53 protein-coding genes (2 of these 53 running past the window's edge) are annotated in these 57,671 nt (G+C 42.3%); 15 read left to right on the top strand and 38 right to left on the bottom strand.

Annotated elements, in window-relative coordinates:
- The 7 genes from proB to MSG37_RS12615 all read right to left on the bottom strand — a co-directional run.
- Positions 1–856: the 5' portion of a glutamate 5-kinase gene (gene proB, locus MSG37_RS12585; RefSeq protein ID WP_248471005.1), read on the bottom strand. 263 nt of this gene lie to the left of the window's left edge; only the first 856 of its 1,119 coding nucleotides appear in the window; it begins with the start codon at positions 854–856; the stop codon falls past the left edge of the window.
- Positions 857–1,165: 309 nt separating this feature from the next.
- Entirely contained in the window at positions 1,166–2,455 is a 1,290-nt protein-coding gene (locus tag MSG37_RS12590) for an NCS2 family permease (protein ID WP_248471006.1), read from the bottom strand.
- A gap of 831 nt (positions 2,456–3,286) precedes the next feature.
- Positions 3,287–3,634 carry a threonyl-tRNA synthetase gene (locus MSG37_RS12595; RefSeq protein ID WP_248471007.1) on the bottom strand — a complete coding sequence of 116 codons (348 nt, stop codon included), beginning with the start codon at positions 3,632–3,634 and terminating at the stop codon, positions 3,287–3,289.
- Positions 3,627–3,821 carry a DUF456 domain-containing protein gene (locus MSG37_RS12600; RefSeq protein ID WP_248471008.1) on the bottom strand — a complete coding sequence of 65 codons (195 nt, stop codon included), beginning with the start codon at positions 3,819–3,821 and terminating at the stop codon, positions 3,627–3,629. Before MSG37_RS12600 ends, MSG37_RS12595 begins: the two co-directional genes overlap by 8 nt.
- A 29-nt stretch (positions 3,822–3,850) precedes the next feature.
- Entirely contained in the window at positions 3,851–4,672 is an 822-nt protein-coding gene (locus tag MSG37_RS12605; RefSeq protein ID WP_248471009.1) for a potassium channel family protein, read from the bottom strand.
- 94 nt (positions 4,673–4,766) lie between these two features.
- Positions 4,767–5,333 (bottom strand): GNAT family N-acetyltransferase, encoded by a 567-nt coding sequence (locus MSG37_RS12610; protein ID WP_248471010.1) that lies wholly within the window; start codon positions 5,331–5,333, stop codon positions 4,767–4,769.
- A 616-nt stretch (positions 5,334–5,949) separates the two neighbouring features.
- Entirely contained in the window at positions 5,950–6,759 is an 810-nt protein-coding gene (locus MSG37_RS12615) for a sulfite exporter TauE/SafE family protein (RefSeq protein ID WP_248471011.1), read from the bottom strand.
- Positions 6,760–7,100: 341 nt separating this feature from the next.
- Between MSG37_RS12615 and MSG37_RS12620 the strand changes: the two genes are divergently transcribed.
- The gene (locus MSG37_RS12620; protein WP_248471012.1) at positions 7,101–8,078 is read left to right on the top strand and encodes a DUF1852 domain-containing protein; all 978 of its coding nucleotides are present in this window, start codon (positions 7,101–7,103) and stop codon (positions 8,076–8,078) included.
- Between the two features lie 24 nt (positions 8,079–8,102).
- Entirely contained in the window at positions 8,103–9,131 is a 1,029-nt protein-coding gene (locus tag MSG37_RS12625; RefSeq protein WP_248471013.1) for a methionine synthase, read from the top strand.
- 1,600 nt (positions 9,132–10,731) lie between these two features.
- On the opposite strand, the gene MSG37_RS12630 is transcribed toward MSG37_RS12625, so the two are convergent.
- Positions 10,732–12,264: a leucyl aminopeptidase family protein gene (locus tag MSG37_RS12630; protein ID WP_248471014.1), complete on the bottom strand. Its 1,533-nt coding sequence runs from the start codon at positions 12,262–12,264 to the stop codon at positions 10,732–10,734.
- Between the two features lie 283 nt (positions 12,265–12,547).
- Here MSG37_RS12630 and MSG37_RS12635 point away from each other — a divergent pair, with 283 nt between their 5' ends.
- Complete coding sequence (locus tag MSG37_RS12635) at positions 12,548–14,008, top strand: aminoacyl-histidine dipeptidase (protein ID WP_248471015.1); 1,461 nt, start codon at positions 12,548–12,550, stop codon at positions 14,006–14,008.
- A gap of 92 nt (positions 14,009–14,100) precedes the next feature.
- On the opposite strand, the gene dinB is transcribed toward MSG37_RS12635, so the two are convergent.
- The 16 genes from dinB to MSG37_RS12715 all read right to left on the bottom strand — a co-directional run bounded on the left by dinB (position 14,101) and on the right by MSG37_RS12715 (position 29,455).
- Complete coding sequence (gene dinB, locus MSG37_RS12640) at positions 14,101–15,177, bottom strand: DNA polymerase IV (RefSeq protein WP_248471016.1); 1,077 nt, start codon at positions 15,175–15,177, stop codon at positions 14,101–14,103.
- A 144-nt stretch (positions 15,178–15,321) separates the two neighbouring features.
- Entirely contained in the window at positions 15,322–17,322 is a 2,001-nt protein-coding gene (locus MSG37_RS12645; RefSeq protein ID WP_248471017.1) for a methyl-accepting chemotaxis protein, read from the bottom strand.
- A 381-nt stretch (positions 17,323–17,703) separates the two neighbouring features.
- Positions 17,704–17,916 (bottom strand): hypothetical protein, encoded by a 213-nt coding sequence (locus MSG37_RS12650; protein WP_248471018.1) that lies wholly within the window; start codon positions 17,914–17,916, stop codon positions 17,704–17,706.
- Positions 17,917–18,279: 363 nt separating this feature from the next.
- Entirely contained in the window at positions 18,280–18,747 is a 468-nt protein-coding gene (gene bfr / locus MSG37_RS12655; protein WP_248471019.1) for a bacterioferritin, read from the bottom strand.
- 12 nt (positions 18,748–18,759) lie between these two features.
- Complete coding sequence (bfr, locus tag MSG37_RS12660) at positions 18,760–19,227, bottom strand: bacterioferritin (protein ID WP_248471020.1); 468 nt, start codon at positions 19,225–19,227, stop codon at positions 18,760–18,762.
- Between the two features lie 334 nt (positions 19,228–19,561).
- Positions 19,562–19,783, bottom strand: coding sequence for a (Na+)-NQR maturation NqrM (gene nqrM / locus MSG37_RS12665; RefSeq protein WP_248471021.1), 222 nt, complete (start codon positions 19,781–19,783; stop codon positions 19,562–19,564).
- Between the two features lie 12 nt (positions 19,784–19,795).
- The gene (locus tag MSG37_RS12670) at positions 19,796–20,812 is read right to left on the bottom strand and encodes an FAD:protein FMN transferase (protein ID WP_248471022.1); all 1,017 of its coding nucleotides are present in this window, start codon (positions 20,810–20,812) and stop codon (positions 19,796–19,798) included.
- A 29-nt stretch (positions 20,813–20,841) separates the two neighbouring features.
- Positions 20,842–22,089: an NADH:ubiquinone reductase (Na(+)-transporting) subunit F gene (gene nqrF, locus MSG37_RS12675; RefSeq protein ID WP_248471023.1), complete on the bottom strand. Its 1,248-nt coding sequence runs from the start codon at positions 22,087–22,089 to the stop codon at positions 20,842–20,844.
- 47 nt (positions 22,090–22,136) lie between these two features.
- Complete coding sequence (gene nqrE, locus MSG37_RS12680) at positions 22,137–22,745, bottom strand: NADH:ubiquinone reductase (Na(+)-transporting) subunit E (RefSeq protein WP_220780036.1); 609 nt, start codon at positions 22,743–22,745, stop codon at positions 22,137–22,139.
- 5 nt (positions 22,746–22,750) lie between these two features.
- The gene (locus tag MSG37_RS12685; RefSeq protein ID WP_028769180.1) at positions 22,751–23,383 is read right to left on the bottom strand and encodes an NADH:ubiquinone reductase (Na(+)-transporting) subunit D; all 633 of its coding nucleotides are present in this window, start codon (positions 23,381–23,383) and stop codon (positions 22,751–22,753) included.
- The gene (locus MSG37_RS12690; protein ID WP_248471024.1) at positions 23,383–24,177 is read right to left on the bottom strand and encodes a Na(+)-translocating NADH-quinone reductase subunit C; all 795 of its coding nucleotides are present in this window, start codon (positions 24,175–24,177) and stop codon (positions 23,383–23,385) included. Before MSG37_RS12690 ends, MSG37_RS12685 begins: the two co-directional genes overlap by 1 nt.
- Positions 24,170–25,369 carry an NADH:ubiquinone reductase (Na(+)-transporting) subunit B gene (locus tag MSG37_RS12695; RefSeq protein ID WP_248471025.1) on the bottom strand — a complete coding sequence of 400 codons (1,200 nt, stop codon included), beginning with the start codon at positions 25,367–25,369 and terminating at the stop codon, positions 24,170–24,172. The genes MSG37_RS12690 and MSG37_RS12695 overlap by 8 nt, the downstream gene beginning before the upstream one ends.
- Positions 25,369–26,703: a Na(+)-translocating NADH-quinone reductase subunit A gene (locus MSG37_RS12700; protein ID WP_248471026.1), complete on the bottom strand. Its 1,335-nt coding sequence runs from the start codon at positions 26,701–26,703 to the stop codon at positions 25,369–25,371. Before MSG37_RS12700 ends, MSG37_RS12695 begins: the two co-directional genes overlap by 1 nt.
- Before the next feature lie 770 nt (positions 26,704–27,473).
- A complete protein-coding gene (gene luxS / locus MSG37_RS12705) occupies positions 27,474–27,983 on the bottom strand; it encodes an S-ribosylhomocysteine lyase (RefSeq protein WP_248471027.1) in 510 nt (169 codons plus the stop codon).
- Between the two features lie 381 nt (positions 27,984–28,364).
- Positions 28,365–28,664, bottom strand: a complete 300-nt coding sequence (locus MSG37_RS12710) for a BolA family protein (RefSeq protein WP_248471028.1) — start codon at positions 28,662–28,664, stop codon at positions 28,365–28,367.
- Positions 28,665–28,864: 200 nt separating this feature from the next.
- Positions 28,865–29,455 (bottom strand): alpha-ketoglutarate-dependent dioxygenase AlkB, encoded by a 591-nt coding sequence (locus tag MSG37_RS12715; protein ID WP_248471063.1) that lies wholly within the window; start codon positions 29,453–29,455, stop codon positions 28,865–28,867.
- Positions 29,456–29,750: 295 nt separating this feature from the next.
- Between MSG37_RS12715 and MSG37_RS12720 the strand changes: the two genes are divergently transcribed.
- Entirely contained in the window at positions 29,751–31,010 is a 1,260-nt protein-coding gene (locus tag MSG37_RS12720; RefSeq protein ID WP_248471029.1) for a methyltransferase, read from the top strand.
- Positions 31,011–31,090: 80 nt separating this feature from the next.
- Here the strand turns inward: MSG37_RS12720 and MSG37_RS12725 are convergent, their stop codons facing one another.
- From MSG37_RS12725 to MSG37_RS12745, 5 genes are all read right to left on the bottom strand, one after another.
- Positions 31,091–32,149, bottom strand: coding sequence for a hypothetical protein (locus MSG37_RS12725; protein ID WP_248471030.1), 1,059 nt, complete (start codon positions 32,147–32,149; stop codon positions 31,091–31,093).
- A 175-nt stretch (positions 32,150–32,324) separates the two neighbouring features.
- Complete coding sequence (locus MSG37_RS12730; RefSeq protein ID WP_248471031.1) at positions 32,325–33,800, bottom strand: tetratricopeptide repeat protein; 1,476 nt, start codon at positions 33,798–33,800, stop codon at positions 32,325–32,327.
- Positions 33,801–33,921: 121 nt separating this feature from the next.
- Positions 33,922–34,833 carry a sterol desaturase family protein gene (locus tag MSG37_RS12735; RefSeq protein WP_248471032.1) on the bottom strand — a complete coding sequence of 304 codons (912 nt, stop codon included), beginning with the start codon at positions 34,831–34,833 and terminating at the stop codon, positions 33,922–33,924.
- A 128-nt stretch (positions 34,834–34,961) separates the two neighbouring features.
- The gene (locus MSG37_RS12740) at positions 34,962–36,029 is read right to left on the bottom strand and encodes a DUF2804 domain-containing protein (protein ID WP_248471033.1); all 1,068 of its coding nucleotides are present in this window, start codon (positions 36,027–36,029) and stop codon (positions 34,962–34,964) included.
- Positions 36,030–36,170: 141 nt separating this feature from the next.
- The gene (locus tag MSG37_RS12745) at positions 36,171–36,731 is read right to left on the bottom strand and encodes a porin family protein (RefSeq protein ID WP_248471034.1); all 561 of its coding nucleotides are present in this window, start codon (positions 36,729–36,731) and stop codon (positions 36,171–36,173) included.
- 622 nt (positions 36,732–37,353) lie between these two features.
- Between MSG37_RS12745 and MSG37_RS12750 the strand changes: the two genes are divergently transcribed.
- The 5 genes from MSG37_RS12750 to MSG37_RS12770 all read left to right on the top strand — a co-directional run bounded on the left by MSG37_RS12750 (position 37,354) and on the right by MSG37_RS12770 (position 41,173).
- On the top strand, positions 37,354–37,920 hold the full coding sequence (locus MSG37_RS12750) for a YajG family lipoprotein (RefSeq protein WP_248471035.1): 567 nt from the start codon (positions 37,354–37,356) through the stop codon (positions 37,918–37,920).
- A gap of 32 nt (positions 37,921–37,952) precedes the next feature.
- On the top strand, positions 37,953–38,549 hold the full coding sequence (locus MSG37_RS12755) for a peptidylprolyl isomerase (protein ID WP_248471036.1): 597 nt from the start codon (positions 37,953–37,955) through the stop codon (positions 38,547–38,549).
- 170 nt (positions 38,550–38,719) lie between these two features.
- Positions 38,720–39,040 (top strand): hypothetical protein, encoded by a 321-nt coding sequence (locus MSG37_RS12760; RefSeq protein ID WP_248471037.1) that lies wholly within the window; start codon positions 38,720–38,722, stop codon positions 39,038–39,040.
- 282 nt (positions 39,041–39,322) lie between these two features.
- A complete protein-coding gene (locus MSG37_RS12765) occupies positions 39,323–40,744 on the top strand; it encodes an MFS transporter (protein WP_248471038.1) in 1,422 nt (473 codons plus the stop codon).
- A gap of 195 nt (positions 40,745–40,939) precedes the next feature.
- On the top strand, positions 40,940–41,173 hold the full coding sequence (locus tag MSG37_RS12770; protein WP_037411325.1) for a hypothetical protein: 234 nt from the start codon (positions 40,940–40,942) through the stop codon (positions 41,171–41,173).
- A 55-nt stretch (positions 41,174–41,228) separates the two neighbouring features.
- Here MSG37_RS12770 and MSG37_RS12775 read toward each other — a convergent pair whose 3' ends face one another.
- Entirely contained in the window at positions 41,229–41,714 is a 486-nt protein-coding gene (locus MSG37_RS12775; protein WP_248471039.1) for a YajQ family cyclic di-GMP-binding protein, read from the bottom strand.
- Positions 41,715–41,871: 157 nt separating this feature from the next.
- Here MSG37_RS12775 and MSG37_RS12780 point away from each other — a divergent pair, with 157 nt between their 5' ends.
- The 5 genes from MSG37_RS12780 (at position 41,872) to MSG37_RS12800 (ending at position 45,877) form a co-directional block, all read left to right on the top strand.
- Positions 41,872–42,243 carry a VanZ family protein gene (locus MSG37_RS12780; RefSeq protein ID WP_248471064.1) on the top strand — a complete coding sequence of 124 codons (372 nt, stop codon included), beginning with the start codon at positions 41,872–41,874 and terminating at the stop codon, positions 42,241–42,243.
- 2 nt (positions 42,244–42,245) lie between these two features.
- Positions 42,246–43,202 carry a 2-dehydropantoate 2-reductase gene (locus MSG37_RS12785; RefSeq protein ID WP_248471040.1) on the top strand — a complete coding sequence of 319 codons (957 nt, stop codon included), beginning with the start codon at positions 42,246–42,248 and terminating at the stop codon, positions 43,200–43,202.
- A 227-nt stretch (positions 43,203–43,429) separates the two neighbouring features.
- Complete coding sequence (locus MSG37_RS12790) at positions 43,430–44,914, top strand: sodium-dependent transporter (protein ID WP_248471041.1); 1,485 nt, start codon at positions 43,430–43,432, stop codon at positions 44,912–44,914.
- Positions 44,915–44,938: 24 nt separating this feature from the next.
- Positions 44,939–45,043 carry a methionine/alanine import family NSS transporter small subunit gene (locus tag MSG37_RS12795; protein ID WP_248471042.1) on the top strand — a complete coding sequence of 35 codons (105 nt, stop codon included), beginning with the start codon at positions 44,939–44,941 and terminating at the stop codon, positions 45,041–45,043.
- Between the two features lie 144 nt (positions 45,044–45,187).
- Entirely contained in the window at positions 45,188–45,877 is a 690-nt protein-coding gene (locus MSG37_RS12800; protein WP_248471043.1) for a phosphatase PAP2 family protein, read from the top strand.
- Here MSG37_RS12800 and MSG37_RS12805 read toward each other — a convergent pair.
- The 4 genes from MSG37_RS12805 to MSG37_RS12820 all read right to left on the bottom strand — a co-directional run bounded on the left by MSG37_RS12805 (position 45,874) and on the right by MSG37_RS12820 (position 51,096).
- The gene (locus MSG37_RS12805) at positions 45,874–46,749 is read right to left on the bottom strand and encodes a DMT family transporter (RefSeq protein WP_248471044.1); all 876 of its coding nucleotides are present in this window, start codon (positions 46,747–46,749) and stop codon (positions 45,874–45,876) included. The two genes, MSG37_RS12800 and MSG37_RS12805, sit on opposite strands and share 4 nt — an antisense overlap.
- 184 nt (positions 46,750–46,933) lie before the next feature.
- A complete protein-coding gene (locus MSG37_RS12810; RefSeq protein ID WP_248471045.1) occupies positions 46,934–48,169 on the bottom strand; it encodes a DUF819 family protein in 1,236 nt (411 codons plus the stop codon).
- Positions 48,170–48,216: 47 nt separating this feature from the next.
- Positions 48,217–49,101: a LysR substrate-binding domain-containing protein gene (locus MSG37_RS12815; RefSeq protein WP_248471046.1), complete on the bottom strand. Its 885-nt coding sequence runs from the start codon at positions 49,099–49,101 to the stop codon at positions 48,217–48,219.
- A 690-nt stretch (positions 49,102–49,791) separates the two neighbouring features.
- Entirely contained in the window at positions 49,792–51,096 is a 1,305-nt protein-coding gene (locus tag MSG37_RS12820; RefSeq protein WP_248471047.1) for an OprD family outer membrane porin, read from the bottom strand.
- A gap of 244 nt (positions 51,097–51,340) precedes the next feature.
- Between MSG37_RS12820 and MSG37_RS12825 the strand changes: the two genes are divergently transcribed.
- The gene (locus MSG37_RS12825; protein WP_248471048.1) at positions 51,341–53,116 is read left to right on the top strand and encodes a flavocytochrome c; all 1,776 of its coding nucleotides are present in this window, start codon (positions 51,341–51,343) and stop codon (positions 53,114–53,116) included.
- A 104-nt stretch (positions 53,117–53,220) separates the two neighbouring features.
- Here MSG37_RS12825 and MSG37_RS12830 read toward each other — a convergent pair whose 3' ends face one another.
- From MSG37_RS12830 to MSG37_RS12845, 4 genes are all read right to left on the bottom strand, one after another.
- Complete coding sequence (locus tag MSG37_RS12830) at positions 53,221–54,783, bottom strand: AbgT family transporter (protein ID WP_248471049.1); 1,563 nt, start codon at positions 54,781–54,783, stop codon at positions 53,221–53,223.
- 214 nt (positions 54,784–54,997) lie between these two features.
- On the bottom strand, positions 54,998–55,846 hold the full coding sequence (gene kdsA, locus MSG37_RS12835; RefSeq protein WP_248471050.1) for a 3-deoxy-8-phosphooctulonate synthase: 849 nt from the start codon (positions 55,844–55,846) through the stop codon (positions 54,998–55,000).
- Between the two features lie 69 nt (positions 55,847–55,915).
- Positions 55,916–57,184 carry a DUF819 family protein gene (locus MSG37_RS12840; RefSeq protein WP_248471051.1) on the bottom strand — a complete coding sequence of 423 codons (1,269 nt, stop codon included), beginning with the start codon at positions 57,182–57,184 and terminating at the stop codon, positions 55,916–55,918.
- Positions 57,185–57,382: 198 nt separating this feature from the next.
- Positions 57,383–57,671, bottom strand: partial view of a tetratricopeptide repeat protein gene (locus tag MSG37_RS12845; protein WP_248471052.1) — the end only. The gene runs 500 nt beyond the window's last position; only the last 289 of its 789 coding nucleotides appear in the window; its start codon lies beyond the right edge, outside the window; the stop codon is at positions 57,383–57,385.

Here is a 57,671-nt window from a genome sequence, read left to right on the forward strand (position 1 = left end):
CAAGCTCTACCTGACCACGGGCTTTAGGGCCAGCTAAAATCCACTGTTTACGGCTTTCTAACGGGTGTTCCAGCGCAGTAAAGTGAGTACCTACAGGCTTTTTACACACCACATTTTGAATCACATCTTTATGATGACCAGAGGCAATAACGACTTCAATACCGGCACGGCGCGCAATATCAGCCGCTTCAAGCTTAGTGGCCATACCGCCCGTGCCAAGGCCAGAAACCGCACCACCCGCAAGCATACGCAAACTATCATCAATCTTTTCAACTTCAGTAATTAACTTAGCGTCTGGATTTTTACGAGGATCGGCATCAAACAGACCTTTTTGGTCAGTCAATAAGATAAGTAGATCAGCATCGCACAATAGCGCTGCACGTGCAGATAGGTTGTCGTTGTCGCCTACTTTGATTTCAGCGGTAGCTACTGCATCGTTCTCGTTAATAATTGGAATAATCCCATTATTAAGTAACGCATTAAGTGAGTCACGAGCGTTAAGGTAACGCTCACGATCGTGCAGATCGGCTCGAGTTAATAATAACTGACCTACGTGTAGATCATAGATACTAAAAAGTTGCGACCAAGCAAGAATTAATTGGCTTTGACCAACAGCAGCAAGTAGCTGTTTGCTGGCAATGGTATCGGGGAGTTTGGGGTAACTTAAGTGCTCTTTACCTGCGGCAATCGCTCCAGAAGTACATAATACAACTTCAACGCCTGCTTTCATTAAGCAAGCCATTTGTCTTGCCAACTCAACCATGTGTGCTCTATCTAACTTCAAGCTGCCAGATGTCAGTACACTTGTTCCCAATTTTACCACTACGCGGCGGTAGCCAATCTCACTTAAGTTCATTATTTGCTGACTAAATTACATTGAATAAAACCTTATACCCAATATAGGTTTGAAATGGTAGTAAGCACCAACAAAGAAACTAAAAAAAATACCTGTTTTAGCGAGATCTCATATTATTTAGGCAAGAATTAGCACAAGCATTAAGTTTAGTGCGATATTTTTTAATAGATATAACAGAAAAGCCACACTCAGTGTGGCTTTCTTTATTCGTTTCATCGAGATTAACTTAGCGTATATCGAAGCCGAAAATAGCCTCAAAACTCACATCGATAACCTTAGTCCTCTCCAACTTAATAAGCTTAAGTAAACTTACCCATAAATGAATTTAGCGACAAATAGCGCCGCTAAAATCACAACGCCAATACTTAAATCTTTATAGCGGCCACTCATCAGCTTTATCACCGCGTATGAAATAAAGCCCATCGCGATCCCTGTGGCGATAGAGAAGGTTAATGGCATTAAAATGCACACCACAACAACAGGCGCAGCCTCAGTAATATCTTCCCACTCTACTTGCACTAGACCTGACATCATCAAAATGGCCACATAGAACAAGGTGCCGGCAGTTGCGTAAGCAGGTACCATTCCCGCTAGTGGCGAGATAAATAGCGCACCTAAAAACAGTAAACCAACCACAACTGCTGTTAGACCAGTACGACCACCCGCACTCACTCCCGCTGTACTTTCTACATAACTGGTTGTGGTTGACGTACCAAGCATAGCGCCGGCAATAGTTGCCGTACTATCAGCAGTTAAGGCACGGTTTAAGCGTGGTAAACGCCCTTTATCATCCAAAAAACCACCGCGCTGTGCGACCGCAACCAAAGTGCCAGAGGTATCAAATAAATCGACAAATAAAAATGCAAAAACCACAGAGAGCATGCTGATTTCAAGCACACCAGATAGGTCCATCTGCATAAAAGTTGGCATAATTGACGGCGGCGCAGACACAATGCCTTGGTACTGCACATCACCAAATAGCACGCCCAACAATGTAATCGCGAGTATGCTAATCACCACAGCAGATTTCATACCGTGATGCACCATAGCAATAATTAAAAAGAAACCTAACGCCGCCATGACAGCAGGAAACGCAGTGATATCACCCATGGTTACTAAAGTTGCTGGGCTAGTAACCACAATCCCTGCACTTTTAAGGCCGAGTAGCGCCAAGAACAAACCTATACCTGCAGCAATGCCGACTCTTAATGACATTGGAATACTGTTAACTATCCATTCGCGAATACGCACAAGCGATAAAACTAAAAAGCAAATACCAGATAGGAATACAGCACCTAAAGCAGTCTCCCATGAGTAGCCCATCTCACCGACTACGGTATAAGTGAAGAAGGCGTTAAGCCCCATTCCTGGTGCAAGTGCAATTGGATAATTAGCCACTAACCCCATCACCAAGCAACCGATAGCGGCAGCTAAACAGGTCGCCACAAAAACCGCGCCGTGATCCATCCCCGCATCGGCCAACATCATAGGGTTAACGAAAATGATATACGCCATAGTGAGAAAGGTAGTTAAGCCTGCGACTACTTCTTGTTTTAGCGTTGTTTGATTCTGTTTTAATTTGAATAATTTTTCTAACATGGAACTAAGTCCCTTGGATTTTATTATATTGATTTGTAGGGTGTATTTATTGCTAATCTCAGTAAGACTTTTCTAGTTAGCAAACAATCGATGTTTAGCGCTCAATTAGTCTAGGTTAACAAGGTACGAATATAGATGTGTACGAAAGTTGTTCAAAACATACATTCAGCAGGGATTATACGGAGGGTTAAGGTCAGAGACCAGTAATTTCAAACACATGTTTGTTTTTGAGTTTACCAACTCACGAGGGGGTCTGATTTAGCTTAAGCCAGATTTAGTCAGCTTCAGTTGGGTGATTGTTTTGTTGTTAATAACAATTGGGAACGGTCGAGTTTTCGACGAGAAAGTTAGACTGGGTCTAACAACTAAGCGTTGAAGCAATCAAACTTCGTTTGATAAAAGGTCGAGGGCTGAAAGTTAGACTACGTCTAACAACTAAAGTCGCGGCGCTTCGCCAGCACCCAAGAGGCTATACAACATAGTCATAATGTTATTTTTAGGTTTAGAGTGACATCCAACAACAGTGGTTCCAATGGCCTGCGGCCAGCGCATGTGCAGACACTTCTGAGACACGCAGCAAGTACGTCCCTGTAAGCTCTACGATGGCATCCATGCCATCAAAGGCCTCAGCCGTATCTACACCGAGTTAGAAAAGCACAACCTGTGGAATATAGAGTTACGGCTAAAGCTCTAGCTCGTTATTGGATAAAAACACGTTAGAGTATCAGGTCCATCGCCAGTGACTTAGATGAGAAAAAGTAGCTCAATTTATCTAATTGGCTACGACCCCTTTATGGTTGGCATCATGTCTCAAATTGCTAGGCTAACGCTTCAAGAACCGGCGGCAGCTTTATCGCCGTCCGAGTTACTTGACTTGTTAACTGTTGAATTACGAGTGGATTTAATTACGTCTTTATGAACAGATTGGCTAGATACAAACAAGACAGCCACTCCGCCAATAACAATATAAATATCAATGCCTCCAATGAGCTCTTTAACATAAGGAAAGAAAGGGCTAACAGCTAAAGCAATACCGCAAACAATACCACTTGAGTTTAATATTGAGCTGATTAGGACAGCATTATTAGCCTCTTTACCTGATCGCCAGCAACGGAAAAGATAGATACACATCATCAATGCAGCAAGGACAACCGAAGGGATCAAAATGGCCTTATCCATTATCTTTATCTCCCTTATTTTTAGAATCGTTAGCAACTTCTCCTAAAACAGCACCAACTATCCCACCAAAGATTGCACCTACTGGGCCACCAATAGAAGCACCAAAAATAGCTCCTCCAATTGCCGCACCTGTTGTTCGAGTGTTCTCTTCTTCGGTTCTATCTTTTTTATCTTTATCGTCGCTCAATTTATACTCCATTATTTATCAAGACCGCTTCAAGCACCGGCGACTTTATCGCCGTCTGTGTTGCTTGACTTGTTAGGGATTTTGTCTCGCTTACTCATGAATAGACTCGTTTGTATAAGCTCTTGTACTTGCAGGCTAATATCGTCATTGGTAGGCCAATCAATAGTTCCACCTTCTTTAACAGCTTCCATTTTTCTTTCATACTGCTGTTTGAGGTTCCTGATATTGCTTAGGAGTGAGCTCCACTCTAAAAGGTATTCACTCGAAATTTCAGCTGCAACCGGAGTTAGGCTTAAAAGAGTGTCGTAATTCTGATGCACAGTCTCAAGGAGCATTTTTGTATGCAATGGGCCAACTTTGCTTTTGGGAGTATTAATTGTTGAGTAAGTTGACCTACAAAAATCTTCAAGTTCGTCCATTGGAGCGCTATATTTAGCATGCTTATCCCAAGCGAAAGGATTTGCAGACTTAAACACATCCAGCAATAAGCAGGAGTGCATTTCCAAGCTCTTTCTCAACTCCTCCTTTCTATCTAGCTCAATCTGTTTCTCCGTGTCAGAAAGGGATTTACTTCTCTCGTGTGAAAGTGAGTTTAGAAATAGACCTAAAATCATAACACCAAAGAACGCCTGAGAAGATACGACTATTTTCCCAATATCTGTTGTCGGCGTAATATCTCCAAATCCTAGCGTAGTAATAGTCACCAAACTTAGGTAAGCACTATCGACCCAAGACTCCGGCAACCCTAAAGCGCATTGAAAAGTAAGATAAATTACAAAGTAAGCTACTACAAAAACAATATATGCCCACCCATAGATTTTCGGCTTTTGCTCTATCAATTTATCTACCATCGTGAATTTATATCCTGATCCCTAACGCTCACGGCAGCGGCGCAGCTTTGCAGCCTCACACCTGTCTGTCCGTGCTTGTTAACTGAGTGACGTATCATTCATATCGGTTTATTACGAAACCATCTTTTTCATACGTCTCTGTATGGCAAAAGCCAAGTTTTAAAAGCAGCTTATTTGAAGCTACGTTTTCTTCTACGACTTCTCCTATAATTTTTTTGAGACCCAGCACTTCACGCGCGTAAGTAAGAGCTGCGCCCACTGCTTCAGTTCCAAGACCCTGTCCCCAGTACTTGGATAGCATACGGTAGCCTATGTCAGGACAACCAAGTTCTGGCTCATATTTAACACCACAGAAACCTATTACCTTTTTGTCATCCTTGTGGACAAGGGCATAGCGGGCATAACCATACCTTTTGTATTCTGCCAGCCATACGTTTCTGATTATACTTTCAGCATCTGCCTTACTTTTTATGACGCCGGCGTCCCCAGTGAACTGCATAACATCAGAGCAAGTCGAGAACTCATAAACAGCATCAACGTCCTCCAATGTGAATTGTCGCATCTGAAGGCGATTTGTTTCGATAAGAATTGTGATAATGACACCTCTGAGTTCAGTTAACAGCTCATTATCCTGCGTCTCGGATAAATCCCTGCTCTTCATTAAAAGAGTGTCAAAGCTAGCAATGTAAACCATTGATGTAAATAGGTTAACCTACTGATGTTAACAAGATGGTTGAATGTACTATCCCCATAAAGTAATGCAGAACATTTATCGGGTCTCTTGTAAGATTAAAGCGGAAATCTAACCATAAAGGGGTCGGAGCGAATAAGCGATAGATACGGATAATGAACTAGCCCTTATAGACATTACTCCGGATCACCAGAATTATGCTTGGCTAGCCGAGTGCAGATACGGCTGAAGCCGTCGAAAACAAGGATGTTTTCGTTGAGCCTACACGGATGTACTAGCGGCGAGCTTCAGCAGTATCTGCACATACGCCCGCGGCAGGCGATTGATAACTATGAAGCTGAAACTCATAACTGGCTATCAGATAGCGCTCCCCAAAAAAATGTAATCAGCCTTCATTCAAAGGCTAACTCACTTTGGTGCATTTCCAAGTTAGATCCAAAAACGATTAGCCCTACATGTGATCAACCTTCATTCGAAGGCTAACCAACTTTGGGGGCATTTCCCCTTTTAACATCAAGCAAGACTAAGCTAAATGGACACCGCATCGACTGAAACAACGACATTTAAACGTCGTGAGCTCGACGCTCTATGAAATAACCATTTTTGCAGCGATCACTATCAATAACGCCGCAAAGATTTTTTTAATCAAAGAAACAGGTAGATGTTGTGTCGCTTTTGCCCCTATAGGCGCAGTAAACCATGAAGTACACACAATACCGAGCAAAGCCGGTAAATAGACAAAACCGGCAAAACCATCTTCTAGCGCTAAATAGCGACTACCAGAACTGATATACCCTACAGATCCAAAAAGAGCGATAACAATTCCACACGCCGATGCACAGCCAATGGCTTTTTTCATATCAACAGAGAAAAAGGTCAGCATTGGCACCAATAGAGCCCCTCCGCCAATCCCTATCATGGCTGATAATCCGCCTATTATTGTCGTACACAAAGTTAACAGAGCTTTGCCCGCCATAGGTCGCTCTGCAATAGAGTTGCTTTTGCTGCTGTAAAGCATCTTAAATGCTATCAATACCACGCTAACAGCAAACACAATACGTACAATTTTCTCAGGCAATAATGCCGCGATAAAACCACTGATAAGTGCACCCAGTGCAACCCCCATCATCACCCAAGGGGCCAGCTCCCATGGCACGTTACCGTTTTTATGATGGGCAATCGCTGAAGAGGTTGAAGTAAATAATATTGATGCTAATGACGTTGCAATAGCACTTACCACCAGTTGCTCAGTAGGTAGAATATTAAAATGAAGCAAAATGCTACTCAGCACTGGAACAATAATTAAGCCCCCACCAATCCCTAACAGCCCAGCCAAAAATCCAACGCCACTACCCAGTAAAGCGCAAAATATTATCAATAATAGTAATTCACTCATTCAATTAATCTCATTTTCTAGCTAGGGGATAAAACAATCAAACAATGTTCAATTCGGGGCGGTCAATATAACTTAGCAACAGATTAATATTCAAACAAAATTGACCATGAAATTCCCTCATGTTGCAGGTGAAATAAACCCGTTATGACTATTAGGCACAACAACGTATAACAGATATTCAAATCTTAAGCATATGTAGCCCTTTTAAATTATTAACCGTTTAGTCAGTAACAAATAATAAAAATAAAACGAACTAAGGTAAATAAATACCAACAGTCAAAAAGGTCAATAGCGTAAGAAAAAATTTAGCTTTAGCCTCAAACAATAGGACATAGATTACGATGAATAAGGACTTTAACTTTACAATTACGAGCGTAAGCCTAGATGAGAATTACCATCCTTCAAACAGCACTCGTATCACCACTAACTTTGCTAACTTAGCCAGGGGTGACAGTCGCCAAGAAAACTTACGTAATGCATTGAAGATGATTGATAATAGCTTTAATGCCTTAGCTCATTGGGATAATCCTACTGGCGAACGCTATTCTGTAGAACTAGAAATCATCTCTGTTGATATGGATATTGATGGCGGTGGAGACACGTTCCCGTCAATCGAAGTATTAAAAACCAATATTATTGATAAACAAACCAACGAACGTATTGAAGGAATTGTTGGTAATAACTTCTCATCCTATGTTCGAGATTATGATTTCAGTGTATTACTTTTAGAACATAATAAGGATCAAACCCAATTTAGTATTCCAAATGACTTCGGCGATCTGCATGGAAAGTTATTCAAGAGCTTTATTAATTCTAATACTTATAAGCAGAACTTTAATAAATCACCGGTGATCTGCCTCAGTGTTTCTGATAATAAAACCTATCATAGAACGGAAAATCAACATCCGGTGTTAGGTGTTGAATATCACCCTAATGAATCTTCATTAACTGAACAATATTTCAAAAAAATGGGCCTACAAGTTCGCTACTTTATGCCACCAAATAGTGTTGCTCCCTTAGCTTTTTATTTCTTTGGTGATTTACTTAATGATTACAGCAATCTTGAGCTTATCAGCACAATAAGCACCATGGGGACCTTTCAAAAAATATACCGACCAGAAATTTATAATGCTAATGCCGCGGCAGGAAAATGCTACCAGCCAAACTTAAAAAACCTAGACCATTCGTTAACTCAGATTGTCTATGACCGAGCAGAACGCAGCCAGTTGGCAATTGAGCAAGGCAAGTTCGCAGAGGAGCACTTCATCAAGCCATATCAAATGGTGCTTGAGCAATGGTCAGCAAATTGCAACTTTTAACCTTAAGTTATAGCGGTATTTATTATGAAAAAGTTATTACCTACTTCAACAGCTGGCAGCTTACCTAAACCGTCTTGGCTTGCAGAGCCAGAGACCCTTTGGTCACCTTGGAAACTCCAAGATCAGGCGCTAACCGAGGGAAAACAAGATGCCTTGCGTGTGTCATTACAAGATCAGCTACACACTGGGATAGATATAGTTAGTGATGGCGAGCAAACACGAAAGCACTTTGTTACGACCTTTATTGAGCATCTTAACGGTGTTGATTTTGAACAGCGTAAAACCGTAAAAATTCGTGACCGTTATGATGCTAGTGTCCCAACGGTTGTGGGTGCGGTTTCTCGACAAAAACCGGTCTTTGTAGAAGATGCTAAGTTTCTACGTCAGCAAACCAAGCAACCCATAAAGTGGGCTTTACCCGGCCCAATGACCATGATCGATACACTTTATGATGATCATTATCAAAGCCGTGAACAACTCGCTTGGGAATTTGCCAAAATCCTCAATCAAGAAGCTAAAGATTTAGAGGCTGCAGGAGTTGATATCATTCAGTTTGATGAACCTTCGTTTAATGTCTTTTTTGATGAAGTGAATGATTGGGGAATTGCCTGCTTAGAGCGAGCCATCGAAGGGTTAACATGCCAAACCGTTGTCCATATTTGTTATGGCTATGGCATTAAAGCCAATACAGATTGGAAAAAAACCTTAGGAACTGAGTGGCGACAATATGAAGAGGTATTTCCTAAATTGCAACAATCTAACATTGATATTGTCTCGTTAGAATGCCACAACTCTCACGTACCACTAGAGTTACTAGAACTGATCCGCGGTAAAAAAGTCATGGTCGGTGCAATTGATGTCGCAAGTAATACTATTGAAACGCCTGAGGAAGTTGCCGATACACTGCGAAAAGCATTGCAGTTTGTTGATGCTGAAAACCTCTATCCTTGCACTAACTGCGGCATGGCGCCATTACCACGCGAGATAGCAACAGCCAAACTACATGCGTTAACCGCTGGTGCAGCAATCGTCCGCAAAGAATTATCTGCATAAGCTTTTACTTAGTAGTTTGAAAGTGCAAAGCACTCGCAGCTAACTGTTTACTGTAACGATTTAATCCCCAAGCTCCTAAACAGACTAATTCAACTGAGTTAGTCTGTTTTTTACAGCCAAGTCAATAAACTCCCACTCCAAAAACCAGCTTAAGAAGCTAGCAAGACATGTTTCAAGCATCTCGAATAAAGAGTAGAAAAGGAAATCGGCTTAATCTTGCTAGGTTAAATTCACTGCAAACTCACTATTAATCCCCAGCCCGTTAGCAACCATTAAATTTTAGGCAAAAAAAAACCAGCTCAAGGAGCTGGTTAAGACATTTCAAGTGTTCCAAAAAAAGGAAATCGGTTAGCGCGCTAGCGTTAATCAATGGCATTTCGACAAGGTCGACATACCACTTGAGTCTAAACACACCCAAAGGGTGTTATAAGGTTGATGGATGATGGATGATGGAACCACTTTAAAAGGAGGTTAGCCCTTAAAAGCCATGGCGTATAAACCGCCGCGCAAAACATTTGAATCCAACCAAGTGTTTTGCCAATAAATCGTCATTTGTCCGCTATAAGACATTGTCTGTACTCCCAAGCAAAGTTGTATTAATCATCTCAAATTAAATTAGTTAATGGGGTTGAGCCAAACTAATTTAACGAGGCAACTTGTCGCTCGGTTCCTTGGAGAATTATCCATCCTGGATAGACTTAAGTATTGGAAGGACTATGCCTAACCAACGAAAACAATTATAGCCTTCTGTAATTTTATTACAATACTTTGTGTTAAAAAATACTCAAATAGTGCGTAAAGAGTAATTTTACAACAACCGCGCGTGACAAGGATCACGCAAAATGACCGTTTTACGGTTTATTTCACAAACAAACAGCAAATTCGATCAAATAAACTACAGAACAACAGCAAAATGAATGGTAATAAAAAACCAAAATCAGCAAGCGTTAAAGTTATTAATAAAATTTGGTTAAAAAAAAGCCCACTCAATGAGTGGGCAAGACATTTCAAGTGTTCCTAGCGGAAATTGGTTAGCGCGCCAGCGATAATCAATGGCAAACAGCTCAGTAATCTAACTAAAGCAATTTGCGACTTGGTCTATAAACATCTAAAAGATGTAATAAAGGTTGATGGAAACTGATACGACCTAAGGAGGGTTAGCCCTTAAAGGTCATGGCGTATAAACCGCCACGCAAAACATCTGTATTTAACCAAGCGCTTTGCGAATAAATAGTGTGACTAAAAAACATATTGATTACTCCAAACAAAGTTGAATTCCTAATACTCTACTTTAGTAAAAGCCGTTCTTTGGCTTGTAGAGTCAACTTGTCGCTCGATTCCTTGGAGAATTATCCTTCCTGGATAGACTAAGTGCCGATAAGCACCATTGCTTACCCGACGAAGATAATTATAAATAACTGTAATTTTATTACAAGCTTTTTCTTCAAAAAACTCAAAAACGGCGATTTTACGTTATTTTATTACATTATTTATTAGCTTTCGATATTATTCGATCACCCAAAGCCTACTCTAAATAAAAAAACCGACACTAAAGCAGTATCGGTTTTAATCATAAGCAGGCTCAACAATAGATCGAAATCTATTCCGCAGTCATGTAAGCAAATAACCCTACTAACGGAGTAGCCGTTGGCGTACCGTATTGTGGGTGGCCTTCAGTTGCGCTACCAGCAATATCAATATGGCTATAGGCAATTGGCATTGCAGCGTTAAGCCCGTGTCGACTCAAACCCGAAGCTTCAATTAAGAACGCCGCAGGGTACTGATGACCACGAGCTGTAACCGATGACGGTGCATTATTCGATGACAACATATCAGCTGCTGCAGATGGGTCGACAATTTGACTAAAGTCATCACGACGTAGTTGGCTCACCTCTATTGGTTCACCCCATATTGATGCTTTTGCCTGCATACTGTTAGCCACGTTTGCTTGCTTAGCAACGCTGTTTTCGACCACTGCTGTATAACCGCCGTAACAACGCACAACATGGCCGGTTAGCGTCGCGACCGAGAACATTTGCGGTTTAACCGCATTAACCGCCTTCAAACGCAAATGCGAGAGCAAGTCTGCCAGCACTAAACGACCTTCGGCATCGGTATTACCGATACGCACACGCTTGCCCGCATGGCCAGTAATAATCTCATCTGTTACAAACGCTTCACTGCCAATGCTGTTGCGCACTAAGCCTAGTTCTGCGACCACTCTTATGCCTTTAGGCTTAAGTAAACTAATGGTTTTCATTAACCCTGCAACTGCTGCTGCACCGCCTTTGTCTCGGCTCATACCCGCCATACCACCAGCGATTTTTAAATCAGCGCCACCAGTGTCATACACCACACCTTTACCGGCAAATAGGAAGGTTTTTTCAATATCCCCTTCGCCAACATACTCAAGCTTAACTACGCGTGGTTGATGCCTAAGCACTGCAAAAGAAGAACGACCAACAGCACAAAGCAATGGATAGTCACGCTCGAGAATATCTCTATCTTCCACAACACTCATTGTTAGACCAGAGTCTTGCAATGCATCAATACAGTAATCAGCAAAAGCAGGGGCTGACATACGCTCAGGTTCAGTACCGCATAAATCACGAGCCAATACTCGTCCAGCTTCAATAGCTGTCAGCGTAGCGCCATTATTGCCACTTAATATACCAATTGCTTCTAATGGCTCATCTGCGCCACCGGCTTCTCTTAGCTCTAGCGCTTGCCAAAGTGCTTGGCCACACGCAAGCGCGGCAACTTGCTGAGCATGTTGATAACGCTGTTGGTTGATACTGTCTACAAGTAAAAGCGGCCTTTTAGCACCCGCCTCTTTAGCAACCTTAATCCCTTCGCGCGCCGCATCGGCAAAAATCCGCACATCTTGGTAGTCATCATCTGCGTGTTTAACAGGGGCAATGATCAACCTACCACCAGCCATACCCGGTGCAAAAAGTAAGGTTACCGATTTACCGACACGCTGATCGATCTTTTGCCCATGACTTGCCAACATTGCTACTTCGTCAAGCTGAATCGATGTCACATCAGCTGTGACTACAACTAATGCATCCCAGCCATTTCCCTCAAAAATCGCATCTTGCTCTGACACATCAACAAACTTTACTGACCCCATAACCTTTCCTTCTTATATTTTATTTTGTCATCGTGCCAGCTTGTTTATGTGGCAAAACAACTTATTTGCTAACGCATTATTCCCCGAATATGCCCCGATTACCAATCACTTCATGCAACATGAAAAAGTCAGTGGAAACTTAGGCTGACAAGCTAAGACGGCAGCCTCTGTAAACGACTCCGCAGCGCACTTAGACTATGTTAGACTGTGACTATTTCAAGCCTCAAGCGCACTTCAGTTAAACCAATTTTGCTGCGCATTTTATTAAAATAGGGGATTATAAGTGACCACACTAAGTCAATTACAACCACAAGCACTTTGGCAATGGTTCGAGCAAATTTGTGCCATTCCACATCCATCTAAACATGAGCAGGCACTAAGCGCCCATATTCAAGCTTGGGCTAAAGACAAGCAACTCGATGTTGTTGAAGATAAGGTGGGTAACCTTATTATCAAAAAGCCAGCAACTGCAGGTATGGAACACTGTAAAACTGTAGTGTTGCAGGCTCATATTGATATGGTGCCACAAAAAAATGCCGATAAAGTGCATGATTTTGAAAAAGATCCAATCGAAGCGTATGTCGACGGTGACTGGGTTAAAGCTAAAGGTACAACCCTAGGTGCTGATAACGGCATAGGTATGGCATCAGCCCTTGCAGTATTAGGTGCCGATGACATTGCTCATGGCCCACTTGAAGTACTATTAACCATTGATGAAGAAGCTGGCATGACAGGCGCATTCGGTTTAGAAGCTGGTATGCTTGAAGCAGAGATTTTAATCAATACCGACTCAGAGCAAGAAGGTGAGATCTACATGGGTTGTGCTGGCGGTGTTGATGCTCAGCTAACAGTGCCTATGGTTTGGCAATCACCAGAGCCTACAAATGCCAGTTATAAACTGTCAATTTCAGGCCTTAAAGGTGGCCACTCAGGAGTGAACATTCATTTAGGCCGCGGTAATGCCAACAAGCTTTTAGCGCGCTTCTTATTTGACTATGCTGATGAGCTTGCTATCGAGCTCACTCAATTTGTTGGCGGCTCACTGCGTAATGCGATTCCACGTGAAGCGGCTATCAGCTTTATGATCCCGCCAGAGAACCTAACATTACTGCAGACTCGTATCGGTGAATTCCAAGCGCTAGTACGTGAAGAACTGGCAATTGCAGATCCTGGTACTGTGTTAACTCTCGACGAAATCCCAGCTGAAAAACAAGTGATGAGTGAAGACTCACAGCAGATCTTAGTTGACCTGCTAAATGCTTGTCCTAACGGCGTGATCCGCATGAGTGATGAAGTTGAAGGCGTAACTGAAACTTCGTTAAACGTTGGTGTTATCAGTACTGATAATGAAAACGTACAGATCCTATGCCTTATCCGCTCATTAATTGATTCTGGTCGCACTGAAGTTGAAGGGGTATTAACTTCACTTGCTAACCTTGCTGGCGCAAATGTTGAATTCAGCGGCGCATACCCTGGTTGGAAGCCAGATAATAGCTCACCCGTTATGGCAAGCGTACGTGAAACCTACGAAGCCATCTACAACAAAGAGCCGACCATCATGGTGATCCATGCGGGTCTTGAGTGTGGTCTATTTAAGAAACCTTATCCAGATATGGATATGGTATCGATTGGTCCCACGATTCGTTATCCACATAGCCCAGATGAAAAAGTGAATATCACCACTGTGGGTCAATACTGGAAGCTGCTGTTAGCCGTACTAGAACGCACGCCAGCTAAAGACTAACCATTGGTTTAAATACGTTACGTAATGCAAGGCCACTTAGCTAATTATCTAGCAATAAGTGGCCTTTTTTCTTTATAACGAAAAAATAAAGGTTAAAAACCTAAATCCATCTGTGACTGGTCAATATCTACATGATTGTCATTCACTTGATTGGATGCGAGACCCACCGACACACCGAGTAAACGGATCCCGCGCTCATGCTGCCGCTCCATTGCCTGCTCAAGTAACTGATAAAACAAGTTCACCGAGATCTCATCACTACGATGCTCAATGGTCGTCTGTTTAAAGTCTTCAAACTTAAGCTTTACAACTTGTTTGTTGATCACCCTGTCTTTAGCACCACGACTCACTCTAGCACCAAGTTCTTGAATTAACTGCGGCATCACAGCACGGCACTGCTCTAGGGTATGAATATCTTTTGCTAATGTGGTTTCGACTCCAACAGATTTTCGTTCACGATTAGGTGAAATACCGCGTTTATCAACGCCTTTTGCACGCTCAATCAATACCGCACCAAACTTACCAAAACGCTCGATGAGCTTTGCCTCTGGATAAGCTTGAACATCACTGCAAGTATGTAAACCGAGATCTGCGAGCTTTTTGGCGGTTACCTTGCCTACTCCGGGAATTTTTATCAATGGTAAGGTTTTTACAAACTCATCAATCATGTCTGGGCGGATCACATATTGTCCATTAGGTTTATTCAAATCAGATGCAATCTTGGCTAGAAACTTAACCGGGGCGATACCTGCAGAAGCAGTAAGCCCAGTTTCAGTCAGTATATCGGTGCGGATTGCTTCAGCAATTAATGTCGCAGAACCTTTACAATACGGACTATCAGTAACATCAAGGTAGGCTTCATCAAGAGACAAAGGTTCAATTAAGTCGGTATAGCGCTCAAATACAGCGCGGATTTGGCTAGAAACGTCTTTATAGACCTGCATACGTCCGGGAACGAGGATCAAATCAGGGCAAAGTTTTAAGGCATAACCCGATGCCATCGCTGAGCGTACGCCAAATTTACGCGCCTCATAGTTGCAGGTGCTGATCACCCCGCGGCGATCACTGCGACCACCTACGGCAATAGGTTTCCCTCTTAATTCAGGAAAATCGCGCATTTCCACTGCGGCGTAAAAGCAATCCATGTCAACGTGAATGATTTTTTGCAAGCCAGTATCCTCCGCCAATAATGATACTGTATAAAAACACAGTGCACAATAAAAAGCGCATTTTCACGATTGAGAAATAGCGGGCTATGACTATTCACAAAAAAAGGAGCCAAACGGCTCCTTTCAATAAACGAATGATAAAGGCTAAATCTTAAACTGTTTAATGTTGTTACCCAGTGATTCACTCACCTGAGTAAACTCATCAAAGTTATGCGATAGCGCTTCACTTGCAGCGAGTGACTCATCAGATAATGTACGTACATTTTCGATGTTACACGCAACTTCTTCAGCAACAACGGCTTGTTGACCTACTGCCGCTGAGATTTCAATAGTTTGCTGCTGAATCGCCTCAATTGCGTCAGTAATATCGCCTAATGCCACTTCAACTTTGGCGGTAAGATCTTGACCAATATTAGCCTGCTCAACACCGGCCTCCATCACCTGCTCAGCTTCGTTAGCATTGAGCTGCAAGGTTTGAATAATCTCTTGAATATTGGCGGTTGAATCTTGGGTGCGTGAAGCCAGTGTTCTTACTTCATCGGCAACAACCGCAAAACCACGCCCTTGCTCACCCGCTCTTGCAGCTTCAATTGCTGCATTCAACGCCAGTAAATTAGTTTGCTCGGCAATGCCACGGATCACATTAAGTACTTCACCAATCTGCTCTGAGCGTGTTCTAAGCTGCTTAACAACCTTTGCGGCTTCAATAACTTGTACTGATAACGACTGCATCCCTTGAGTCGCCTGCGCCACAATCAGGCTGCCTTCATTAGACTGTGTTTGCGCTTTATCGGCAAACTCACTCGCTCTTTGGGCACTTGCCGCCATCTCTTGGCTAGTGTGAGCCATTTCAGTCGCCGCGGTAGCTACTGAAGCAATCTCATGCTTTTGCTGAGCTACAGATTGTAACGCTCTAGAGCTGACATCAGATGCAGCAGCTACCCCTTGCTCTACTTGTAGCGTTAACTCACGAGTTTCTTGCAGCATTCCCTGCACTTTAGCCGCAAAACGGTTAAATGCATCTCCAAGCTGTCCTAGTTCATCTTCACGATTAATATCAATACGCTTGGCTAAATCACTATCGCCTTCGGCAATATCTTCCATTGCGGCTAACAATTGATTGATCTGCTTTCTGAACGGTAGCAAAGTGCCCCACACAGTAATGCCCACTAACGCCATGATGAGTATCGACAATAATATTGAATTAACGATTGCCTCTGAAACCGGTGCTTCGATCACTTCAACTGGTAACATAAAGGCTAAGTGCCATTTTTGCTCAGGATACTCTCCGCCGACATCAATAAAAATAACTCGCTGTAACTCGCCCTTAAACATGACTTCAGCAAAGCCCGTGCTTTGTGATTGCATTTGGCGACTTAGCTCTGCAAAGCCTTGTGAATCTTTAAATTGGCTATCAATTTTTGCCGCTTCAGAACCCGGTGGAAACTTGTCTGAAAAGCCTGGGAAATAAACCAGCTTACCTGCATCTGTGGTTAAAAATGCCTGACCTTCACCTTGGTATTTAATTGGCGCTAGCAGTTCGCTACCTATGGTATCAATCAAGATATCCATACCGCCGATCCCAATAAATCGACCAGACTTATCTTTAACAATGGTTTTTACTGTTGTAGAAATCGAACCGTCGTTGGCATCAACCGCTGGATCGCCAACAAACATGCCATCTTTTTCAATCGCCTCATGCCACCACGGGCGTTTATTCGTAAAATACTCACTGTCGTTATAGCGACCATTCAAATCGAAATACTCAAAGGTATTGGCCGAACCAAAAAACACTGACTTAATATCGCTGTCTTTATCAGAGAAGTGCTTAAAATATTCAACTACTGATGGATAATCTTTATCGCGGGAGAGATCGCTTAAACGCGCATTATACTGGCTGAACCAGTTAACGACTGTCGGATCGGCAAATATGGCATGAATAAGCTGGCCTTTAGCCTCAAAGTAGCTGCGAACTTCCGTAGACTTTAATTGAACTAGGCTGCTCAGATCGTTATCGATTTGCTGACGGGTGCTGCTACTTTCATTTTTAACCAGAAATACCGCTACCACGGTAAATAGCACAGCAAGTGCACCAACAATTGTCACAACAAGCTGCATACTCAATGAACGTTTAAACCACTGCATTGACTCCCCTCTTTGTTATTTTTTTAAGTAGGTTCCGTTATCAGGTAGTCACAAATCTAACAGAAAAGAGTGCAGATTAAAGTAGTTAATCTAGTAACAAGGGCTAACGTTAGTAAAAGTACACATGTAGCCAACAGTAACAATATTTAACCAGAGACTAATATTAAGCAAAAACCGTTACTAAAGCCGCAGTAACAAAAACAATGGCCTAATTTATTGTCCTTTATTGGTCTATATACCTAGGCTGCGACAAGCCCAAATAATATGTAAATATTTAGTTCAATAAATGGGTATAAGAAATGAAGTCGAAAGTCTGACGCTAACAACTTTTACGATACAGCTCTGTTAAGCATTAAAACTAAGGATTACTAAATTAAGAGCTTAAAAAAGAGTGGTTAACATCGCTAGCTCTTCTCGAGATAACACAGAGCGCGTAGTGATAGGATTAGCCAGCACATCAGTTGAGGATTTCCCCATATTTACAAGCTTAGCTTGTTGCTTTTCATAGCGCTCAATGCACTCAAGCAAAAAGTCTACTTGGAACTGGCTATCGCGATCTAGAGCCGCTGTATTTGATTTTAAAACGCTAAACATAAGCTTCCTCCTCATGCCAGTTAACTAAGGGGTCTCTAACCAATGATAAGGTGCTTATTAACAAGGGTTAGTGTCGAATCTACGCTCAATATACTGAGTACCTACATATAATAGGCCGCTTTAGCTGAATACTTGCTGTACAGTTATCTTGAGCGACTTCCCTTTCAACGATTTAAGTATAGACAAGAATTTTTAGGCGGTAGCGCTTTCTACGATGTTTTTCACAGGCACAGGCAGGGCTTAGCTCACTGCTGATAAACCCAAAAATGACTCCTTCATAAAACCTTGTTAGTTACTAAACTTTGCCCATAAAAAAGACGCTGTAAGCGTCTGTTTTTATTAACTATGATATAGCGTATCTCGCTACATTTTACTTTGTAGATAATTTTGTAAACCAACTTTGTCGATTAAACCAAGCTGCTTTTCAAGCCAATACATATGGTCAGACTCGGTTTCTTCTAGTAGTACTTCAAGGATCTCACGACTTTCGTAGTCTTGCTTGCTTTCGCAAAGCGCTATCGCCACTCGAAGATTATCTGCCACTTGATATTCATAGGCTAAATCGTTCTTAAGCATCTGCTCAGTATCTTTACCAATATTTAGCGGCTCACGGCTAGCAACATCTGGGGTGCCTTCTAAAAACAAAATACGCTGAACTAGCTTTTTAGCATGTTCACGTTCATCGTCACTCTCATGGGAAATGCGTTCGTGTAGTTCATTCAATCCCCAATCTTCGTACATTAAACCGTGAACAAAATACTGATCCATAGCTGATAACTCGCCGGTCAGCAATTTGTTGAGTGTATCAATGACTTCTTTGTTACCTTTCATAATCGCCTCCGGTTAGTCCATTTTAGATTGTAAGTAGTTCTGCATACCTGTTAGTGAGATCAGCTCTAACTGCGCTTCTAGCCAGTCTAGGTGCTCTTCTTCATCTTCAAGTAGATCCTCTAAAATATCTCTACTGACATAGTCGGCTTCGGACTCACACAAGGCAATAGCGTCGCGTAGCACGATAAGTTCTTCTTCAAGCATCACCTTGTCACACTCGAGCATCTCTTGACTGTGCTCGCCAATGCGCAATTTGTCGAGCTGCTGCAGATTTGGCAAGCCTTCGAGGAACAATACACGTTCGATAAGTTTATCGGCGTGCTTCATATCCTGAATGGATTTTTTGTAGGCCTTTTCATTAAGCTCGCCTAGTCCCCAGTTTTTAAACATACGCGCATGTAAAAAGTACTGGTTAATTGCGGTAAGCTCGCTGGTCAGCACTTTGTTTAGCTGACTAATGACCTTAGGTTGTCCTTTCATCTGTTTGTCCTTAGTTAAATTGATCTATATCAATATTAACAACCTAGAACAAAAAACAACCAAATACAAATAAACTTTATATTTCAAAAACTTAATAAAGATAACTATTCTCATTAGCGCTTCAATTCCCAACAAAACCTAAGTTGGCGTAAAGTGTATTTTTATCGAGTTAAACTAGGCGATTAGCCTATGGGAAGGCGATAAACCTTGAGGGCTTTTACAACAAGTGATCAAGTGTATATTAGTAGATGCTGCAATAAAGAGAGGTTTTAGTAAAAAATGATATAAAAAAGGCTCCTAAAAAGGAGCCTTAATTGTCGCCAGTTATGCAAAATTAGATGATACGGTTTTGCGCTAACTTTTCTTTGCGTTCTTGTTCTGCCATACGTGCTTTACGCTTATCACATGGATCATCGCAATCACATGCCTTTTCAATACCAAGTGCACCAAGACCACCGCAGCTTCCAGCGACAGCTTGTCGTTTGACTAAATAGCCTATCGACATTAATAAAAAGAATCCGATTAATACGACAAAAGCCGCAATAAAATTGCTCATATTCGACTCCAACTACTGAGTAACGAAAGGTTTGAAAGCTTCACTGTAGAAAACTTTAAAGCCATCATCTTGCTTTTCAATAAGCATTATCGCTAGATGCTCACGTTTAGCAAGTTCTAGTGACGCTTGAGTACCTAAAACCATCATAGCGGTAGCGTAACCATCTGCAATCATTGACTCTTCATGCAGTACTGTTACTGACGCTAATCTGTGGTTTATAGGGTACCCTGTACGTGGGTCAATCAAGTGCGAAAAACGTTTACCGTCTTCTTCGTAATAATTACGATAATCGCCTGATGTCGCCATCGCCATATTTTTTGGTGCAATCACTTGCTGTATACCATTGCCGCTGTTTCCAGGTTTCTCTATCGCAATGCGCCATAGTGAACCGTCGGCCTTAGTACCGCGCAGACTGATCTCTCCGCCAATTTCAACCAAGTAACCCATTGGTTGATACTTATCTAGCAAGGCGGCTATTTTATCAACACCAAAACCTTTTGCAATCGAAGATAGATCAACATAAATATCAGGGTTAAGCTTACTGATCTTATTACCGTCTAAAACAATTGCCTCAATTCCTGTACGCTGTCTTGCCTCATCAATCTCTTGCTGAGTCGGAATTTGAGTCGGTCTTTTGTCTGGGCCAAAGCCCCACAAGTTAACTAATGGACCTAAAGTAATATCTAGGGCACCATCAGTGGTTTTATATAATGCTAATCCTTCAGCAATTACCTTGGCAGTATCAGCCGACACTTCAACATTTTCATTACGCGTCATCTGGTTAAACTTAGATAACTCAGAGTTCGGTCGGTATGTCGACATTTGATCGTTAACCTTTTCTAAGGCTAAATCGATCTCTGCTTGCAGTAACTGAACATCTGGCATTCTTTCATTAGGTACGACTTTAATGTGGTAAGTCGTGCCCATAGTGTTGCCAGACAGTGAAATCACTTCAGCTTGTTTAGTACACGCTGAAATAAAAAAGGCTAACCCGATAAGGGCCAGCCAATTTACTAAGGTCTTAAACATATTGACCTAGATCTCCAATAAGAGAAGGGTTAGCCACCGAAGTCATCCAACAGGATGTTTTCATCTTCGACACCAAGATCTTTAAGCATACCGATTACAGCAGCGTTCATCATTGGTGGGCCACACATATAGTACTCACAATCTTCTGGCGCTTCATGGTCACGTAAGTAGTTTTCGTACAATACGTTATGGATAAAGCCAGTGTAGCCATCCCAGTTGTCTTCAGGCTGAGGATCAGACAGTGCAACATGCCATTGGAAGTTACTATTGTCTGCCGCTAGGCCATCGAAATCTTCTACATAGAACATTTCACGACTAGAACGCGCACCGTACCAGAAGCTCATCTTACGTTGAGACTTAAGACGCTTCAATTGATCGAAAATGTGTGAACGCATAGGTGCCATACCTGCACCACCACCGATGAATACCATTTCAGCATCAGTCTCTTTAGCGAAGAACTCACCAAATGGACCTGAAATAGTCACTTTATCACCCGCTTTTAAGCTCCAGATGTACGAAGACATCTTACCACAAGGCAGAGTTAAATTACGTGGTGGTGGAGTCGCAATACGCACGTTCAACATGATGATACCTTCCTCTTCAGGATAGTTCGCCATTGAATATGCACGGATTGTTTCATCATCAACTTTCGATTCTAGGTTAAAGAATCCAAAGTGCTCCCAGTCGCCACGGTATTCAGCAGGAACATCAAAGTCCGCATACTTAACATGGTGAGCTGGCGCTTCAATCTGAATGTAACCACCAGCGCGGAAAGGCACTGATTCGCCATCAGGAATACCAAGCTTAAGTTCTTTAATGAAAGTGGCTTTGTTATCGTTAGAGATAACTTCACATTCCCACTTCTTAACACCAAAGATCTCTTCTTCTAGTTCAATCTCCATGTCAGTTTTTACGTTTACCTGACAAGATAAACGGCAACCGCCACGAGCTTCACCTTTGCTGATATGGTCCATTTCAGTTGGCAAAATATCACCGCCACCTGACTTAACGTGTACTTTACACTGACCACAAGTACCACCGCCACCACAAGCAGACGATACGAAAATACCGCTTTCTGCTAGTGCGCCTAGTAGCTTGCCACCAGCTGCAGTTTTAATTGCTTTATCTGCATCATCGTTGATGCCGATTGTGACGTCACCGCTTGCTACTAGCTTTGATTTAGCGAATAAAATCACTAATACCAAGACCAATACAATTGCGGTAAACATACTCACACCGAGATATACATCGATTGGTGTAGATTCAAGAATACCCATTAACTTATCCTTAAAGGTTCAAATTAAGACGTCGTTGTGGTGCCTCTTTACAGAGACACACCTGAGAACGACATGAAACCTAGAGCCATCAAACCAGCGGTAACAAAGGTAATACCTAAGCCGCGAAGCCCATCAGGAACATCAGCATATTTTAACTTCTCACGGATACCAGCAAGTAGCACAAGTGCTAAGGCCCAACCGATACCAGAACCAATACCAAACACTAAACTTTCACCTAGGTTGTAATCACGCTCAACCATGAAAGATACCGCACCGAAAATTGCGCAGTTTACAGTGATAAGTGGTAGGAAGATCCCCAACGCGTTATAAAGTGGTGGGAAATACTTATCCAGTGTCATTTCAAGGATTTGAACCAAAGCTGCAATCACACCGATAAAGGTAATGAACTTCAAGAAGCTCAAGTCAGCATCTGGAACGCCTGCCCAAGCCAATGCGCCTGGAGCAAGAATGCCTTGATAGATGATTTGGTTAACCGGTACTGAAATTGCCAGTACAACGATAACTGCAACACCTAGACCCATGGCTGTTTTTACTTTCTTAGATACCGCAAGGAAAGTACACATACCAAGGAAAAAGGATAGCGCCATGTTTTCAATGAAAACAGAACGGATTAATAGACTAATATAATGTTCCATTATGCTTATCCTTTCGCTTCAACTTGCTCAGGCTTCATCACACGAATAATCCAGATCAATGCACCGATCAGGAAGAACGCACTAGGAGGAAGCAGCAATAGGCCATTAGGCTGATACCAGCCACCGTCTGAAATCTTGCTTAAGATTTCAATGCCAAATAGTGAACCATTACCGAATAATTCACGTACGAAGCCAACTGATAACAAGATTGCACCGTAACCTAAGCCGTTACCAATACCATCCATGAAGCTCATCATAGGAGGAGTCTTCATCGCATAAGCCTCAGCACGGCCCATTACGATACAGTTAGTAATAATCAAACCAACGAATACAGACAGCTGCTTAGCAACATCGTAAGCGTAAGCTTGCAGTACTTGGTCTACCACGATTACTAGCGACGCAATAATCGTCATCTGCACGATAATACGTACACTGCTTGGAATGTGGTTACGGATCAGCGAGATAAATAGGTTAGACAAAGCACATACAGCGGTAAGTGCGATTGTCATTACCAAAGCGGTTTCCATTTTACTGGTTACAGCCAAGGCACTACATACACCCAAAATCTGTAGAGCAATTGGGTTATTGCTGACAATAGGTCCTATGAGAACCGATTTTAGTTCTTTAGCATCAGCCATTAGCTAAGCCCTCCATTGCGAGCCTTTTCGATAAAGCGTGCAAAACCTTCTTCACCCAACCAAAATTCAAGTGAGTTTTGTACACCGTTACCAGTAAGCGTTGCACCAGACAATGCATCTACACCGTATGGAGAAGCTGCTACAGCAGGGTTTTTGGTTACGCTAATCGCAAGCTCACCCTTGTCGTTATATAGCTTCTTACCAGTCCACTTAGCGATCCACTGTGGGTTTTGAACTTCACCACCTAGACCAGGTGTTTCACCTGAGCCAGTGAAGCTGTAGTAAACCAAACTACGAATCGTATTCAAGTCTGGCTCAACCGCTAGGAAAGCAAACATCGTTGACCATAAGCCGTAACCTTTAACAGGAATAATCACTGTTTGTAGCTGCTTATTGTCATCATGCACTAGGTAAACAACAGCTTCATTAGCTACGCGTTTAACTGATGCGATGTCGTTTTTTGGCACAAACGATGTAGCTGGAGTACGTGCTGCTTTTTCTGTATCAAAAGTATTTGCATCACCTTCAACAAACTCACCGGTTTTTAAGTCAACAAGCTTAGCTTCTACATACTTATCGTATGTTGACAAAATTGTAGACTTTTCAACTTTTCCTTCGCGAGGGTTGATAAGACCAGCAGCTTCTAGAATGTACTTTTGCTTATCAAGAAGTTTGTTTTCTTGCTGAGTTGGTTTCAACAATACTGCCGCTGTTGATACAAACATTGAGCAGATGAAACACAAACCAACAACAACAAACAGTGTTCTTCCGAAAGAGTCTTTATTACTAGCCACGTGCAATCCTCCGCTTAATATTCGACTGAACCACGAAATGGTCAAATAATGGAGCAAATAGATTCGCGAATAAGATAGCCAACATCATGCCTTCAGGGAACGCAGGGTTGATAACGCGAATGAATACTGCCATAGCACCGATAAGAATACCGTAAGCCCATTTTGCATTATTAGTGAAAGACGCTGATACAGGGTCTGTCGCCATAAACATCATACCGAACGCAAAGCCACCTAAAACAAGGTGCCAATACCAAGGCATAGCAAACATCGGGTTAGTATCACTACCGATAAAGTTAAGTAGGTAAGAAACGGCAATCATACCGACCATTACACCACTTACGATGCGCCATGATGCGATACGCGTGTAGATGATAACCGCGCCACCAATTAAGATAGCTAAGGTAGACACTTCACCAACTGAACCTGGAATGAAACCGAAGAATGCATTCCACCAGTCTTGAGTTAAACCGTATTCTAGTGTGCCTTGTGCCGCTTGGCTCAGTGCAGTAGCACCAGAGTAGCCGTCTGCAACAACCCAAGTGGTGTCGCCTGACATATTTAGCGGGTAAGCGAAGAATAGAAATGCACGACCAGCCAGTGCAGGGTTTAGGAAGTTACGGCCAGTACCACCAAAGATCTCTTTCGCAACAACAACACCGAAGGTAATACCTAGTGCAACCATCCATAGAGGAATTGTTGCTGGCAGTGTTAATGCGAAAAGGATTGAGGTAACAAAGAAACCTTCGTTAACTTCATGTCCACGTACTGATGCAAATAGCACTTCCCAAATACCACCGACAGCGAATGTCACAGCATATATGGGTAAGAACCAACAGGCGCCATACCACATTAATGCGGCAACCCCCGAATCTGCAGTCAATTCAGTACCAAACATACCGAAAAGTGCTACCTGCCAAGTGTCAGGAGCTGCAAAGCCAGCAGCTAAAGCATCTTGTGCTTGTAGGCCGACGTTGAACATACCCAAAAACATTGCCGGGAATGTACATGCCCAAACCGTAATCATCATACGCTTTAGGTCCAAGTTATCACGAACATGGGTACGACCCTTGTTCACATAACCTGGCGTATAAAAGACAGTATATGCAGCTTCAAAAAGTGCATAAAACTTCTCATATTTACCGCCTTTTTCAAATTGCGGTTCAATATTTTCGAAAAACTGTTTTAAGCCCATTAGCCTTCCCTCAGAATCGTATCTAAGCAGTCACGTAGATATGACGCGTAGTCATATTTACCAGGACATACGAAAGTACACAGTGCCAAGTCTTCTTCATCTAGCTCAAGCGCACCTAATGTGGCTGCGCCGTCGTAATCACCTGAAACCAGATCACGAAGTAACATAGTTGGCAGAATATCTAGCGGCATCACGCGCTCATAGTTACCAATTGGCACCATTGCACGGTCACTACCACCAGTACTCGTTGTCATGTTAAATAGACGAGAAGATGAAAGGTGCCCAAGGAATGCACGAGTAATAGAGAACTTGTTTGCACCAGGCATTGCCCAACCAAATAGTTCTTTTTCTGTGCCTTCTTCTAGCAAGCTAACTTGGCTATGGTAACGACCAAGGTAAGCATGAGGTCCCATCGCATTGCGGCCGTTTAAAACAGAGCCTGAGATAGAACGAACAGTACCGTCAGAGACTTCGCCTTCAACTAGTTGTGCCATAGAAGCGCCTAATTGCGTGCGAACTAAACGAGGCTTAACAGCCTTAGGGCCGCCAATAGCGACAACACGTTGAGCGTTAATCTCACCGGTTGTAAACAACTGACCAAACGCAATTACGTCTTGGTAGTTGATGTGCCAAACAGTTCTCGTTGCAGAAGCTGGTAATAGGTTGTGAATGTGTGTGCCTGGCAATCCAGCAGGATGCAGACCAGCAAATTCTTCAACCTGAGCGTTAGCCGCAGGAATATCAGCGCCTGGTGCTTTACAAAGGTAAACCTTACCTTCAGTTAACTTTGAAAGTAGTTTTAAACCATTTTCAAAGTCAGCTTTATGCTCTGCAATCACGACAACAGGATCTGCTGCCAATGGTTGAGTATCAATAGCGGTGACGAAAATACCAGCTGCAGTTGTATCAACCCCTGGTACTTTACTGAAAGGACGCGTACGCAAAGCAGTCCACAAGCCTGATTGGATCAGGTTGTCACGTACTTGCTGTGACTCTAGCGTGTCGATAGCAGTGGCGTCATATTTAGCAAAAGAGATACTGTCATCTCCTTCCACTTCTATAACAACAGACTGCAGAACACGCTGAGCGCCCCGGTTAACTTCGGAAATTGTGCCACTTGCTGAAGCTGTGTATATCACGCCAAGGTTTTTCTTATCTTCAAAAAGAACCTGACCTTTTTTAACTTTATCTCCCACCTTAATTTTCATGGTAGGACGTAAGCCAATATACTCTTCACCCAAAATAGCTACATGTTTGATGGTATTACCATCATGGATAACTTGCTCTGGCCCACCTGCAATAGGCAGGTCCAATCCTTTCTTTATTGTAATCATATCCACAAGCACTACGTTATGAAGGAAAGACAATGCGCCGCGTTCCTGCTAAACACACAAGTTTTAAACAAACCTCTAATTCGTGTTGAGCTAGCGCTAATTTATCGCCAAAATGCGATCAAAATCACGCTGGTCGCGCGCATTTTACCCCAAATATCACCGACTCGCCATGAAAATTGTGTCTGTTTTAAAAGCTTGAAGCCATTTTTATAACAAACATCCTAAATATGCGAAGATATTAAGAATCAATTAATATAGCTACAGGCCACATTCTCCATACATTTAAAGAAGTTAATTAACTTTTACGCTTTCATAACACTGTTATAGTTATTGTTAATAATAAAATTTACACTTTTGTCTAAGTGGTGCTTAATTAAGCTTTTGAGATCTACATCACCTAGCCATTTAGACAAACAAAATGTTCCTCAAGCTATGTTTTACCCCTGCAAAATGGGTCACATATCGCAAAATCGAATAGCAGCAATTCAGGACAAAAAGCATGCATAAAAGCTAAATAAGCGAATAACTGAATGCATATTGTTAACAATATGCAGCTATGCTCGTTTGGCAAAAACCTAAAAATTGAATCCAGATTGCGCATTTAACTTAAACATGAAGCCTCTACATAAAGAGTGTTCTGAGCCGGCAATGGCTACAGCTTAGGTTCAAACCACGATTAGTTTTATCGGATAATTGAGCAACGGACACAAAAAAAGCAGCCTAAGCTGCTTTTTCGTATATTTTAGACATTCATCTAACGCTTTATCTCATTAGAGACCTTTTAAAATCTCATCGCTTAGGCTGAGGTCATCATTACGGTTAACGTTGATACCTGCGGCAATAATATTGCGGGCAATATCTTTGGCTTGATCCAATGAATGCATCTCATACGTTCCGCACTGATACTCGTTTAGTTCAGGGATCTCTGATTGCGCTGCAACTTTCAATACATCTTGCATTGCTGCTAACCATGAATCTGCGACTACTGATTCACTCGGCGTACCAATGAGACTCATGTAAAAACCGGTACGACAACCCATTGGTGAGATATCAATAATTTCAACATCACCGCCATTTAGGTGATCACGCATAAAACCAGCAAAAAGATGCTCTAACGTGTGTATGCCGCGCTCACTCAAAATATCTTTATTTGGCACACAAAAACGTAGATCAAACACAGTGATTGTATCGCCCTTAGGTGTCGCCATCGATTTTGCAACACGTACTGCTGGCGCATTCATGCGAGTATGGTCAACGGTAAAACTATCTAATAACGGCATGGTATTTCTCCAAATTCACCTAAGTTATATACACTCACAAAGCGTCTAGCCCGTGAACCTATTGTTATTTGCGATATTGCCTCGATGACAATAAGGCTATTTTTATAGCAAATGATACTTACCCAGCCTAGAGCTGTAGTCAACAATAACTATCACAAAGTTTTTTCATGAGAATCGGTTTGATAACATTTACGCTTAAACAGCAGCCAAACCATGGGTAGATATAAAGCGAGTAGCCATCGCCAAAGTTAAACCTATTACAACTACATATTGTTCCAGCAAGATGACAGGGGCATTTGCTTAAGCTCAAAATTCACATACAAAAAAGCCACAGCAAATTGCTATGGCTTTCATTTATTCATTGAGGTTGGCGTGGCTAAATTAGCCTTTACACTTAGGCGAATCCGGTACGTTTGTCTCTTCAGCCCACTCTTCAGGCGTGTAAGTGTGCATTGATAATGCATGTAAGCCTTGAGCAAATTCTTCAGCTAAAGCTTCATTTACTGCACGATGACGACCAATAAGGCGCTTACCTTCAAAGTCACTACTGGTGATAATCACTTTAAAATGAGTTTCTGAGTTTGGCGGTACGTGATGATTATGGCTTTCGTTAATCACTTCTAGGTGCGATGGAGACAAAGCCGCGGTGAGTTTTTCGGTAATGATCTGTGCTACTGACATAACGATGTTCTCGAATAAGGCATAAATGCGATTGCGGCAGAGTACTGCTAACGCCTTTAAAGGTCAACTTGCTAGCAGCCTTGAGCATAAAGATAGCCTTGAGCCTGAAGGTAGCCTTGAGCTTACATAAACACCCCAGACTATTATGCAAGCGCTAAACTTAAGCTCCCCGTATTACAACAATGGATAAATTCCAGAACCTACTTCAGCTTATGGTAGTTAGGTATTAAACATCTAAAGGTAAAATTGATCCTTGGTTTATCCACTTTTAAACGCTTAGGTAAAGAATGCTCCCAATCGCTCTGCATCGGCCAATGCATAATCAGTAAATCTCCGCTCTCTAAGTTCACGCACTCTTTTTGCAATGTTTGTTTATGGCGAATGAAAAAGTCACGGCTAGCGCCCAATGTCACCGACGCAATATCTGTACCCGCCTGGATCTCTTTTTCATCATCACTATGCCAGCCCATAGACTCGTGGCCATCAGCGTAGCGATTGACTAACGCACCATTGGTTTGTAAACCAAATTCGCGCTCCAGTTTAAGCCGCAGCTTTTGTGCGTAATAAGGCCAAGGTTGCGCTTCAATAAATAAACCCGAATAAAAGTAATCACAACCTTTATCCCCAAACCACACTTGGCTGCGCGGAATAGGATGATGCTTTCCGAAAACAAAGACTTCAGGGCGAGTAAGCGGGTAGTCTTCAACTTCTTTAAGCAGAGCGACTTGCTGAGCACGATTGAGGTAGCCTTTAATAAGGGTATATGGAGCCGATAGCTCAGTTGCTTGCAAATGTTTAGCCTTTACAGAATCTGTTGCAGCTGGTGCTATCTCAGTTACTGCTTTGCCGCTAATACTATCATTAGCTTTAACATTGGAGCAGACTGCCGTATTTTCACCAGTCTCACTTTGTGCATTCCCAAGCTGCTCAAAATCAAAGTCACCTTGCTTCATCTTTGCCTCTAGCTTTTGCTCTATTGCAATAGAGTCACTTACAGAGTTGAAAAAGTCCGTCATAGACATCATATACCTGAGATCATAAATCTGCGATAATATGCGCCCTAATTTATTTGGTACTTATTGGCATATGACTACACAATTTTCTGTATCGGGTATTGAGCTCGAACTTTTCCGTTACCCTAGCAGACAAGAATCCAATCTGCAGGCGTGGGACGCTGCCGATGAGCACCTTATAAAACACCTTATTGATACAGAGCAAACGGCGTTAAATACTGCCATCATCAATGACAGCTTCGGCGCATTGACGGCCGGGCTACTGTCTATCGAACCTAGCTGGCCGTTAACGTTAGAAACTGACGCTAAGACTAGCTTATTAGGCACAAACCAGAACCTTGAGCGTAATCAGTTAGCTGCTAACACCATTACTTGGGTTAACAGCCGTGATGAGTTACCACAAGGGCTTGAGTTAGTGTTAATGAAGCTACCTAAAAATCTTAATTACTTTGGCCACCAGCTAAGTAGACTGTCACAAGTACTGCCAGCAGGCACTCAAGTGCTAATCGGTGCCAAAGCAAAGTCGATCAATAAATCGTTATTAGAAACCATTAGCCAAAACCTTGGCCCTGCTAGCGCTAGCCTGACTTGGAAGAAAACCCGAGTTATTACTTGTGTAAGTGATGGTAAAGCCCGCACCTTGCCAAAAGCCACCACTTGGTCAGTGCCAGAGTTTAAGCTACAGATCAGCAACCTAAGTAACGTATTTGCCGCCAATAAACTTGATATTGGTGCGCGTATCATGCTCGATAACATGCCAAAAGGTGACTTTAAATCAATCGTCGACTTAGGTTGTGGCAACGGCATTTTAGGCTTACATGCTAAGCAAGTGTTCCCAGAGGCTTATATTCACTTTATAGATGACTCTGAAATGGCCGTTGCTTCTGCAAGAGAGAACTGGGCACTTAATAAGTTAGATAATACAGCACTGGTTGGTGAACAGGCGACGTTTGGCTGGGATGACTGTTTAACCAATATGAGCGAAGGCTTCCGTCCAGATCTTGTGTTGTGTAACCCTCCCTTTCATCAAGGTGAAGCGATTACAGACCATATTGCTTGGCAGATGTTTTTAGATGCCTTTAGACGTTTGAAAAACGGCGGCATTTTGCATGTTGTTGGTAATCGTCATTTGGCTTACCACGTAAAGCTGCAGCGCATTTTTAAAAACTGTACCACGGTTGCTTCTAACGGCAAGTTCGTTATTCTGCAGGCGCAGAAGATCAGTAAAAAGGCACAAGATATTGATGCTTTTGATACCGAAGCAGATCTTGCAACCCAAACAAGTGATGAGCCGCACCCTCAAAGCGCGCTTTATGGTGCGCCTAAGTCATAATCTTATTCTCTAGCTGTTTAAATAATTAAGGTGAGCATTATGCTCACCTTTTTATTAACTATGAACCAGCCAAAGTCACCTTAACTGCTAGTGTTAACCTCGACCAATACCCTATCAACGAGTTGCAGCGCAGATGTCATCCCCGATAGATCTACATGCACCTTGCCATCTTGACCTGAGTGATGACCGCGACCAATAAGTTCCATAACAAATAGCTTATTGGGCTTATCAAAGTTAATTTCAGCTTCATAAATTACTGAGGGCTGCGCTGAGTAGCCGCTACCAGAGTAAATAGCATCATCAGGAAAGCGATCGCTAGAATAATACTGGTTAAAATCAAACGACTGATTAACTTCAAGCCGCAGTTTATAGGCGCCACTCAGCTTTTGCTCAATACCCGATTTATAAATAAAGTTATTCATCATTGTCGGACCCGAATAGCCATCAACTAAGCGACTTATCTTGCTACTTATATTTGGTGAGTTAGCAGCTTGATTATCTTTGCCCGCAAGCTGATGTAAAAACACCGGCAGAGACTCTGAGCGGAATCTATCTGAACGAGTCTCTGGCTCTACCACTAGCTCAAATGCTTGCTCCATCGTAAAGCCTGGGCGTTCAAAAGGATTGTCGGTAAACACGGTATCTTTATCTCGCGTCGACACCCGATTAGCAAAGTTATTCTCAGCCAGTTTTTGCGTCACATAAACAGGCTGCACAAACTCGCCATCCAATGTTTCTAACCAAATAGCATATTGCGGCCAATGAAAGGCGGGACCGGCTTTAAACTCAACCGATAATTGCTGCGCCGATGGATCTCGAAGTGCTTTATCAACTAATAGATAGCGTAGTTCTTGGTTTTCGAAACCTAAATCACTCGATCTTAAGGTCATACCCCATTGATAAAACTGTTGCACTGGGGCTATACCAAACCAAGATAACCCAGCAAGTAAGCCAACTGATAAAAACGCTAAAGGCAATGTCAGTTTATAACGCGACTCTTTGCCCCAGAACCGTAACCTTAAGTAACCTTTTAACGGGCTAAAGTTATTTTTCAGATGCCATAGCGCCGCAAATAATAAGCAAAAACCCACCATAGTATGCAAAGTGGCCACGGGAGCGTAATGGCTTTTAACAAACATAAATATCGAAGAACCTAGCATGATAATGATGCTAGCAAGAATAATGAGACTAATTAGAGCGCGAAAGTTAAACCATGAACCAAACATAAAATTATTAAGTTGAGAAGTGATGACTCACTGTTGACTCTCGTCATCCTTACCGCCACCAAAACTTTCTAAAATTTTATAAAATACATTATTTATCAACAGCTAAAGCTAGTGGCAACTCATGCAAACTGATCTGTAACTTAGCAGCGTCTAAATAGGTTGATGAAAGCTGCTCCCGTCCTTGTTGCAAGTAAAGCTCAGATAACAACAGTTTGACGGTACTGACTCCCATAGGGCAGTAAATCATTTGATGGTAGCTCAGCGCTTGTAACAATGACTCTTCAGCTAAAGTCAGTTGCCCTTGGTCATTATATAACTGAGCTTTTAGCTGATAGGCGTAACCTAAATATAAAAAGTCATTCTCTTGCTCGCTGTACTCAATTGAACCAACAATTGCTTTAAGGCCATCGGTCCCATCATCTGCAGCAAAACACATGGCTAACCAATAGTAGTACCGTCCTAAATACGCTATTGATAAATCGGGGGTATTATCAATCGTATGCAGTAATTGAATCCTACCCACATTCGTCTCGCCAGCTTGAATAAGCCATTGAGCCAACAATAAGCGTACTCTATGATTTTCAGGCTCCAACGATAATGTGCTTTCGAGCATCTGGATCGCAGATGCAAACTTGCTCTGTTTATATAAATCTATCGCCTGATATACCAATTCATTTTTTAACTCGCTTTGAAAATCTGTCTTAATGTTTACCGCCTTATCTCCAATGTGCTGATTGATAATTTCAGCCAGCTGCAACAAAGCATCATCAACTGTGGTGCTAAAAACCACTCCAGCACTATCGCCCTGTTTAGCATAAAGACGATAAGCCAATTGGTAGTCTCGAACATGACCATTGAGCTCAGTTTCTACCACTAAACTCGCACCTGTTCGTTTAAAAATGTAATCAACATCTACTGACATTTCAGCTGAATTAGCGGGTAACTTGGTTATTAAGGGCAAGACATACTCAGTACTCATGACCTTGCCACGATGATTTAAATTACCAATAAGCTGATCCATGGCACCTAAAGGCACCCAAGCATGGTCGCGGCCAATCACATTATTATTCACGGGTAGAATAATAACCGTTCCTTCATCTATAACCGAGGCGGAGCGGTTGAACGAAAAAATGGCAAGTAAGCCAGCAATGATGAACACTAAGGAAACCGAAGATGCCCAAAAAACGACCTTGTGAGAGCTGGGCTTGAGTTTATCTGTACATACTTCAGGGTCTACAGTTGTAACCTCTATACTAGGGTCTTGTTTCGATACTGGCGCGCACCAGCTATAACCTTTTCTTGGAAAGGTCTGAACCACTTTATGCGGCGAAAAAATTCGCCTGATCTCACTAATGGTTTGAAATAACACTTGCTCATCGCACTGCACATCGTCCCAAATCGTTTCTAGCAATTCTGCTTTAGGACAAATCTCCGTATCGGACTCAATTAAGTGGGTGATCAAGGCCAAGGTTTTAGGGCGAACTTCTACAATATGTTCAGCAAAATAAACCGTGCGCTGCCGACAACAAATCTTAAAACCTTGTCCATAATATACTTGTTGCACATCCGTTCCTTGCATTAGCGCGATTGTTCAGCGTGAATCCTACGGTAATTAAATAGCGATAGATAGCTGACCACTAAACCAGAAAACCTATCCACTTTTGTCCCCCCCATTCGCCGATAACTTAAGATTTATCTTTTATTACCTGAGAGTGGGTTAACTCAACTTGTGACGGGATCTCTGGTTTTTGAGTTTTTGGCGGAGCAAACAACGCACTTAAACGCTGGGATAAGGTCCGATTAGCTGCAAAGCATTCTGCCAACATATCACGCCACTCAGTAAACGTGACCACCAGCGGGTTAAAGCTATTAATCGGCTTAGTAATGCCATACTGGACAGTTTCAACTTCTTTTTCAAAGGTGCCAAATAGGCGATCCCAAATAATTAAAATGCCGGCATAGTTTTTATCTATGTACTGTGGATTACGCCCATGATGCACCCTATGGTGTGACGGCGTATTAATAATCCACTCTAGTATTCCCAACGATTTAACCGCTTGGGTGTGCACAAAAAACTGCAATCCAAGGTTTAATAGCACCACAAAGACCACCCAATTCGGGTCAAAACCTATAATCACTAAAGGTAACCAGAATAGCCACATGCCAGCTAAGGGATACATTAAGCTTTGACGAAAGGCAGTACTAAAATTCATATTCTCAGAGCTATGATGTGCAACGTGCGCCGCCCACATCCAGCGTATACGATGGCTGGCTCGATGAAACCAGTAATAACAAAAATCTTGTGCGACCATTAGCGCAATAAAGCTTCCGACATTCATTTCAATATCAAATAAACGCCAACCAAAAAACATCAAATACAATTTTGCAATTAATAAACCAGTGAGGATATCGGTTAACTGATGCATGGCTGCCAAGCCAAAATTACACAGCACTTCGGGCAGGTGATAACGGGCGTTAACTGGCAGTTTGTTTTGCCTATCACCCACATACCATTCAAGCAAAATACAGATAAAAAATACGGGCGCTAGAACAAGTAACAGCACCTCAGGGTGAGCAATCAGTGAATTAAAATCCATCTTTTATTATCCTTGTTCCATGCTGTTTTCGAGTAGCAACCATTTGCGATTACTGCTTAGCAACTGACTGACATTATCATCGCGAGGCGATTATCTAACTAGCGGCTTTCAATGACTTGGTCGCGAACTTACCAGCGAGCAAAGTGATCCTCAGTTAGCCCCAATACATTATCCAACAGATGCTTTTGACCGAAGTTATCAATAATGTAACCGTCGAAATAGCCGATATACTGCCTAAAGTTACTCTTTAACAAGCCTAAGTTAAGCTTCTCTTGACGACAGTTTTTAGGCTTAAAACTTAGCGCTAACTGACCATTATCGGTATAGATCTGCCATAACCCCATGTTGTCAGTTCGATCAGTGGTTTGCCGCTGAAATTTAAAATGCACAGGCCCCAGCAAGTGTCGTTCACCATCAATCCAAAACACATTCTCATTACAGCCGGTTTCATTGACTCCTGCCGCTAAATTAAGCCCTAAACTACCGCACTCAGTTAAACTGTTAATACTTGCCCAACGCCAACTGGTTTCACGGCGCATATAACCCGCGCTGAAGTCATAACCCGCTATGGCACGCTGCAAAGGCTGCGGCTCATGATGAATCATTAAGCTACCAGTAACCTTCAAGGCATTATGTTTCTGGGTGTATGTCCAGCCGCTATAACCGGTTGGGTTACACATTGCCATAGGCAAACTCAACACATCAGGCTGTAGCGTTAAATCCGCCTCTATACCTAATGTGTTCAACCTTAAGTGCCAACGTCCCTGCTCAATCTCAAACTCAACTGTGCCTTTTGCACCTTTGATATTCGCATTGCCTTGCATAGGAGAATCAGACATTTGATAACCCAAACCCAAAGGTTTAAGCCAATTACTTTCAACAAGCCGGTTAGTTTTAATGCCATACAGATAGCAAAAAGCACTACCAACATAGCGAATATCCGCTAAGGCAACGCCAATCACGTAATGGGGAGTCACTATGCTAACAAATTGAAATTGCTTATAGTCGAAATGCTTAGCCAAGCGCGATGCAGGCTTATCCATCTCGTTGAAGTAGTTAAAGTGTTCGATACCAAGCTCAGATACTGGGCCATCGAAGTGGCCAAACACCGGCTGACCTACATCATCAATTAATCGCAGTGGCGCTGCAGAACTTGTGAGTGTTTTTGGCGCCCAATGAGCAGCATTCGCTAGCATAAGTCTTAGGTCTCTGAAGCTTATTTGACCTTTTACTCTAACTGGAACGGAAGCAGGTTAAAAGCGCTAGAACACAATTTTGTTGCTAACATGTAAATTAGCAGCGATACCTATGCCACTACAACTTTAAGAGCACGCCACTCAAAAGCGGTAATTAACACCTACCGAAAAACTATTAACCGTCATTTCTTGAATGGGTAAATATTGATACTCAGCAGTCACACCAAGCCCTGATTTAAAGTCCATGCCCCACCCTAGGGCAACAAATAAATCTGAGCCATGACTAGAGACATCCCGGGAAGGCTGCTGATCCCATATATTATTCAGCTTATATTTTAAATGTGACTGACTGACACCGACTTTAGCAAATAACTTGTTAGATTCTGATACATGCACCTGCCCATACACCGAGCCTCTTACGCCGGTATAACGCATGTCTTTAACATCAAATAGCCCGCCGGTTAAGGTATTGAGCACACCACCAGTGCCAGCATACGTTGCCACTTCCAAGCCTAAATGCTTAGATACCATATAGCGATAAAATAATTCAGTGTTTATGCCATCGCTGACGCCAAGTTCTTCACCATCAAATGACTCGAAATCTTGCAAACCTAAACCAATTGAACCACCAACAACATGCTCCGCTTGAGCAGGTAGACATACTACCGTCGCCATGACGACTAACAGCACTCTCAATTTCATCGCTACACTCTATAGTCACTAATAGACGCCATAGCCTAACCTGTTGGTCTTAACTTCAACTGAAGTCACTCATAACAGGCCTTAACTCGCCAACAATCATGCTAATAGTAAAAGACCCACCTTCTAAAGAAGGTGGCTTTGCTAGCCCTTATGAAGCGAATTCCCTAAAAGGGAGCTTTCCAACCGTGCGTTTACAAGACGCCGTAAATATATCCCTATAGGCTCTACTAAATCACTGACCGCCATGGATTTGGTGGAAATGCCAACAAATGTAAGGAACATTTGTGGCCCTGATTTAGAAGCTTGTACCGCACTATTAGCAAAGCTCACGTATCACTTGAGTTAATCAGCTATGTTTAAATGAACTTATAAGCCGTGTATCGCATGGATGCTAAGCTCGCCTCCATGGACCCTTTTCTTTCAAAAATGTCGGCGTGCTTATAAGTCGTTAAACATTGCCTTACTCCGCAATGCCATTGAACATACTTCAGGCAAAGCCTAATTGATGATCACCACCTACTGAAGTAGGTGGTTTAGGGCTGAAAATAAAACGCTAACGCTGGAATCCCCTCCCTGTTCTGGTATGCTGAGGCCATCAATTTTTTGCTAATTTATGATAATAATGAAATCTTTACTTTTAATACTGACAACCGCTTTAACTCTGGTTGGTTGCGCTAGCCAAGGTCCATCTCACATAGCATTAAATCCTGAGGTTCCAGCGATTACTGTGCAAACAGAAACCGAACTTCCTGTAGCACTAGAGACAATAGATACTCGTTCTGCCAACTTTATTGTCCGCTTTAATGATGGAGATAAAGCTGCACGCCTAGTCAGTCCAACTGAAGCGCCAAGAGTACAGATGGATCAAGTATTTAGACAAGGCTTTACTCAAGCCGGTTATCGCATCGATCCAAGCGCCGTAAACCATATGCAAATTCAGCTAGAACAATTACTCACTGACGTAGATGAAAGCACTTTCGGTTTTGAAGCTAATAGCCAAGTGATTATTAACGTCATAGCCAAAAACGCTAATCAAGAGCTGACCAAACGCTATCGTGCCAAGGGATTATTAAAAGGCCCTCTTGGAGCAGATTTTGCGACCCTTGAGCTTGAGATGAATAAACTTATTGGTGAATTGACTCGCGACATTATTAACGATCCTGAGCTAAACCAGTTCATTCAACAATAATCAGGCCGCTTACGTAAATATAAGGGAATAATATGAAATCTTGGATTTTAAAAGCGCTGGCACCTATTTGCTTATTACTTGCAAGTCAGCTCAGTTATGCCGTCGATATCCAACCCAACACGCTTTACCCGCAAGTTGAGTTAGATACCAGTATGGGGAAAATCGTAGTGGAACTTGATAGAACCCGCGCGCCAATAACCGTTGATAACTTTCTAACTTATGTGGTTAAAGGCCACTATGACAATACGCTATTTCACCGCGTTATTGCCGACTTTGTCGTTCAAGGTGGCGGCTTAGACTTAAACAAAGAAGAAAGACCAACAGCAGAACCTATTGTCAACGAGTCGGGCAACGGTTTATCAAATCTCACAGGCACTATTGCCATGGCACGTGAAGGCGAGCCACATACAGCCACTAGCCAGTTTTATTTCAACGTGGTAGACAATGAGAAATTAGATCCGTCTTCTCGTCGTTGGGGTTACACGGTCTTTGGTGAAGTCACCTCTGGTATGGAAGTGCTCCAAGCAATGTCATTAGTACCAACAGAGTTTAATACCAAAATAGAATGGCCAGACTTTCCTGTTACAGACATAGTACTAAAGAAAGCAACCTTACTACCTCGAGATTAAGAGTGACTTTCAAGCAAGCTCTAGAATACTTAAGGTTCAATTAATAGGCTTTTAATAACCAGTTAAGAATTAACGATTTTGCAACAAAAGTGCGATTAAAACGAAATATTTCGAGCACCCGCTGTCATTATATGCCTATACTTGTTTGGTAAAATTAAGGAGGCGGCTCAATGACAGCGGATGAGTTCATTGATGGTAAGGCGCCCCAGCTGGCTTTCTATGGAAAAGCATTTTTGAGTGATCAACTCGACTTCAATGAAATCCAGATGTATCTATGGGACACCCTTGAAGAATGGCAGATGTACAATCATCAGGGTGATGCGCAAACAGATATGGAACGAGTGTTTTGGCACTTACTACATGCCTTTGATAAATGGCCTTCATGGGCGATTAGAGGAAATCAATTTTTGCGAAAGCAAATTGACGACTGCTGTGACTATTTAAGTCTCGGAGGTCAAATTCCTCAAGGCTGTATAGGGATCAGACCTTAGCAACCATACCATTGTTTACACCTGAGTATTGAATACTCAACCAAAGCCCGAACCAATTATGGTTTGGGCTTTTTATTGGAAAACTTTTATTAGAAAATTTGGTAATCTCTTATTATTACGGTTAAGAGCTGCCTATCTTTCTATATTATTAGCCGCTGTCATCAATAGGTCGTTGCAATAAAAAGCACCATACTCGGCACAGCACTGAATATTATCTTGAACCCTACCACTGTCCTACGTAAGCTAGAATGACTCAGTGTTAAACTTAGGTGAACCGCCTCCGTGCATTCTTTCTTTTCGCGTTTTAAAGACGCCGCATCCATCTATTGTCACAAACGGGTCCTCATCTTATTGCTACTCGGCTTTTCTGCTGGCCTGCCATTAATGTTGGTATTCTCAACCTTATCCTTTTGGCTTAGGGAGGCAGGCGTTGACCGTACAGCGATTGGTTACTTTAGCTGGATAGCACTGGCTTATGGTTTTAAGTGGGCATGGTCCCCCTTAGTTGATCGCATGTCACTGCCTATATTTACTCGGCTGTTAGGACGGCGCCGTGGCTGGATGATGTTCGCTCAGTTACTGTTGGTGATTGCCATACTAGGTATGAGCCAAAGCGATCCGCTGGTTGATCTTGAAAGACTCGCGCTATTTGCCTTAATGGTTGCCTTTGCCTCAGCGACCCAAGATATTGTTATCGATGCTTTTCGAATTGAATCCGCGCCGATAAAAATGCAGGCCGCGCTCGCCGCCGCATATCAAGTGGGTTATCGTAGCGCTATGATTGTAGCCACCGCTGGTGCGCTCACCATTGCCGCTTGGATTGAGCCTGATAGCGAAGCTTACAGCTTAGTTTCTTGGCAAACTGCCTATATCGCTATGGCGGGGTTAATGCTGATAGGTATTTTAACGACATTATTTAGCAGCGAACCCGCTGTTGAAACAAAAGATGCAGATGAAAAAGAAGCTGCACTTAAAAATAAATTTGCCGCTAAATATCCAAAATTTATTGCCGCCAGTCTATCTTGGCTTTATACCGCCAGCGTACTGCCATTTATTGATTTCTTTAAACGCTATGGCCGCAGTGCAATCCTTATTTTGCTGCTGATCTCTTGTTATCGAATTTCCGACATAGTAATGGGGATTATGGCTAACGTGTTTTACGTAGATATGGGCTTTTCAAAAACTGAAATCGCCACATTAAGTAAAATCTACGGCTTGATTATGACACTCGTTGGAGCAGGCGCTGGAGGCTTATTAATCGCCCGCTACGGCACCATGAAAATACTCTTTCTTGGCGCCCTGCTTGTCGCGATAACCAACTTATTATTCGCCTACCAAGCCATGATTGGCTATAACGTGCCTTTTTTAACCTTTGCAATTTCAGTCGATAATTTTAGTGCAGGTATTGCCACCGCGGCGTTTATTGCCTATTTGTCGAGCTTAACCAGCAGCGGTTACAGTGCCACTCAATATGCCCTTCTATCATCAATAATGCTGCTGTTCCCTAAATTCGTTGCCGGATTCTCTGGCGCTTATATTGATGCATATGATTACGTCAGCTTTTTCATCGCAGCAAGTTTGATCGGCTTCCCGGTACTTGGGCTGATTATGCTAGTGCAAAAATACGCACCGAATCCGATGTCAAATAAGCAGGAGCAAGATGAATTACTAAAGCAAGATAAACCCAAGGAGTTCGGAAATTAATCTAAGCTTGGTAATTTCTAACGATGGTTTAGCTCACTAACAAATGAGTAATATCGATAATTTATGTGGCTTTAGACATTTCGCCTTGACGAAAGACAATCTAAAACCTTGAAATTAAGCCATTTTAATATTGGCCTTATATTTGCTTTAGCTACATTAACAATCTACTAACTTGGAATAGTAAAAGGAAAGAATATGGATATCGGACAAATTATTATCGTTGCAATTATTGTTTTTGCCATCTTTGGAACTGACTTTTTTAAATACCGCTTCCGTATGAAACAGCTTGAAGCGAAGATCGATAGCAGTGATAAAATGAAACTGATTGATGAGGTAAAAAGCATCCAGCATCGCTTGGTGGTTTTGGAGAAAATCATCACCGATAAAGGTTATGAAGTTAGCGAAGAAATAAATAAGCTAAAAGATTAACCCTATGACAAGGGCTGCTAACGCAGCCCTTACTGAGACAAAATACCTAGATAGATTAGTCTCTAAAGTTATTAAACTGGAATGGCTGACCTAACTCAGACTCTCGAGCCAATGCCATAACTTGCTGTAAATCGTCTCGCTTCTTGCCAGTCACTCGCACTGAATCGCCTTGGATAGATGATTGCACTTTCAGCTTACTGTCTTTGATAAGCTTAACCAGCTTTTTAGCCACTAAGGTTTCAATACCTTCTTTAAACTTCACCTTTAAAGAGAAAGTTTTGCCACTGTGAACTGCTTTCTCATCAACATCCATTGATTTAGGGTCAACATTACGTTTACTCATCTGCATACGTAAGATATCAACTAGCTGACGAACCTGAAAATCATCTTCAGCAGTAAGGGTAACCACATGGTCTTTGTACTCGATGGTGGCTTCTTTGCCACGGAAATCAAAGCGTCCTTTCAATTCACGAACTGAATTATCAACCGCGTTACGCAGTTCAACTTCATTTACTTCTGAAACAATATCCATTGAAGGCATAAGTTTGATCCTTAAAAATGTTTATGGGCGTATTTTACGCATTGCGCTGCTGAACTTGAAGCAAATAAACCACTAAATCGTCTGAAATCTCGGCTTAGAGGTGACTTTAGCTATGGGTTTTCTTATGATTGACGCAAATAACACAAATGACGATGACGTGATAAATAGACAGGCTATTTTTAAGTGGGCACTAGCATTAACGCTAATCTTAGTAAGTTACTTGGTTTTCTCTAAGCCAAACTACTATCCAAGTGGGATCCCTAACCTGGATAAGATTGGCCATATGGGTAGCTTTTTTATGTTGTCTTATTTAACCCACCTCGCCTTTAAACCTAAGTGGTATATACTCGCAATCATCTTAGCTGGCTATGCGGTATTTATTGAAATTGTGCAATCTCAGCTTTCATATCGCAGCGCTTCATTTGCCGACTTTGTCGCCGATATGGTTGGCATTTTACTCTTTTACATTAGCAACTGGCTTTACAACCGTTATTTTAAAGCAGCTAAACTTGTCGACTCTGAAAACTAATAATGTCTGTACAATCTTATAAAAAACCGGCCTTTGCCAAGATCTGTATTTTAGGCGCTGGCGCAATTGGACAACTGATTTACCATCAATTAGCAGAGCAATCGCAAAGTCGGTTAAGTTTTATTAGCCGCGATGCGAACTCATCGGTGCAGCCGCTACGTTTTACAACTATTGATGGACAAGTCATTAACCATAAAGCTGCGCTTATCGGCCAAGCAGACTATCAAACGCACCTAAGCCAAATTGATCTGCTGATTGTTTGTGTAAAAGCCTATCAAGTCAGTGATGCGCTTAAGCCTATTTTACCGCGGCTCTCAGCTAACGCGCATATTCTATTACTACACAACGGAATGGGGCCTCACTTAGAGGTCATCTCAATGCTTAAAGGGCGTGGACTGAGCCTCGGCACCACTTCTCAAGGCGCACTGAAATTAGACAAATGGCATGTAAAGCAAACGGGCAATGGCTTAACGCAATTAGGCAGTAGCCAAGCACTCACGCAATTACCGCCGCTGCCAGTAAAGTTAAAACAGTTATTACTAAGCGCTATTCCTCAAAGTGATTGGTATAGCGAGATCTTACCGCTATTGTGGCAAAAACTTGCAGTTAACGTTGCCATAAATCCGCTCACCGCGATTTTCAATTGCCTTAATGGTGAGCTAGCTGCAGACAAACACAAACAAGTTATTGCCAATGCTGTAAGCGAATTGGTAGTGGTAGCAAAACATGACGGAATTGAACTTGATTTAGACTTTCTTCTACAACGGGTTTATCAAGTTATTGAGCTAACGGCGAATAACTTCTCGTCGATGCATCAAGATGTACAACATCAAAGAAAAACTGAGATTGATGCCATTAACGGCTTTGTATTGCAAAGAGCGGCTGTCCACCAGCTTGAAGTACCTGTTAATCTATCTTTATTGCAGCAAATTAAACAGATTGAAGCTAAATACGAGTAAGTCTTCACCTCTAATTGTGCTATTACTCGCTCTCTCCTACCTATCCCAATGCTTGCAGATTTAGCCGCTAACAACTCAATAGCGGCTAGGCATATGCCTCTTTGTTAGCTATCAATGAAAGCTAGAAACAGTTGATAATTCATAAACTAATACGACGTATTTTATAATCCTGACTAGAATTAGTTCTGTGTTTACATTTTTGCAGTTAGACAAAAAAGGCAGAGCTCATGCAAAGAGAGCAATGGAACTCAAGGACAGGTTTTATTCTCGCCGCAGTTGGTTCGGCGATTGGTCTAGGTAATATTTGGCGTTTTCCGTATATGGCGTACGAAAACGGTGGCGGCGCTTTTTTTATCCCCTACTTATTTGCCATGTTAACCGCAGGCATTCCATTTATGATAATGGAGTTTAGCCTAGGGCATAAATATCGTGGCGCGGCCCCTCGTGTGTTTGCCAAACTTGGAGAGTCGCTTGGCTTTAAGCTTGAATGGCTCGGCTGGTTTCAAGTCTTTATCGCGGCCGTTATCGCTATCTATTACGTGGCGATTATCGGCTGGGCCATCTCTTACTTTGTCTTTTCAATCACCCAGAGCTGGGGCACAGATACCAATGCCTTCTTCTTCAATGAATACCTGCAACTTGGTGATAACTCGCCCACCAAGTTAGGTTCTCTGCAATTTCATATCGCGATTCCTATGGCTATTGCTTGGGGTATTACGTCGTTAGCGGTTTTTAGCGGCGTTAAAGGCGGTATTGAGCGAGCAAGTAAAATAATGATGCCACTGCTATTTATTATGGTATTGCTATTAATTGGCAGAATTGTGTTGCTACCCGGCGCACTCGATGGCCTTAATTATCTATTTAGACCAGATTTCAGCATGATCTTAGATGTTAAAGTTTGGTCTGCCGCATACGGGCAGATCTTTTTCACTTTAAGTGTCGGTTTTGCCATTATGCTCGCCTACTCAAGCTACCTGCCTGAAAAGTCAGATATTAATAACAATGCTTTTATGACGGTATTAATTAACTGCGGCTTTTCTATTTTAGGCGGCATCATGATTTTCGCGGTGCTTGGCTATATGGCGGCCGAGCAAGCCAAACCCATAACCGATGTGGTGACATCTGGTGTAGGGCTTGCTTTTGTCACTATCCCAGCTGCCATTAACTTACTGCCGCTGCCCTATATTTTAGGGCCGCTATTCTTTCTGGCTTTAGTTGTTGCAGGCATTAGCTCGCATATCTCCATTATTGAAGCTGTTGTTGCGGCCGTAATCGATAAACTTGCAATATCACGTAAAAAAGCCGCGCTACTTGTGTGCGGCACAGGTTTTACGGTTTCAATGGCATTTTCAAGTAATGGCGGTTTACTGCTATTGGACTTAGTAGATTACTTTATAAATAACATTGCCTTGCTAACAAGCTGCCTTATTGAGTTAATAATTCTGACATGGCTATTCAAAATTGCTGATATACGTAATTATGCCAACCAATGTAGCGAGTTCAATGTCGGTAAATGGTTTAATCTTTGCCTACGCTTTGTGGGGCCCATTATGTTGAGTGTCATTTTAATCAAGAATCTGATCAATACCTTAAGGAATGGTTATGAAGACTACCCTATCGCTGATCAGATTTTTCTCGGCTGGGGCTTAATTGCATTCATGCTGTTTGCCGCCATATTTATTAGCTTAGTTTCGAGAGATCCAATTAAATAACCTGCGAGATAAGGAGAGTCATACATGAGTACCGGTGCAATTATTATGATGATTCTAGCATTAACCATAACTTGGGGCGGCGCAGCTGTTTGTATCGCAATTGCAATGCGAGCAGCGAAACCTAAGTAAACGATTGTCGCTAGTCGACTACACCTTTTCTTTAGATAACGGCGCTGCATATTGTAACGCTCAGTATATACGTCACTACACTGCTTGAAGCAGACCGTGTTGGTCACTACAATCATAGCAATTCTTCGCTTATGATCTAAAAGCATGTCATCTGATAATCCCACTCAAAGCACCCAACAATGCTCAGCGCAAACACAATTTATCTCCAGTAGAACAAGTTTATGGCTGTATTTAGCTTGCTGCTGTTTAATTACTTCCAGTGTGCTTTTTCTAGATCGCCCAATTTCAACTTGGATGCATCACAACATTGATGCCAGTGCTTTGTTTAAGCCTTTAAGCCAGATGCCACTGTTATTTGAAGTGTTATCAGCGTTAGTTATTCTGAGCTGCATAATACCTAAGTTACGAAGGAAAACAGCGCATTTTGCTTTAGCGCTCATCTTCACTTTAATAAGTGCCACCATTGTAAGACTTGGCGCTAAATGGATATTTGGCAGAACTTGGCCAGAAACCTGGCTGCATTTGGACAGTGGCGGAAACCCATCTTGGATAACCCACGGTGTTGAAGCATTTCACCCTTTCATGGCAGGCGCAGCCTATAACTCGTTTCCATCAGGTCACGCGCTGTTTACCTTTGCGCTTGTTAGTGTTTTCTGGTGGCGCTTGCCCAAGCTTTACCCACTTTGGTTAGCGGCTATGTTGGGAGCAATTGCTGGGCAACTAGGGCAAAACTATCATTTTCTAGGGGATCTACTTGCTGGTGCTACTCTAGGTGTGCTTTGCGCGCAAATATCTATCTTATTAAATAAGCGAGTAATGACAAAATACCATTAGCTCCACATCACCAATATTGCAGCAACAGCAATTAAAATTAGTGCCAGCATATCCTTAATCTTTACCTTATCTTTTAGCCATAACATTGCGATAAGTAAGGTAAAGAACACCTCAACTTGGCCGAGTGTTTTCACATAAGGCACAGCTTGTAACGACATAGCACTAAACCAACCAATTGAACCAATACAACTTGTAGCACTGGTCAATAACGTCAGTTTGGGCCTTTGCATTAAGCCCTCAAGGGTATTTTTATCAACAAGTGTTGAGTAAATCAGCAGAACAGTGGTTTGTATCGCAATCACAAATAGCAGCACCCAAGCCGCACGATGGGGAAAAGGTAAGTCGAGATTTAAACTTGCCTCTCGAACCCACAAAGAAGTCAGCGCAAATGCGGCTCCGCACGCAAGTCCAAGTAAGACGGTTGCAAATGAAAGCTGTTTAATACCGCCTTTACTGCTCAGCATAAATACCGCGATACCACCTATAAGTACGCCTAGCCAACCTAAAAGTGACAGATCTGTGCCAAAAAATACCACACCTAAAATCGCTGCAACCAAGGCTTCACTCTTGGCAAGCCCAGCCCCCACGGCAAAGTTTTTCATTTTAAACAGTTTTACCATTAAGGCTGTTGCCAGTATTTGCATTGCCGATGCGCCCAGCACATAGGCACTAAATTTGAGAGTAATAAAAGGTAAACCGACAGGCTGCCAAATATATAGTCCTGCTAAATAAGCCATCGCTATCGGCGTAGCCCAAATAAAGCGCGCTAGCGTCACACCAGCAATATTGACATCTTTACTGAGCTGACTTTGAAATGCATTGCGCCAAGCCTGCATAAAGGCTGCAAGAAAAGTAAAAAATATCCAAGTCATCAACTATTCCAACACTAAACCTTGAATCTAAAGAGGCATTAGTATGCACTTTATTAACCATAAAATCTGGGAGTTAGTTGATACTCGCTATCACTAAAATGAATAAGCTAAAAGCGTATCTGTAGTGATGCGCTAATAAGTGAAGTTAAATAAAGAAGCCCACTAAATTAGTAGGCTAAAAGACTCAGCTAGGGGTGACAAGGCGCAGTAACTCACCGCAGATCCAAGCCATATAGGTTGCTAGAGCGTAACCTAATACTGACAAGAGTACAGCTACCGGCGCAAAGCCTTTATGAAAGGCAATAGCAACCACTGGAGATGATGCTGCGCCGCCTAAATTACATTGACTGGCAATAGCCATATAAGCAACAGGAGAGCGTGTAATTAAGCCGATAACGATAACCAAAAGCGCATGAACAAGCAGCCATAAAAAACCAATAATGAAGTAAATCGGAAAATCAGCGATAGCAGTAATATCCATTTGTAATCCCATAATGGCGATCAAAAAGTACAACATTACCGATGCCACATTTGAAGCCCCAACATCTTCTAAGTGACGTACTTTAGTGTATGACAGCAACACGCTCACGCATGTCACTATAATCACAATCCAAAAGAATTCAGAAGTTAAACTAAATTTTGCCAGCTCTGGATATTCACGCTGAAAAAATGGTACCAGTAAATCTGCACCGCCATGCCCAAGCCCCATAACACCAAAGCCCACAGCAAAAATCAGCATTAAGTCTGTTAACTGCGGCGTCCGTTTAACGTGTTTTTCAAGTGTTGCTGCGGACTGCTGCAACACCACAAGACCGCTTGTGTTGGCCCCAAGCTTATTATCAATCACAGCTGCATGTTTAGCGCAAAAGAGTAAAAACGACATCCAAATAGCAGAGAACACCACATTCACGGTGATCATTATCGAAAAGATGTCATCGCCTACGGCAAATACTTCTTTCATTGCTAACTGATTCGCTGTGCCACCGACCCAGTTTCCAGCGAGCGTTGCCATTCCACGCCATGCCGCATCACTGCCAGACCAAGCGATTGAGTCTGGTGCCAGTGCCGCAAAGCCATATAACACTATAGGGCCGCCTAAAATCACGCCAACGCCGCCGACAAGAAACAGAATAATCAGTTTAGGACCAAGCTGAAGAATTGCCTTTAAATCGACGCTAATAATCAATAAACAGAGACAAGCGGGCATGAGATAACGCGAAGAGATAGCTGCAAGTTGGCTATCAGTTGGATCGATTAAACCTGTGGCATTGAACAGTGACGGCAAAAAATAGCACATCACCATCACAGGCATAAATCGATACAGCTTTTGCCAAAACGGCTGCTTTAACTTGCTGGTATAAAATATCGCACCGAGTAACAGTGCAATGAGTCCAAAAATTACGGGGTCAGCGGTGATCACGAAAATTCTCCGGCAGTACGGCTGTTATCGTGATAAAAGCCGCCTTACTAACAGTCTGTATTACAAAACGCTAAAAACTTACTCGCTAACTCTCCAAGCGCCTCATTCTCACGAGTGATCGCCCAATACTGACGTTGGTGGTCCCAACATGCTAAATCGAGTTCAACCAGCTCTCCACGCTCAACTTCTTCAACCACGGCTAACCAAGGTAAAATACTGACTCCTATTCCGGTGCCAATCGCACGCTTAATCGCGCCCATTGTGGTCATGGTCAGTTCTTGTTCGATATTCACTTTGGCACTTTTCAGCAATTGAACCGCTCTAATGCGCGAAATGGAGTTAGTTTCATCAAGCACCCACAACTCTTGCGATAAACGTTCGGCTGATATTGGCTCAGCAGCAATAGGATTTGTACGCCCAGTGACGATACAAATCTTATCTTTCAACCACTTAGTGCTATTTAAGTTTTGACTACCGGGTTTGGCATCAATAAAACCTAAATCAAGTTCTTTTTCGCTTACCATTTGTTCGATAGTAATACTATTACCAACAACTAACTTAATATCTACCGAAGGAAACTCTTTCTTAAATAAAGGGATTTTACGCGACAACACATAGTTACCCGCAGTTTTACTGCTACCCACTTTCAAGCTGCCGCGTATGCCATTAGATTGTTCAGAGAACATCTGCTCAAGCTGCATCCCCTTAGAGAGCATTTCATTGGCATAAGGCAAGATCACTTTACCGTTATCATTGATCACCAAGCCATTACTGTTGCGATCAAATAAACGGCTCCCTAATGAGCCTTCTAGCTCTTTCAATGCCATGCTTACTGCTGGCACTGACATGTGCAGATCTTTTGCCGCTTTAGAGATCTGTCCACTATGATGAATGGCTTTAAATATAGTGAGTTGCTTTAGCGTGATTCTCATATTTTCATCTTATTTTTCGGGCTCTACTAAAGTATATCGAAACCAAAATTTAAGATTAAATTAATCCTAATTAAAAGTATGGAACTGTTAACTAGGTACAAAGTTGTTCGTTTATTTGACCTGAGACGCCTAACGTATTCACTCACATCTTCGGTATAACGGTTCAGTGCTAAAGTTTTGGGATAGAAATCATTACCAACCTGAATGCACTCACTTAACTCTTTGGCCCCCAGACTATTAGCTCTTAGGAAGCATGGCAACTAGCTCTAGCGATTAATGTTTAAATCAAAGCATAATTATCGGCACTGTTTCTAAGCTAGATACAGCTATAGTCTTATATCTGTTTAGCTTATGCCAAATAATCCAAGACTATATCTATATTGCAACAGCCATTAAGCATTTCCTAATATCGAAATAACTATAAGGCGACCATATTAATTAACAATAAACCAGTCAGCTAAAATAAATAACGAAAAATCAGTTTCAACATGGAAACAAGCACAAATAAAACACCATTAAAATCATATTACGAGATAGCTAACAGTCTCAAAATACAACCAACTCTAATATCTATACTAAACCTAATATCAAAAAATATAAATCACACTTCCACAAGTATTAAAGCGGCGCGCTGTTAAACACCGCTTTATCTTGATAATTTAGATGTCTGGTTATTAATTTTAAAAGCTATTAGAATTTAAGGCTGTAATCCATATAAACACGATGGTCCACGTTATCACCTTTAACCCCTTGAACTGAACCTATTTCAGTCGATTGATAATCAGCATACAAATAACGTAACGACAAACCTTTTACCATAGGTAATTTATAGCGGGTATCGATAGCAAAAAACTTCTCTTCCGCTTCACCCAAACTTGCATCAGCAGCGTTTTCAATATCAGTACCTTTAGCATAGGTGATCTTAGTTGTTAATCCGTCAAAGCTAGAATTTAACTTGCCAAAATCAACACCAGCACGAACTAACCATACCGATTCATTAGCATTGGTAAAGTCCGGGCCGATTGGCGCGCGAGTAGGCAGTGGATTTGAACCGTGATCGCCTTTGTAGTTATCTTCAATCCAGATCTCTCCAGTTTGGCTAAAAGCGACTCCTACGCTAAATGCATGAATTTTATAGTCTGCATCGAGAAACCACACCGAACCATCGTTACTTTCGATACCGTCAATATTCTTATCGCCGCTCTCAGCAAACAAAGAACCGTTATCTGATGAGGTAAAGTAACCGCCAGAAAGCTTCAGCTTTCCTTTTCCTATGGTGTCAACATAACTACCGCGCAATCCGAATTTAGCCAGGTAGTCCTCAGACACCATGTATTCGACATCAGCGCTAAATTTACCTTGTTTAAACTGTGCACCCACACCCCAAATAAGGTCAATCTGTGGACCATCTGTATCAGCATTAAAGTCTGTCCATTCATCGCTATTTCTGCCACTCCATTGATCAAATGCATAACCATATACTTTAACTGAATCAAGGGCTTGATAAGAGCCAGTTAAACCGCGAAAACTACTTGGAATAGCCCGACTCGTTGAAGTGCTGAAAAACATCTGTTTGGTTTTTTGATAACCCAGTTTGAGTGAAAGCCCCTCTGTTGGTAGCACTTCAATATAGGCTTGACCTATTTTACCAAAAGCACTTTCAACATTATTTTCATCATTTGGATCGTCCGGCATAATACCGGGAGCATTATCTGTTCCGGTTGAGTTTATATTGGCAACACCATAAGCAGAGAATCCAACTTTAAACCAATCGGAGATCTTACCTGACTGATAATTAAGTTCTAATGCTTGCGCTAAGGTATTACTGTCCTTATCTGGCGTTTCATCATATTCACGGTCAAAAAATATTGTACGCGTTTTAATTTCTAAAGAATCATTATCTGTTATACCATCAAGGGCGTAAGCATTACCTAAAATAGCAAAATGACTTACCAATGCTAATGAAATAGCCGATAGTTTTATTTTATTTTTCATCATCCAACACCTGTTATTTTATATTTTTTAAAAAGTATATGAGGATGTTTTATTTTCATTGTTGATAGTGATCACACCAAGGCCCAGCAAATAGCATTTTAAGAAAATCTTAAACCGGTTTAATAAAAACTGAGCCAACTACCTAATATGATATAGGTCTAAGTTTTATATTATTTAAATGATTAACCTAGCTCCAAATCAGGGTGACAACAAAACACCTGAATAACAAAACTTGGAGCAAATGATGAAACTAAATAAAATCAGTTCGATAATGGCAGTATTGCTATTAACTTCTGGCGCTGCTGTTGCGAAAAGCAATGATCTTGCAGGTTTCCATGCCAATATGGCTGGTTGTGACTCTTGCCACACCTCAGCCAAGTTAAAAGATATCAAAAAAGGCTTAACTGATAGCCAAACACATGAAAACGCCCAATGTAAATCTTGCCATGGCTCTTATGAAGAACTAGCCAATAACAAGCTCGCATTTGATCCCCATACATCTCATTTAGGTGATATTAACTGTACCTCTTGCCACACAGCCCACGCTAAACCACAGTTAACATGTAATAACTGCCATAACTTTGAAATGGAAATGCCATTCGCTGATTCAAAAGCGAAAAAGAAATGGGATGGTTCATGGGAGCAAGCCAAAATTCAAAAGGCCATCGATAAAGGCCCAGTTGAAACTGTAGATGTCATCATAGTTGGTGGTGGTTCTGCTGGCTTTAACGCAGCAATTTCAGCCAAAGAAGCAGGTGCTAACGTTGTGCTCTTTGAAAAAGCTGCCTACACGGGCGGTAACTCTATGCTTGCAGCAGGTGGTATTAACGCTGTAGGTACACCACAACAAAAAGCCAAAGGCATTGAAGATACGGTTGAATGGTATGCAGAAGATGCAATGAAGGGCGGCCGTTACCAAAACGATCCTAAGCTAGTTAAGATCTTAGCTGAAGAGTCTGCAGACGCTGTAGCATGGCTTGAGTCTTTAGGCGCTAACATGAACGATTTAAAACGTTCTGGTGGAGCACGAGTAGAACGTACTCACCGCCCATCAGGTGGCGCTTCAGTTGGTCCACACATTATCGACACATTACGTAAAGCTGCAGACAAACGTGACATCCCAGTACGCGTAAACTCACGCGTTGAAAAGATTGTCCTCAACGATGATCAATCTATTGCTGGTGTTGTCGTTCATGGCCGTCACAGCGGTTACAACATGATTGCCGCAGACTCAGTTGTACTGGCTACCGGTGGCTACGGCATGAATAAAGAGATGGTATCTTACTACCGTCCAACCATGAAAGACATGAGCAGCTCAAACAACGTAACAGCGACTGGTGACGGTATCACGCTTGCTAAAGAAGTTGGCGCATCAATGACTGATATCGACTGGGTTCAAGCTCACCCAACAGTAGGTAAAGACAGCCGTATTCTTATCTCTGAAACCGTTCGTGGTGTAGGCGCAATCATGGTTAATACCGATGGTGAGCGTTTCATTAACGAGCTAACAACCCGTGACCGTGCATCTGATGCCATCCTTAAGCAGAAAGATCAATACGCTTGGTTAGTGTTCGATGAGCAGTTAGTTGAAAAGAAAAAGATGGTTCGCGGTTATGAACATCTTGGCATGTTAAGCAAAGCAAACACCATTGCTGAACTCGCTAAAATTACTGGTATGAGCCAACTTGAAGCAACGACTGCTGAATACAACAAGTATCAAGCAAGCGGTAAAGACGCGAAGTTTAACCGTGAAGATATGCCACTTGACCTAAGCAAAGCACCTTTCTACGCAGTGAAGGTTGCTCCTGGTATTCACCACACTATGGGTGGCGTTGCAGTAGATACCGACACTAACGTGTTGAACCTACAAAGCTGGAAAATGCCTGGCCTATTTGCTGCTGGCGAAGTGACTGGCGGCGTACATGGCTATAACCGCCTAGGCGGTAATGCGATTGCAGATACCGTAGTATTTGGTCGTAAAGCGGGTGAAAACGCCGCTAAGCACGCACTCGCTAAGTAATATTTCACACCCTCATCCCCCTGTAAACAAAAGGCCAAGTCAGTAGACTTGGCCTTTTTATTATTCACGTATTAGTGTTTATATCGAAGCGCTAGACTTAAATATTACAGTCCGTAGGTGTAGCTAGCACCGAGTCCTAATGGGAAACCTAATGCCCAATAAGCCAGCAACCACACACTCCAGATAGATAGCAGCGCTAAACTAAATGGCAGCATCATAGAGATCAGTGTGCCGATACCGATGTTTTTCACATAACGCTGACAATAAACAACCACTAACGGGAAGTACGGCATCAGCGGCGTAATGATGTTAGAACTTGAATCACCCACACGGTAAGCCGCTTGCGATAGGTCTGGGCTGATATTAAGTTGCATCAACATAGGCACAAGTACTGGACCAATCAGTGCCCACTTAGCCGATGATGAACCGACAAACAAATTCACAAAGCCCACTAAAATAATCATACCCACAACGGTAATTTCAGCAGGTAGGTTAAGTGCTTTAAGACCACCAGCACCTTCAACCGCGATTAACGCACCAAGGTTTGATGCCGAAAACGCTGCCACAAACTGCGCGCAGAAAAATGCCATAACGATGTAGTGCGACATACCACTCATCGATTTAGACATAGCTTGTACCACATCCCCCGAAGTCTTAAATGCACCAGTCATATAACCGTACACGAGACCTGGCAACATAAAGAAGATGAAAATCAGTGGCACAATTGACTGCATCAACGGTGCTTTAAAGCTCGTTAGGGAGCCATCAGCGTCACGTAATGTAGAGGTTTCAGGCACGGTTAACGAGAAGAACGCCGCAATCGCCACAACCATCACTAAAGTCGCTATGCGAAATGCTTTGATCTCAGATGGCTTTTCTTCTTCCATCGCAGGAAGATCCACCTCTTCACGGTTAACCTTATGGGTGCGATTTAAACGTGGCTCTAGCACTTTATCTGTTAGATACCAGATAAGCAGAGTAATCGGGATACAAGATGAAGCCGCAAAGAACCAGTTATTTAGCGGGTTAACTTCAATATCAGGATCGACGATTTGCGCCGCTGCTTGAGTAAAGCTTTGCAGTAATGGATCAATGCCAGATGGAATAAAGTTAGCGCAGAACCCCCCAGATACACCAGCAAACGCGGCAGCAATACCCGCTAACGGGTGACGACCAACAGTAAAGAAGATCACACCTGCAAGCGGAATAACCACTACATAGCCAGCATCTGTGGCGGTATGAGAGATAATACCGACTAACACAACTGCAGGAGTTAGAAACTTAGCCGGGGTAATTTTCAACATGCGCTTGAGCGCTGTGTTAATAAAGCCCGAATGCTCAGCAACACCCACACCTAACATTGCCACTAGCACTACGCCTAATGGTGCAAATGCGGTGAATGTGGTCACCATCGAAGTTAAAAAGTGCGTTAATGCATCTGCACTTAAGAGGTTATTCACCACAATGGGTGAATTAGTGCGCGGATCAATGGCATCAAAGCTTACGCCTGATAACAATGCCGATAACGCCCACACTGCAAACATTAAAATCAAAAATAGCATTGCAGGATCAGGTAACTTGTTACCTACTCTTTCAATGCTATCTAACGCTTTACCCAACATCCCTTGTGGCCCTTGATCCTCAAGCGCCTGTTTATCTGCTTTCATCATTCAACCTATTTTATTATGTCTCACATTAAACTGAACAAATGGCTGTAAATGCCATAATACGGCTTAATACCGAGTATTTTTATAACCTACTAGAATAAATGCCCAATCTGTATTTAAACTTAAATCATATCGATAAAAACAATAAAACCCTGTGATAAAACAGGGTTTTATATTTTTTAACCACTAACTAGAAGAATAAAATACTTTAAACTTACTTACTAGTGTCGATAGGGTCAAACGACTTAACTAAATCATCAATGGCTTTCATTTGTGTTAAGTAGTTCTCTAATTGATGCAGTGGCAATGCACATGGGCCGTCGCACTTAGCGTTATCTGGGTCTGGATGCGCTTCAATGAACAAACCCGCTAAACCTAGTGCCATACCACTACGTGCAAGCTCAGTTGCTTGAGCGCGGCGTCCACCAGCGCTATCGGCACGTCCACCTGGGCGTTGCAGCGCATGAGTTGCATCAAAAATCACTGGGTAGCCGGTTTGCTTCATTTCATCCATACCTAGCATATCAACAACTAAGTTGTTGTAACCAAAGCTTGAGCCACGCTCACACAGCATGATTTCATCATTACCTGCTTCGTTAAACTTAGTGATGATATGACGCATTTCGTGTGGCGCTAAAAACTGTGGTTTTTTCACGTTGATAATAGCGCCGGTCTTTGCCATAGCAACCACAAGATCGGTTTGACGTGCTAGGAATGCTGGAAGCTGGATAACATCAACTACTTCAGCAACTGGTGCACACTGGTGTACTTCATGTACGTCAGTGATTAATGGCAAATTGAAAGTCGACTTAATTTCTTCAAAGATCTTTAAGCCTTCTTCCATGCCTGGACCACGGTAAGAGTTCACTGATGAGCGGTTAGCCTTGTCAAAAGATGCCTTAAACACATAAGGGATCCCTAGTTTTTGTGTCACTTCAGCATAGGTCTCTGCAATTTGCATTGCTAAGTCACGTGACTCAAGCACGTTCATACCACCAAATAACACAAATGGCTTATCGTTAGCGATCTCTATCGAACCTAAACTAATGATTTTATTGCTCATCAATCTTTTCTCTCTTCGTGAGCCAAGGCCATTGCCTTAGCATTATTCAAATACATTGTCGCTGCCGCGTTAACTCGCCACAGCTTGTAAAATCTGGCCGCAAATCCATGCCATATAAGTGCCTAAAGCATAGCCTAATACCGCAAGGAGCACACCTACTGGCGCCAGTGCTGGATGGAATGCTGCCGCAACAACAGGCGCCGATGCAGCGCCGCCAACGTTGGCTTGGCTACCCACCGCCATGTAAAACAGTGGCGCTTTTATCAATTTAGCCACGATTAGCATAAAGCTTGCGTGCACTATCATCCAAATCATACCAATGGCAAAGTACCAAAGGTTTTCAGTATCGGCGAGTTTTGATACATCCATATGCAGACCAATGGTGGCCACTAGAATATATAAAAACGCTGAAGCCACTTTTGATGCTCCTGCCGCTTCTAAGTGGCGTACAGGACTAAATGACATCGCTAAACCAATTGATGTCACGGTGACGATTAACCAGAAAAATTTCGAGGTTAAGCTGTAATCACGGGTCCATGGGTAATTGGTTTCAAAAAATGGTCCTAAGAAATCAGCAGCAATATGCGCTAGACCCGTCACACCAAAACCAACTGCCACAATCATCATCAAGTCATTTAAACTTGGAATGCGTGCGTTTTCAGCGTGGTACTTCTCAACTTTATCTTTTAATGCTTCAAGCGCCGACGTGTCAGCGCCTGTTTTGGCATCTATCTGCTTAGCTTTTGATGCCATAAACAACAACACCGCCATCCAGATATTGGCCACAATCACGTCAACGGTGATCATGATCGAGAAGATATCACCGCCCGCTTCGTAAATCTCTTTCATCGCGGCTTGGTTGGCACCGCCGCCAATCCAACTACCCGCTAGCGTGGTCATGCCGCGCCATACAGCGTCAGGCCCGGTCACACCTAAAATTTCAGGGTGAATTGCCGAGACAATTAATAATGCAATTGGGCCGCCAATAACAATACCGACAGTACCTGTTAAAAACATGACAATCGCTTTAGGGCCTAATGACAAAATCGCTTTTAAATCGACACTTAAAATCAATAAGACTAAACAAGCAGGTAATAGATAGCGTGAGGCAACATAGTAAAGCTGCGATGCATTACCATCAATAATATCGAAAGTATTTAGCAAAGACGGCAGGAAGTAACACATTAATAATGCTGGTACAAATGTATAAAACTTCTTCCAAAAAGGATTGCTACTGTTACTGGTATAAAACACAAAGCCAAGCACGACCGCTAAAATACCTAACGCTGTCGCGTCATTGGTGACCAGCGCGGTGGTCACTGTATCCGTACTACTCATGAACTCTATCCCCTAGAAATTGGCAATTTTTGCCTAATTATTATTTTTCAGATTCAATTTGTTGGTATAACTATTTTTGTTTTTATTGCACTGCTAGTGCGTATTGCTTGTTAACACTGCGCGCTATTTTTATTAAGGTAAATCTATTTCACACGGGTGTATCAACACAAAAGGGCCTTATTGGCCCTGTTGTGTTACTTAATGGAAAGTCTCAACTTCCTCTTTAAGCTCTTTTAATTGCATCTTCACCAATTCAATCACTGGGTCGTGCGGACTGTTCTCAACAAAATGGGTTAAGTCAGCCGCAGCAACACTAATACAACCCAGTTGTTGGGCGATAAAAGCACGTTCACGATTTAAGTTTAAATCGTCGCTATGCCATTGCAGCAACAAGTTACAACATTCAAGTGCGGGTTCGAAATTATGCGCAACAATACTACCGGCTTTCATTTCATGAAGCATACGCGAAAGAATACGCTTAACACTC

Source organism: Shewanella sp. 1CM18E (genome assembly GCF_023161665.1).
Classification (GTDB): domain Bacteria; phylum Pseudomonadota; class Gammaproteobacteria; order Enterobacterales; family Shewanellaceae; genus Shewanella.

What these genes read in the sequence shown, in the direction of transcription:
- MSG37_RS12725 (WP_248471030.1), bottom strand. Translation starts at nt 32,149, where the DNA reads ATGTTTGTTAAAAGCCATTACGCTCCCGTGGCCACTTTGCATACTATG.
- MSG37_RS12740 (WP_248471033.1), bottom strand. Translation starts at nt 36,029, where the DNA reads ATGCTAGCGAATGCTGCTCATTGGGCGCCAAAAACACTCACAAGTTCT.
- MSG37_RS12610 (WP_248471010.1), bottom strand. Translation starts at nt 5,333, where the DNA reads ATGAAGAGCAGGGATTTATCCGAGACGCAGGATAATGAGCTGTTAACT.
- MSG37_RS12650 (WP_248471018.1), bottom strand. Translation starts at nt 17,916, where the DNA reads ATGTTTAGCGTTTTAAAATCAAATACAGCGGCTCTAGATCGCGATAGC.
- bfr (WP_248471020.1), bottom strand. Translation starts at nt 19,227, where the DNA reads ATGAAAGGACAACCTAAGGTCATTAGTCAGCTAAACAAAGTGCTGACC.
- MSG37_RS12815 (WP_248471046.1), bottom strand. Translation starts at nt 49,101, where the DNA reads ATGAGAATCACGCTAAAGCAACTCACTATATTTAAAGCCATTCATCAT.
- MSG37_RS12670 (WP_248471022.1), bottom strand. Translation starts at nt 20,812, where the DNA reads ATGTTTAAGACCTTAGTAAATTGGCTGGCCCTTATCGGGTTAGCCTTT.
- MSG37_RS12775 (WP_248471039.1), bottom strand. Translation starts at nt 41,714, where the DNA reads ATGCCTTCAATGGATATTGTTTCAGAAGTAAATGAAGTTGAACTGCGT.
- MSG37_RS12700 (WP_248471026.1), bottom strand. Translation starts at nt 26,703, where the DNA reads ATGATTACAATAAAGAAAGGATTGGACCTGCCTATTGCAGGTGGGCCA.
- MSG37_RS12750 (WP_248471035.1), top strand. Translation starts at nt 37,354, where the DNA reads ATGAAATCTTTACTTTTAATACTGACAACCGCTTTAACTCTGGTTGGT.
- MSG37_RS12710 (WP_248471028.1), bottom strand. Translation starts at nt 28,664, where the DNA reads ATGTCAGTAGCACAGATCATTACCGAAAAACTCACCGCGGCTTTGTCT.
- MSG37_RS12785 (WP_248471040.1), top strand. Translation starts at nt 42,246, where the DNA reads ATGTCTGTACAATCTTATAAAAAACCGGCCTTTGCCAAGATCTGTATT.
- MSG37_RS12745 (WP_248471034.1), bottom strand. Translation starts at nt 36,731, where the DNA reads ATGAAATTGAGAGTGCTGTTAGTCGTCATGGCGACGGTAGTATGTCTA.
- MSG37_RS12735 (WP_248471032.1), bottom strand. Translation starts at nt 34,833, where the DNA reads ATGGATTTTAATTCACTGATTGCTCACCCTGAGGTGCTGTTACTTGTT.
- MSG37_RS12770 (WP_037411325.1), top strand. Translation starts at nt 40,940, where the DNA reads ATGGATATCGGACAAATTATTATCGTTGCAATTATTGTTTTTGCCATC.
- kdsA (WP_248471050.1), bottom strand. Translation starts at nt 55,846, where the DNA reads ATGAGCAATAAAATCATTAGTTTAGGTTCGATAGAGATCGCTAACGAT.
- MSG37_RS12685 (WP_028769180.1), bottom strand. Translation starts at nt 23,383, where the DNA reads ATGGCTGATGCTAAAGAACTAAAATCGGTTCTCATAGGACCTATTGTC.
- MSG37_RS12595 (WP_248471007.1), bottom strand. Translation starts at nt 3,634, where the DNA reads ATGGATAAGGCCATTTTGATCCCTTCGGTTGTCCTTGCTGCATTGATG.
- MSG37_RS12755 (WP_248471036.1), top strand. Translation starts at nt 37,953, where the DNA reads ATGAAATCTTGGATTTTAAAAGCGCTGGCACCTATTTGCTTATTACTT.
- MSG37_RS12760 (WP_248471037.1), top strand. Translation starts at nt 38,720, where the DNA reads ATGACAGCGGATGAGTTCATTGATGGTAAGGCGCCCCAGCTGGCTTTC.
- MSG37_RS12820 (WP_248471047.1), bottom strand. Translation starts at nt 51,096, where the DNA reads ATGAAAAATAAAATAAAACTATCGGCTATTTCATTAGCATTGGTAAGT.
- MSG37_RS12590 (WP_248471006.1), bottom strand. Translation starts at nt 2,455, where the DNA reads ATGTTAGAAAAATTATTCAAATTAAAACAGAATCAAACAACGCTAAAA.
- nqrF (WP_248471023.1), bottom strand. Translation starts at nt 22,089, where the DNA reads ATGGGTATTCTTGAATCTACACCAATCGATGTATATCTCGGTGTGAGT.
- MSG37_RS12605 (WP_248471009.1), bottom strand. Translation starts at nt 4,672, where the DNA reads ATGGTAGATAAATTGATAGAGCAAAAGCCGAAAATCTATGGGTGGGCA.
- MSG37_RS12645 (WP_248471017.1), bottom strand. Translation starts at nt 17,322, where the DNA reads ATGCAGTGGTTTAAACGTTCATTGAGTATGCAGCTTGTTGTGACAATT.
- MSG37_RS12695 (WP_248471025.1), bottom strand. Translation starts at nt 25,369, where the DNA reads ATGGGCTTAAAACAGTTTTTCGAAAATATTGAACCGCAATTTGAAAAA.
- MSG37_RS12790 (WP_248471041.1), top strand. Translation starts at nt 43,430, where the DNA reads ATGCAAAGAGAGCAATGGAACTCAAGGACAGGTTTTATTCTCGCCGCA.
- MSG37_RS12795 (WP_248471042.1), top strand. Translation starts at nt 44,939, where the DNA reads ATGAGTACCGGTGCAATTATTATGATGATTCTAGCATTAACCATAACT.
- MSG37_RS12805 (WP_248471044.1), bottom strand. Translation starts at nt 46,749, where the DNA reads ATGACTTGGATATTTTTTACTTTTCTTGCAGCCTTTATGCAGGCTTGG.
- nqrM (WP_248471021.1), bottom strand. Translation starts at nt 19,783, where the DNA reads ATGAGCAATTTTATTGCGGCTTTTGTCGTATTAATCGGATTCTTTTTA.
- MSG37_RS12630 (WP_248471014.1), bottom strand. Translation starts at nt 12,264, where the DNA reads ATGGGGTCAGTAAAGTTTGTTGATGTGTCAGAGCAAGATGCGATTTTT.
- MSG37_RS12840 (WP_248471051.1), bottom strand. Translation starts at nt 57,184, where the DNA reads ATGAGTAGTACGGATACAGTGACCACCGCGCTGGTCACCAATGACGCG.
- nqrE (WP_220780036.1), bottom strand. Translation starts at nt 22,745, where the DNA reads ATGGAACATTATATTAGTCTATTAATCCGTTCTGTTTTCATTGAAAAC.
- MSG37_RS12830 (WP_248471049.1), bottom strand. Translation starts at nt 54,783, where the DNA reads ATGAAAGCAGATAAACAGGCGCTTGAGGATCAAGGGCCACAAGGGATG.
- MSG37_RS12615 (WP_248471011.1), bottom strand. Translation starts at nt 6,759, where the DNA reads ATGAGTGAATTACTATTATTGATAATATTTTGCGCTTTACTGGGTAGT.
- MSG37_RS12620 (WP_248471012.1), top strand. Translation starts at nt 7,101, where the DNA reads ATGAATAAGGACTTTAACTTTACAATTACGAGCGTAAGCCTAGATGAG.
- MSG37_RS12720 (WP_248471029.1), top strand. Translation starts at nt 29,751, where the DNA reads ATGACTACACAATTTTCTGTATCGGGTATTGAGCTCGAACTTTTCCGT.
- MSG37_RS12825 (WP_248471048.1), top strand. Translation starts at nt 51,341, where the DNA reads ATGAAACTAAATAAAATCAGTTCGATAATGGCAGTATTGCTATTAACT.
- MSG37_RS12625 (WP_248471013.1), top strand. Translation starts at nt 8,103, where the DNA reads ATGAAAAAGTTATTACCTACTTCAACAGCTGGCAGCTTACCTAAACCG.
- MSG37_RS12800 (WP_248471043.1), top strand. Translation starts at nt 45,188, where the DNA reads ATGTCATCTGATAATCCCACTCAAAGCACCCAACAATGCTCAGCGCAA.
- bfr (WP_248471019.1), bottom strand. Translation starts at nt 18,747, where the DNA reads ATGAAAGGTAACAAAGAAGTCATTGATACACTCAACAAATTGCTGACC.
- luxS (WP_248471027.1), bottom strand. Translation starts at nt 27,983, where the DNA reads ATGCCGTTATTAGATAGTTTTACCGTTGACCATACTCGCATGAATGCG.